This is a genomic window from Hyphobacterium marinum (assembly GCF_036330325.1).
Taxonomy (GTDB): domain Bacteria; phylum Pseudomonadota; class Alphaproteobacteria; order Caulobacterales; family Maricaulaceae; genus Hyphobacterium; species Hyphobacterium marinum.
Genome location: NZ_JAZDRO010000001.1, coordinates 1 through 57,671, shown reverse-complemented (window position 1 = coordinate 57,671; position 57,671 = coordinate 1). Strand labels below are relative to the sequence as shown.

43 protein-coding genes and 1 pseudogene (1 of these 44 running past the window's edge) are annotated in these 57,671 nt (G+C 63.4%); 31 read left to right on the top strand and 13 right to left on the bottom strand.

Going from position 1 to position 57,671, the window contains the following annotated elements; genetic code table 11:
* From V0U35_RS00220 to V0U35_RS13970, 5 genes and pseudogenes are all read left to right on the top strand, one after another.
* On the top strand, positions 1-1,130 hold the 3' portion of the coding sequence (locus tag V0U35_RS00220) for a hypothetical protein (protein WP_330194610.1). Its footprint begins 79 nt before the window's first position; the window shows 1,130 of its 1,209 coding nt (coding positions 80-1,209); the start codon falls outside the window, past its left edge; it ends in the stop codon at positions 1,128-1,130.
* A 33-nt stretch (positions 1,131-1,163) separates the two neighbouring features.
* Positions 1,164-1,838 carry a carbonic anhydrase gene (locus V0U35_RS00215; protein WP_330194608.1) on the top strand — a complete coding sequence of 225 codons (675 nt, stop codon included), beginning with the start codon at positions 1,164-1,166 and terminating at the stop codon, positions 1,836-1,838.
* 203 nt (positions 1,839-2,041) lie between these two features.
* A pseudogene (locus tag V0U35_RS00210) lies at positions 2,042-2,293 on the top strand (type I restriction-modification system subunit M N-terminal domain-containing protein); the annotation flags it as partial.
* A gap of 53 nt (positions 2,294-2,346) precedes the next feature.
* Positions 2,347-3,048, top strand: coding sequence for an IS6 family transposase (locus V0U35_RS00205; RefSeq protein WP_330194604.1), 702 nt, complete (start codon positions 2,347-2,349; stop codon positions 3,046-3,048).
* Between the two features lie 270 nt (positions 3,049-3,318).
* Complete coding sequence (locus V0U35_RS13970) at positions 3,319-3,693, top strand: DUF3526 domain-containing protein (RefSeq protein WP_373696351.1); 375 nt, start codon at positions 3,319-3,321, stop codon at positions 3,691-3,693.
* Here V0U35_RS13970 and V0U35_RS00195 read toward each other — a convergent pair.
* From V0U35_RS00195 to folE, 4 genes are all read right to left on the bottom strand, one after another.
* A complete protein-coding gene (locus V0U35_RS00195; protein WP_330194600.1) occupies positions 3,690-4,409 on the bottom strand; it encodes a class I SAM-dependent methyltransferase in 720 nt (239 codons plus the stop codon). The genes V0U35_RS13970 and V0U35_RS00195 overlap by 4 nt on opposite strands.
* 343 nt (positions 4,410-4,752) lie before the next feature.
* On the bottom strand, positions 4,753-5,604 hold the full coding sequence (locus V0U35_RS00190; RefSeq protein ID WP_330194598.1) for a CPBP family glutamic-type intramembrane protease: 852 nt from the start codon (positions 5,602-5,604) through the stop codon (positions 4,753-4,755).
* Positions 5,605-5,618: 14 nt separating this feature from the next.
* A complete protein-coding gene (locus tag V0U35_RS00185; protein ID WP_330194596.1) occupies positions 5,619-6,326 on the bottom strand; it encodes an RNA polymerase sigma factor in 708 nt (235 codons plus the stop codon).
* A 44-nt stretch (positions 6,327-6,370) separates the two neighbouring features.
* Positions 6,371-7,015, bottom strand: a complete 645-nt coding sequence (gene folE / locus V0U35_RS00180) for a GTP cyclohydrolase I FolE (protein ID WP_330194594.1) — start codon at positions 7,013-7,015, stop codon at positions 6,371-6,373.
* Between the two features lie 120 nt (positions 7,016-7,135).
* On the opposite strand from folE, the gene V0U35_RS00175 reads away from it, so the two are divergent.
* The gene (locus V0U35_RS00175; RefSeq protein ID WP_330194593.1) at positions 7,136-8,692 is read left to right on the top strand and encodes an FAD-dependent oxidoreductase; all 1,557 of its coding nucleotides are present in this window, start codon (positions 7,136-7,138) and stop codon (positions 8,690-8,692) included.
* 63 nt (positions 8,693-8,755) lie between these two features.
* On the opposite strand, the gene V0U35_RS00170 is transcribed toward V0U35_RS00175, so the two are convergent.
* The gene (locus tag V0U35_RS00170) at positions 8,756-11,026 is read right to left on the bottom strand and encodes a pre-peptidase C-terminal domain-containing protein (RefSeq protein WP_330194591.1); all 2,271 of its coding nucleotides are present in this window, start codon (positions 11,024-11,026) and stop codon (positions 8,756-8,758) included.
* Between the two features lie 312 nt (positions 11,027-11,338).
* Here V0U35_RS00170 and V0U35_RS00165 point away from each other — a divergent pair, with 312 nt between their 5' ends.
* The 9 genes from V0U35_RS00165 (at position 11,339) to ccoS (ending at position 23,680) form a co-directional block, all read left to right on the top strand.
* Complete coding sequence (locus V0U35_RS00165; RefSeq protein WP_330194590.1) at positions 11,339-15,649, top strand: Ig-like domain-containing protein; 4,311 nt, start codon at positions 11,339-11,341, stop codon at positions 15,647-15,649.
* Positions 15,650-15,977: 328 nt separating this feature from the next.
* Positions 15,978-17,459, top strand: a complete 1,482-nt coding sequence (gene ccoN, locus V0U35_RS00160) for a cytochrome-c oxidase, cbb3-type subunit I (protein WP_330195561.1) — start codon at positions 15,978-15,980, stop codon at positions 17,457-17,459.
* Positions 17,460-17,473: 14 nt separating this feature from the next.
* Complete coding sequence (gene ccoO / locus V0U35_RS00155; RefSeq protein ID WP_330194589.1) at positions 17,474-18,232, top strand: cytochrome-c oxidase, cbb3-type subunit II; 759 nt, start codon at positions 17,474-17,476, stop codon at positions 18,230-18,232.
* Positions 18,233-18,238: 6 nt separating this feature from the next.
* Complete coding sequence (locus tag V0U35_RS00150; protein ID WP_330194587.1) at positions 18,239-18,418, top strand: cbb3-type cytochrome c oxidase subunit 3; 180 nt, start codon at positions 18,239-18,241, stop codon at positions 18,416-18,418.
* Positions 18,411-19,328 carry a cytochrome-c oxidase, cbb3-type subunit III gene (gene ccoP, locus V0U35_RS00145; protein WP_330194585.1) on the top strand — a complete coding sequence of 306 codons (918 nt, stop codon included), beginning with the start codon at positions 18,411-18,413 and terminating at the stop codon, positions 19,326-19,328. Before V0U35_RS00150 ends, ccoP begins: the two co-directional genes overlap by 8 nt.
* Positions 19,329-19,369: 41 nt before the next feature.
* Complete coding sequence (gene ccoG / locus V0U35_RS00140) at positions 19,370-20,851, top strand: cytochrome c oxidase accessory protein CcoG (RefSeq protein ID WP_330194584.1); 1,482 nt, start codon at positions 19,370-19,372, stop codon at positions 20,849-20,851.
* Entirely contained in the window at positions 20,848-21,309 is a 462-nt protein-coding gene (locus V0U35_RS00135; RefSeq protein ID WP_330194582.1) for a FixH family protein, read from the top strand. The genes ccoG and V0U35_RS00135 overlap by 4 nt, the downstream gene beginning before the upstream one ends.
* Complete coding sequence (locus V0U35_RS00130; RefSeq protein ID WP_330194581.1) at positions 21,297-23,477, top strand: heavy metal translocating P-type ATPase; 2,181 nt, start codon at positions 21,297-21,299, stop codon at positions 23,475-23,477. The genes V0U35_RS00135 and V0U35_RS00130 overlap by 13 nt, the downstream gene beginning before the upstream one ends.
* Complete coding sequence (gene ccoS / locus V0U35_RS00125; protein WP_330194579.1) at positions 23,474-23,680, top strand: cbb3-type cytochrome oxidase assembly protein CcoS; 207 nt, start codon at positions 23,474-23,476, stop codon at positions 23,678-23,680. Before V0U35_RS00130 ends, ccoS begins: the two co-directional genes overlap by 4 nt.
* On the opposite strand, the gene V0U35_RS00120 is transcribed toward ccoS, so the two are convergent.
* Entirely contained in the window at positions 23,626-24,402 is a 777-nt protein-coding gene (locus V0U35_RS00120) for a DUF2189 domain-containing protein (protein WP_330194577.1), read from the bottom strand. The two genes, ccoS and V0U35_RS00120, sit on opposite strands and share 55 nt — an antisense overlap.
* A 120-nt stretch (positions 24,403-24,522) precedes the next feature.
* On the opposite strand from V0U35_RS00120, the gene V0U35_RS00115 reads away from it, so the two are divergent.
* From V0U35_RS00115 to V0U35_RS00105, 3 genes are read left to right on the top strand one after another with little or no spacing between them, the layout of a single operon-like run.
* A complete protein-coding gene (locus V0U35_RS00115) occupies positions 24,523-25,212 on the top strand; it encodes a sulfite exporter TauE/SafE family protein (RefSeq protein WP_330194576.1) in 690 nt (229 codons plus the stop codon).
* A 49-nt stretch (positions 25,213-25,261) separates the two neighbouring features.
* Positions 25,262-26,377, top strand: coding sequence for a THUMP domain-containing class I SAM-dependent RNA methyltransferase (locus V0U35_RS00110; RefSeq protein WP_330194575.1), 1,116 nt, complete (start codon positions 25,262-25,264; stop codon positions 26,375-26,377).
* 58 nt (positions 26,378-26,435) lie between these two features.
* Positions 26,436-28,250: an ABC-F family ATP-binding cassette domain-containing protein gene (locus V0U35_RS00105; protein WP_330194573.1), complete on the top strand. Its 1,815-nt coding sequence runs from the start codon at positions 26,436-26,438 to the stop codon at positions 28,248-28,250.
* Here the strand turns inward: V0U35_RS00105 and V0U35_RS00100 are convergent.
* Positions 28,247-28,492 (bottom strand): hypothetical protein, encoded by a 246-nt coding sequence (locus V0U35_RS00100; protein WP_330194572.1) that lies wholly within the window; start codon positions 28,490-28,492, stop codon positions 28,247-28,249. The genes V0U35_RS00105 and V0U35_RS00100 overlap by 4 nt on opposite strands.
* Before the next feature lie 332 nt (positions 28,493-28,824).
* On the opposite strand from V0U35_RS00100, the gene V0U35_RS00095 reads away from it, so the two are divergent.
* From V0U35_RS00095 to V0U35_RS00080, 4 genes are all read left to right on the top strand, one after another.
* Entirely contained in the window at positions 28,825-31,701 is a 2,877-nt protein-coding gene (locus tag V0U35_RS00095; protein WP_330194571.1) for a S8 family peptidase, read from the top strand.
* Between the two features lie 196 nt (positions 31,702-31,897).
* On the top strand, positions 31,898-34,558 hold the full coding sequence (locus tag V0U35_RS00090; RefSeq protein ID WP_330194570.1) for an EAL domain-containing protein: 2,661 nt from the start codon (positions 31,898-31,900) through the stop codon (positions 34,556-34,558).
* Positions 34,559-34,639: 81 nt separating this feature from the next.
* Positions 34,640-36,520 carry a copper resistance system multicopper oxidase gene (locus tag V0U35_RS00085; protein WP_330194569.1) on the top strand — a complete coding sequence of 627 codons (1,881 nt, stop codon included), beginning with the start codon at positions 34,640-34,642 and terminating at the stop codon, positions 36,518-36,520.
* Positions 36,520-37,293 (top strand): copper resistance protein B, encoded by a 774-nt coding sequence (locus V0U35_RS00080; protein WP_330194568.1) that lies wholly within the window; start codon positions 36,520-36,522, stop codon positions 37,291-37,293. Before V0U35_RS00085 ends, V0U35_RS00080 begins: the two co-directional genes overlap by 1 nt.
* Here the strand turns inward: V0U35_RS00080 and V0U35_RS00075 are convergent.
* On the bottom strand, positions 37,290-37,823 hold the full coding sequence (locus V0U35_RS00075; protein WP_330194567.1) for a DUF305 domain-containing protein: 534 nt from the start codon (positions 37,821-37,823) through the stop codon (positions 37,290-37,292). The genes V0U35_RS00080 and V0U35_RS00075 overlap by 4 nt on opposite strands.
* Positions 37,824-37,992: 169 nt before the next feature.
* On the opposite strand from V0U35_RS00075, the gene V0U35_RS00070 reads away from it, so the two are divergent.
* Together V0U35_RS00070 and V0U35_RS00065 are read left to right on the top strand one after the other, a co-directional pair.
* Positions 37,993-38,286, top strand: coding sequence for a hypothetical protein (locus V0U35_RS00070; protein ID WP_330194566.1), 294 nt, complete (start codon positions 37,993-37,995; stop codon positions 38,284-38,286).
* 95 nt (positions 38,287-38,381) lie between these two features.
* Positions 38,382-39,125, top strand: a complete 744-nt coding sequence (locus V0U35_RS00065; protein ID WP_330194565.1) for a PepSY domain-containing protein — start codon at positions 38,382-38,384, stop codon at positions 39,123-39,125.
* On the opposite strand, the gene V0U35_RS00060 is transcribed toward V0U35_RS00065, so the two are convergent.
* On the bottom strand, positions 39,122-40,273 hold the full coding sequence (locus tag V0U35_RS00060) for a CaiB/BaiF CoA transferase family protein (protein WP_330194564.1): 1,152 nt from the start codon (positions 40,271-40,273) through the stop codon (positions 39,122-39,124). The two genes, V0U35_RS00065 and V0U35_RS00060, sit on opposite strands and share 4 nt — an antisense overlap.
* The gene (locus tag V0U35_RS00055) at positions 40,270-41,049 is read right to left on the bottom strand and encodes an enoyl-CoA hydratase/isomerase family protein (protein WP_330194563.1); all 780 of its coding nucleotides are present in this window, start codon (positions 41,047-41,049) and stop codon (positions 40,270-40,272) included. The genes V0U35_RS00060 and V0U35_RS00055 overlap by 4 nt, the downstream gene beginning before the upstream one ends.
* A gap of 128 nt (positions 41,050-41,177) precedes the next feature.
* On the opposite strand from V0U35_RS00055, the gene V0U35_RS00050 reads away from it, so the two are divergent.
* Complete coding sequence (locus tag V0U35_RS00050; protein ID WP_330194561.1) at positions 41,178-42,629, top strand: sodium/proline symporter; 1,452 nt, start codon at positions 41,178-41,180, stop codon at positions 42,627-42,629.
* A 69-nt stretch (positions 42,630-42,698) separates the two neighbouring features.
* Positions 42,699-42,902 (top strand): dodecin family protein, encoded by a 204-nt coding sequence (locus tag V0U35_RS00045; protein WP_330194560.1) that lies wholly within the window; start codon positions 42,699-42,701, stop codon positions 42,900-42,902.
* 23 nt (positions 42,903-42,925) lie between these two features.
* On the opposite strand, the gene ppk2 is transcribed toward V0U35_RS00045, so the two are convergent.
* A complete protein-coding gene (gene ppk2 / locus V0U35_RS00040) occupies positions 42,926-43,681 on the bottom strand; it encodes a polyphosphate kinase 2 (protein WP_330194559.1) in 756 nt (251 codons plus the stop codon).
* A 203-nt stretch (positions 43,682-43,884) separates the two neighbouring features.
* On the opposite strand from ppk2, the gene V0U35_RS00035 reads away from it, so the two are divergent.
* Positions 43,885-44,535 (top strand): response regulator, encoded by a 651-nt coding sequence (locus V0U35_RS00035; RefSeq protein ID WP_330194558.1) that lies wholly within the window; start codon positions 43,885-43,887, stop codon positions 44,533-44,535.
* Between the two features lies 1 nt (position 44,536).
* On the opposite strand, the gene V0U35_RS00030 is transcribed toward V0U35_RS00035, so the two are convergent.
* Entirely contained in the window at positions 44,537-46,321 is a 1,785-nt protein-coding gene (locus tag V0U35_RS00030; RefSeq protein WP_330194557.1) for an ATP-binding response regulator, read from the bottom strand.
* 105 nt (positions 46,322-46,426) lie between these two features.
* Complete coding sequence (locus V0U35_RS00025; protein ID WP_330194556.1) at positions 46,427-47,803, bottom strand: MFS transporter; 1,377 nt, start codon at positions 47,801-47,803, stop codon at positions 46,427-46,429.
* Between the two features lie 188 nt (positions 47,804-47,991).
* On the opposite strand from V0U35_RS00025, the gene V0U35_RS00020 reads away from it, so the two are divergent.
* The 4 genes from V0U35_RS00020 to V0U35_RS00005 all read left to right on the top strand — a co-directional run bounded on the left by V0U35_RS00020 (position 47,992) and on the right by V0U35_RS00005 (position 57,580).
* Positions 47,992-55,080, top strand: coding sequence for an Ig-like domain-containing protein (locus tag V0U35_RS00020; protein ID WP_330194555.1), 7,089 nt, complete (start codon positions 47,992-47,994; stop codon positions 55,078-55,080).
* A 93-nt stretch (positions 55,081-55,173) separates the two neighbouring features.
* Positions 55,174-55,527 carry a hypothetical protein gene (locus V0U35_RS00015; protein WP_330194554.1) on the top strand — a complete coding sequence of 118 codons (354 nt, stop codon included), beginning with the start codon at positions 55,174-55,176 and terminating at the stop codon, positions 55,525-55,527.
* Positions 55,524-56,870, top strand: a complete 1,347-nt coding sequence (locus V0U35_RS00010) for a carboxylate--amine ligase (protein WP_330194553.1) — start codon at positions 55,524-55,526, stop codon at positions 56,868-56,870. Before V0U35_RS00015 ends, V0U35_RS00010 begins: the two co-directional genes overlap by 4 nt.
* 26 nt (positions 56,871-56,896) lie before the next feature.
* Positions 56,897-57,580: a gamma-glutamyl-gamma-aminobutyrate hydrolase family protein gene (locus V0U35_RS00005; RefSeq protein ID WP_330194552.1), complete on the top strand. Its 684-nt coding sequence runs from the start codon at positions 56,897-56,899 to the stop codon at positions 57,578-57,580.
* The last annotated feature ends 91 nt before the right edge of the window (positions 57,581-57,671 follow it).

The window sequence follows — 57,671 nt, the reverse complement described above, 5'->3', positions numbered from 1 at the left end:
CGATCGCCGAACCGGATCTCATCCTCGATGCCCGATTGAGATATGAAAGTGTCGATCAGGACGGTCTGGCCAATTCTGCGGACGCGCTGACACTGCGCACCCGTGTCGGTGTCGATAGCGGTCCGCTTGGGGATTTCCGCTTTCTGATCGAGGCCGAAAACGTCATCCACCTGGTCGATGATTTCAATTCCACGACGAACGGCAATGCCGGATACCCGGTTGTCGCTGATCCGGAAGAAACCGAGCTCAACCGGGTGCAGTTGGCCTATACCGGGCTGCCCGGCACGACAGTCACGCTGGGACGGCAGCGCGTCATCCTTGGGGATGCCCGTTATGTCGGCAATGTCGGTTTCCGCCAGAATGAGCAGACTTTTGACGCGCTCCGGGTCACCCATGTCGGCATCGAAAATCTGACCCTCAACTATCTCTACCTGGACCGGGCGAACCGAATTTTTGGTGATGATCACCCGGCTGGCGAATGGGACCTGGATGCCCATCTGGTTTCTGCCGACGCCGCGACGCCGGCCGGCACGCTCTCCGGCTTTGCCTATTTGGTGGAAAACCAGGATGCGGCAGCCCTTTCCACGGCAACCTATGGCGTGCGCTGGCAGGGCCGGATAGCGACCGGGGACGGCCCGGTCATCGCCTATTTCGCCGAGTACGCCCATCAATCAAGCTATGGAAACAACCCGGCGAGTTTCGACCTGAACCTGTTCCGGGCTCAGGCAAGTGTCGCCCATAACGGTTTCTCGGCCGCCCTGGGACTGGAAAATCTTGAGGGCGATGGCGTGCGCGGTTTCGCCACGCCTCTGGCCACGCTCCATGCCTATCAGGGCTGGGCGGATGTCTTCCTGAACACGCCGGCGTCAGGCATTCGCGATCTCTATGTTCGCGGCGGCTGGACGGCTCAGGATCCGCCATTCGGCCAAGGCCTGTCTGCGGCCGTGATCGTCCACAGTTTTGAGGCCCAAAACGGTGGCGGCGACCTGGGGTCTGAAATCGATGCGGTGGTGACAGCGCGGCTGACCGATCACTGGTCGCTTGAACTCAAGGGCGCGTTCTATGACGGCCCGACAGGTGGCCCGGCGGGCCGGGACAAGATCTGGCTGGCGCTCACGGTCAGTTATTAGGGCAGGGAGGCCGGAGGAAGCTCCGATTGCGCGATGATTGGCGATCTGCTGCAGAACAATATCGCGTGGGCCAACGGGAAGACTCGCGTCGATCCCGACTTTTTCCATCGCCTCTCCAAGCAGCAATCGCCGGACTATCTGTGGATCGGGTGTTCCGACAGCCGCGTTCCGGCCAATGACATTGTCGGCCTTGATCCGGGCGAACTGTTCGTCCACCGCAATGTTGCCAACTTGGCCCCGGCACAGGATGCAAACTTCCTTTCCGTGCTGCAGTTCGCGGTCGAAGCCCTGAAGGTCAAGCACATCATTGTCTGCGGACATTACGGTTGCGGCGGTGTGGCCGCCGCCATGTCCGGGGAGCGCCATGGGCTGATCGATCACTGGCTTCAGCCGATCCGCGATGTCTCGGACGAGTTGGCTGGTCATCTGCTGCGCATCCGCGACAACACCAAACGCCTCAACGCGCTGTGCGAAGCGAATGTCGCCGCACAGGTCCGGTCGGTCGCCTGCAATCCAATTGTCCACGACGCCTGGCGTGCCGGTCAGACGCTTGCGATTCACGGATGGATTTACGCGATCGAGAACGGGCTGATCCGTGATCTCGGCCTGACCGTGCGGGGTCTCAACGATATCGCCCGTTTTTTTCCGGATCGTCTGTCGGCCTGGTTGGGCAGTGATCTGGACGTGGCACTGGACTGCCACAGCTGACGATCACGAATAGACTGGTATTCCCGATCAGTTCCTCAAAAGCGCCACACGAACGATACCGTGTTTAATCCTGTCGCTAAGGCCGCCCAGCCTCTTGTGGTGAGCAGCCATTCTTCCTCAGTGCACCTCATGGCGGAGAGCGGTTGCTCAAAGGACAAGAACGCTCTCAGATACGGGCACCGAGACAACAGGAACCAGCGCCCATGTTCGAAAATGCCTTTAACAACATCGACAAGGCCCTGCGTGCCGAAGAGGGTACGGCGTCCGAGCTGGACTATACCGAGCAAACCTCTTGGGTGTTGTTCCTGAAATATCTCGATGACCTCGAGGCCGAGCGGGCGGACATCGCAGAGCTGGAGGGACGGGACTACGCCCCGATCCTCGACAAGGCCCATCAATGGAAGACATGGGCGGCCCCCAAGACCGCCGCCGGGGTGTTCGACCACAACGCCGCGCGGCTTTGTCGGAGGAAACTGGGTGTTAGCGAGTCTGCAGCCAATTTGGCCGCATGAACAAGAACCCATTTCGATATTTCAAGACATCACCTGAGATCATTCGCCTCGCTGTGATGATGTATGTTCGTTTCCCGCTTTCGCTGCGGAATGTGGAGGACCTGCTTCACGAGCGCGGCATCGATATTTGTCATGAGACGGTGCGGTACTGGTGGAACCGTTTCGGTCCAATGTTCGCTTCTGAGATCAGAAGGAAGAGGGCTGACCGAATGAGGGCCTGGCCTCAGTGGCAATGGCATCTGGACGAGATGTTTGTGAAGATAAACGGCGAGACTCATTATCTCTGGCGCGCCGTCGATCACGAAGGCGAAGTCCTGGAAGCCTACGTTACGAAACGCCGGAATCGCCAAGCAGCGTTGAAGTTTCTGCGCAAAGCGATGAAAAGGTACGGCCAGCCCGACACCATTGTTACTGACCGTTTGAAATCGTATCGCGCGGCCATGAAGCAGCTCGGCAATGAGGACAAGCAGGACGTCGGGAGGTGGCTCAACAACAGGGCCGAAAACTCACATCAACCGCTACGAAGACGAGAACGAGCCATGCTCCGGTTCCGACGAATGCGAAGTCTACAACTCTTCGCCTCCGTCCATTCCTCAGTCCACAATCACTTCAATCTCGAACGACATCTCAACCAACGCGACCGGTTCAAGAAAAACCGTACCGCCGCGCTGGAAGAATGGCGGCAGCTTGCCGCCTAAATTGACGAAACCGCGGAAAACTGAGACCAGTTCGCTTTTGTCTGACATCACCTCCTGCTCCCCTCGGCGGCACAATTCACGGCGCAGGTCGTTCACCCCCTGCCGTCTCGTGTCGCCTATCTGACGGAGTCGCGGCTTGCCGAGGGCGAGACCCGGCGCAACATCACAGAGCGGGCCGAAATCTACATGGCCGAGCACCCCGGGCAATCCGATACGCCCGACAGTGATGTGCCGGGCTTTTAAACCGCGTCCTACCTCGCGAATTTCGACATCAACACGCAGACCGCTCCGATCGTCGACCGGCTCGAAAACGGTCAGGACGCGCAACGGCGGCTGGTTTCGCGTCTGGAGGTCGTCTCGCCGGCCATCGCGGCAAGCCGTCTGTTCGAAGGGATTTCGGGAACTGGACCGGAACCTGCTGCTGCCTTCCGTCGTCAGGCGCGGAGCCATCTCGGGCGGGTCCTGGAAGCGATCGGGCCCGCGACGGTCGGGCGCTCACGGATCAGTGTCGAAGAGGCCGAAGCCATACCAGAATTCGCTTTCGCCGCTCCGCCGCGCCCGTCACTCTGGCCGCTGGCCTGGATGGCGGGACTGGCTACCCTGCTGCTGTTCGCCGCACTTCGACTTGCGAGACGGGCCGTCTAACAGTTTTTCCAGCCGTACCAGCCCCGTGCCATGAAGGCCTGAAAGAAACAGACGGGTTGGTCAAAACCGGCTTGCCGCCACAGCGCTTCGGTGTCCGCAGGCGACACTACGGCCAGGACGTTCCGCAAAGTATCAGGCAGGGCGTTGAGCGAGTCCGGGTTTGCGCCCATCAACGACTGGATCCGCCCCCAATTTGTCAGCATCGACGGGAAATCGGCCGCGTCGAGATCATGGCTGATCTCGGTGCTGACATAGCACCCGCCCGGGCGAAGCCGGTCGTGGATGGCGCGGTAGAAGCGGGGCCGCTCATCCTGATCGACAAAATGGGCGACCATGATCGTCAGGACCGCGTCGAAAGCTTCCGGCGCGAGAATGTCGTGGACCTCACCCTCCACCAGATCGCAGCGATCGAGAATACCGGCCTTGTGAAGCTGCTCGCGGCAGACATCCAGCATCGAACCGGACGGGTCAACACCCACAAACCGCCAACCGGGACGAGCTTTTGACAGGGAGAGGATTTCCGCACCGGTGCCGACGCCAACGCACAGGATACGGGCGGTCTCGGGCAAATTTTCCAGTGCGAGTCGGAACAGGAAGTGCATGCAGTCGGAAATTGGTGAGAGCTTGCTGTTCCGCTCGTCATAGCGGGCCGCCATCTCCGCGTTGAAGAAATCGCCTGGTGCGGCTGTCCCGCTTTTCGTCTGACTCCCGCTCATCGGGCCAAATCCTCCCAGTTCGCCTGATTTCCGGTCGCTGATGGCAGAAAGGCCATTGATTGGACATTCCCCAACCGGAATAGATATAAGATAACATAATTATTTAACTCAGGGGAAGGGGGACGCATGGGGCGCAATCTGGGGCCGGGGCACGGAAGCCGTCTCGCAAAGCCCGCAAGCACATGCTGTCCTGTCGTCGCTTTTCCAGTCCGGCGGCGATGGCATTGGTAAGCGTGGAGAAGGTGTCGGTTATCGACTGTCTTCTTCAAGGTTTGGCACCCAACGCACACGCGGATCCGTCCGCGATAAAGCGGATCGGGTCCATCGAACATGCGTCATCACCTCAGGCCTGGGGGGCGTCAGTCCCCAAGCCGGGCCGGTACAGCCAGTCCCGCCCGCGAATACGGCGGGGGCCGCGCCAGCGTGCCAGGGCCAGGGTCAGCAGAATTGACAGTCCGATCACCGCGAACCGCGCGATAATGGTGGCCTGTGTGCCGGCCGCATTGTCCGCGATAACGAAGAGCTCCCACCAGGCATTCATCAGGACGTGGAGGCTGATCGGGATCCAGAGATTGAAGTCCCATTCGGCATACAGCCAGGCGAACCAGAAGCCGCCGATAGCGGTGATCGCGAAGATCGTCAGGGCTTCGTTCAGATCGCCGCCGGCCGAGAAATGGGCGGCCCCGAACACCAGTGCGCCGACAAGCGCTGCGGGAAGAAAGCCCCAGCGGGCAAACCGGAAGAGAAAGCCGAACAGGAAGCCGCGGTAGAGGATTTCCTCGAACACACCCGGAAACAGGGCATAGCGCAGAACGGGCTCTGCGGGCTCTTCGGCGACGCCCACGGGCGACGCTACGGCATAGACAATGGGCAGAATGAGAGTGACGGCGGCGGCAAATGCCAGACCGGTCAGCGGCGACCGTGTCAGCCCCAGCGCGCTGGCGGCCTGCCGCGGGCCGAAAAACAGCGCCGCGACCAGGGCCGGAACAATCAGCCAGGGGAGCCAGCGCAAGACGAATAGCGCGGCCAGGTAGGGCGTGCCCTCCAGCCCGTCCGGAACAAGCCCGAACAGAAGCCAGGCAAAATGATCAAGCGTGAAGAAGACCGCCAGTGTCACCACCGCGATCAGCCACCTCGGCCAGGACCCAGCCAGGCCCTTGTCATGCCTCCCGGACTCAGGCGTGCGATCACTCATGGTATCAGCCCCTTTCAGTCCCGCGCAGGCCGCGCTGCCGCCAAACGCTCGATAACAGCATTCGTGATCCGGTCGCAGCGATGGCCCAGGAACGGGAAGGCATCATCGACTGCATGGGAGACCTGCTTGTCCAGTGTTTCGCGCAATCGGCGGCGGGCCCTGTAGAGGCGGGTCTTGACGGTTTCCTCCTTCAGTCCCTGGGCGGCGGCCGTTTCCGCCACGCTGCAGCCTTCCACATCACGCAGTACGAAGACGACCCTGAAGGGCTCGGGCAGATCGTCAATTGCGGACTCCACAAGGGTCCGCATTTCGGAACGCGCCGCATTTTCTTCCGGCGTTGCCATGCTGCCTCCGGGGAACATCAGGATGGTTGCATCGGTCTGCTGGGACTGTTCTAGGACATCCAGGCTGACGTCAGCGCGCCGCTTGCGTAGACGGCCCCTGGCCTCATTGATCGCTATGCGCGTCAGCCAGGTCAGGATTCCGGCGTCGCCCCGAAATGTGTGCAGCTTGGTGAACGCCTTGACATAGACGTCCTGCAGCGCGTCCTCGGCGTCCGCATCCACGCCCAGTATGGCCCGGACAACGCGGAAGAGCCGTTGATTGCAGCGCTGCATGATGACGCGGAAGGCCTCGAGATCGCCGTCGCGCGCATGGTCAACGAGCTCGGCTTCCTCGAGCGTTTCATAGTCCGGTACCGACCGGCTTTTCCTGACGGTCATGAGCTCCCTCCTCCCCATTGTGTCGAGACCGGATTGGTCATCGGCTAGCGCTCCGCCGTGCCGAGCAATGCGTGCATTTCCCGGCGGGCATCGGCCGTGTCGTAGACGCCGCGGAAGCTGCGCGTGACCAGTTTCGAGCCATGTTTTTTCACGCCGCGCGAGGACATGCATTCATGGTGCGCCTCAATCACCACCGCGACCCCCAGCGGCTGGAGGACCCGGTCAAGCTCGTCGGCAATGTCCGCGGTCAGTCGTTCCTGGATCTGCAGGCGGCGGGAATAGGCGTCTGCCAGGCGAGCCAGCTTTGAAATACCAACGACACGATTGGCCGGAAGATATGCAATGTGGGCGACGCCGTGAATGGGGGCCATATGGTGTTCGCAAACCGAGATGATCGGAATGTCCCGCAACAGCACCATGTCATTGTAACCGCCAACCTCGTCAAACGTACGGCTGAGTATGGCCCCGGGGTTCTCGGCGTATCCGGCGAACCACTCCTCATAGGCCCGAACGACGCGGGCTGGCGTCATTTTCAGACCTTCCCGGTCAGGCTCGTCACCTGCCCAGCGGATCAGGGTCCGCACCGCCTCTTCGGCGTCGTCGCGGGATGGTCGGGGTGCAAGGTCGACCAAAGCGGCTTCAGCATCATCCTGGTGCGGATCTAGGGTTTGGGTAGCGGCATCAAACATCCGGGTTCTCCTGTTGGACGGGCGTGTTCGGCCATTGGATGGCACCGCCGCAAAAAGGTTCCCGAAAAATCCGGGAACCTTCCCGATGCTGCGTCATCTAACGCTGCAGGAGGACTGAACATGACCGAACAGAATAATTCGCGCCCTGCGGATCATGATTTCGAGGCCGGCGTGCCTTTGTCGGCTTTCGAGGATCAGACCACGCTGACCGGACAGGCGGGTGAAACACCGGTTATCGTCAGCTGTCAGGACGGCGAATATCGGGCGTTCGAAGCGGTGTGCTCACACTACGGCGCGTCACTTGCGGAAGGGGCCTTCAGCGCTGACACGGTCCGGTGCCCGTTGCACCACGCGTGTTTCAGCCTGCGGACGGGTGCGGCGATCGCCGCGCCCGCCTTCGGTCCACTAACGCGCCGGAGCGTTGTGATCGCGAACGGGCAGGTCACCGTCGGCGCGGCGATTGATACGGATGCGGCTGGCGCACCGTGCCGGGCCCGCGCGTCTGACCCACACCGCATTGTCCTTGTGGGAAGCGGCGCGGCCGCGTTCGCCGCCGCCGATACGCTGCGGAAAGAGGGGTATGCGGGCGAACTCGTCATGGTCAGTGAAGATGAGGACCGTCCTTACGACCGTCCAAACCTGTCAAAAGACTATCTCGCCGGCAGCGCGCCGCCTGAATGGATGCCGCTGCAAAGCTGGGATTTTTATGATCACCACGACATCGAAATCCTCGCGAAAACGCGGGTCACGCGGCTCGACCTGAACTCCGCCAGGGTCGAAACGGACCAGCACGGTGCGCTGGCCTATGACCGGTTGTTGCTGGCCACCGGAGCGCGCGCCCGGACACTGCCGTTGCCCGGTGCGCCGGAAGACCGCGTGTTCACGCTGCGCTCGATGGCGGATGCGAAAAGGCTGATAGCAGCCGTCGAGTCCGCACAGAACATCGCGATTGTCGGTGCCGGCTTTATCGGACTGGAAGTCTCGGCCTCCCTGCGCCAGCGCGGCAAGGCCATCACGATCATTTCCAACGAGGCCGAACCGTTTGCCGCATCATTAGGGCCAGAGATCGGACGCCATGTGCGGCAGCTACACGAGGCCAACGGTGTGCGCTTTATCGGCTCGGCCAGTGTCAGGGATTTCGATGGCCAGTCTGTCACACTTGATGGGGGTGACTCGGTGAGTGCCGACCTGGTGGTCGTCGGTATCGGCGCAATTCCCAACGATGCGCTTGCGGCTGAAGCCGGACTGCCGGTCGAGGATGGCATTCTGGTCGATGCCGATCTTCAGACGGCTGTTCCGGGCGTGTTCGCCGCCGGCGATGTCGCCCGCCATCGAAATGACTGGGCTGGCCGGCCGACGCGGGAAGAGCATTGGGTCGCCGCCCAGCGCCAGGGCCAGATAGCGGCCCGGAATATGCTGGGCGCGCAGGACGCCTACAACGAGGCCCCCTTCTTCTGGACCCATCAGTTCGACATGACCCTCAAAGTCTCGGGCCTTCCGGGGGTGTGGGACCGGATCTCTGTGTCTGGCTCAATTCCCGACAACGACTTCGTTGCGTCCTATTATGAAGGGCCGCGCCTGAGAGCGGTCGCATCGGCCGGACGTGAGCACGAGAGCACCGTGCTGCACGAACAGCTCAATGCGCTCCATGAACAGGCTGCGCGACCAGGAAGCTAGCAGCCCTCTGCAACACGAGTGTAGTGCAGACGGCTGGTCTTTCCGAATGGTTGTATGCTGCGTCTATTCCGGAGCCGCTTCGACGGCCTGTTCCTCCTCGTCATCCTCTCCCGGGACGATGAAATGGCGGTCGCTGAAGCGGTAGCTTGCCCCCGGGCGGTCGTCGCCGGGTTCGGTGATGTTGATCTGGTAGTTTTCACCGGTGCAGACACCGGGTGAGGGTGGCAGGGCAGTATTGATCACCATCAGGCTGGCGGTTTCCCACTGACCCGGTTCAACCGTTCCGGACTGTCCCAGCGGGATGACCTGGATCTCGCCGCCGCGCTGCCCGAGCAGGAACATCGCCATCTCGCCGGTGCCGGTCACCGACAGCGTGGCCGGGCCATCCAGATCGAGCGCCAGGTAATTCACGCCCAGCTCCTCGATGCGGCCCTTGGCGCGGCCTGATCCGGTTCCGCTCAGCGTTCCGGACATCTCGACCGTGCTGGTAAAGACCGGGGCGAGGTCATAGTCGAGCGCATAGTTCTGCGCGCGCCAGCGTGTGACCGCCTCGGTCAGGTCCGACCCCGCGTCACGCAGGGCGGCATCCATGGTTTCGAGCCCGTCCATGTGGACCGCGTTTTCCCAGAAGCGAACCACCATGCGGTTTCCATGGACGTCGGCGATGGATTGCAGAAGTGTCCACTGGCCATAGTCAAGGCCTTCGTCGGGCGTGCTCCAGCAGCGGCCGGGCCGCGAGAAATCCGCCGCGACATAGTCGGTCGCGTCCTGGTCCTCGCCGACCGTGACGGTCTCGATCCACGACGCGGTGGATTCATACAGCCAGTCGAGCTCTTCAATCGCGTCATAGCCGTACTGGACGATGTGGTTAAGCTCGTGCGTGGCCGTTGCGCGGATGAGGCTGGACGCGCCCGCGTCGCCCAGGCCGACGAAATCATTGTCGATGACAAAGACGGCGCGGCTGGCCATTTCTTCACGCACATCGCCGGTAAACGGATTGTCGAACACGGTTTCGACCGGCCGGGCAAAACCCAGCGCGCCGCCGACATTCGACACGAAGGCGCGGTAATAGCCGTCGCTGTCGCGAATGGGTTCGGCAAAGCCGATGGCGACCTGGGCGTCGAGGTTCTCCTGCAGGGACGCTCCGACTTCCAGCGCATAGGCTTCAGACGAGGCGTCCACACCTTCCAGCGTGTAATGGACGATGAAGTCCTCGGTGCGGATGGTCCGCACTTCACCGCTCAGATTGATGTTCTCGCGCAGGGTCCGCAGCTCGTCCACGATCACCGCATCGACCAGCGACAGGACAAGGCTGAACTCGCCCGACCCGTTGCTGCCGCGATAGCGTTCCATGCTGACCGTGTACTCGCCCGTCTCGGACGCAGTCAGGGCAATGGCCGAATTCAGCGAGCCGTCGCCACGGTCATCATTGAGCGCGACCGGCTGGCCGTCGGGCCCCAGGATGCGCAAGACCGTGTCGAGTTCGCCTGATGTCGCATCGGCCAGGGCCAGGAGCGTCTGTCCGGCGGTCAGCGTGACCGGGTATTCGCGCGACGGCTGGGTATCATCGATCGTCCCGGTGTAGCGGGCGATCTCTTCCCCCCCGATCGCGCTGAAATCGTACGGAACATCGGCATTGGGATCGGTCGCGACCGACAGCATCAGATCGCCGGTATCGGATCCTGAATAGGATCCGGCGATGACGGCGTACTGACCGCTCTCGCTGATTTCCAGGATGATCTGGGAATCCAGCGTGCCGCCTTCCTGGCTGTCGTCATTCTGCGCAATCACCGCCCCGTTTGGCCCGCGCAATTCCAGCGTGGTGTCGATGCCGGGCGTGATGGCGAACGTGTTGATGACAGCGATATCGCCGGCACTGAAGTTGACGCGCACAGACTGGGTCGGGCTGCCATTGGCGAGCGAGACAACTTCCTGGAACAGGATGTCAGCCTCACCGGAAAGTCCGAAGTCCACGCCCTCGTGGACATCAAGCTCAAACGAGCCGAAGCCGCCGCCATAGCCGGTCACCGCCGCGGTATAGAAACCCGGAGCGGGGGGCTGGAAAATGACCTGCGACTGCAGGCCGCCGCCTGCATAGTCGTCATTTTCGGCCAGCACGCGGCCATTGGCATCCAGGACCTGCAGCACGGTATCGAAATTGGTGTCCGACCGGGTCGTGAGCGTCACCATTTGTCCCTCGGACAGGTCCAGCTCGAAATCCGCCCGGGGCTGTTCGGCGCTGACTTCTCCGGGCCGGACATCGCCGCCCGTGTCCTGGGCAAAGACCGGCGCAGCCGCGCACGCGAAAACGACTGATAGAACTCCGAAACGCATGAGCGACCCCTTTGACCTGGAATAATGTCTGACCTTCCCTCGACAGGGGGCTTAGCCATGCTGCGCGGCGACTTCAAGGCGACAATTTGCCGGACCGGCCAATTCGGCCCGCGTCATGATCGCGATCTGCCGATACAGTCCCGTATCGCGGTGCCAATCCGCCAAACCGGCAGATTTCAACGGGAATTCGCCATTGGCGGGAGTCGAATGCGACCAAAAGTTGCTTAATATGAACAGGCTAACGCGCTAGCGTTTGATTAATGCTTTATAGTGTGCTCCCCGGACGGGGTGTGCTGGTCCGGGGGGAAGTCCATGTCTGTATTCCGTAAATTGAACGCTGTTCATCGCGCCTGCGCGTCAGCAACCGTAGCCGTGCCGCTGGCCATCGGCCTGCTGGCCGGTACGCCGGCACAAGCGGCCAACAATGCATCCATCACCCGGGTTCAATTCGCATTTGACGGCGCGTGTACGGCGGCGTCGCCGACGCTATTCGGGACAAGCGCGTCCTTTACGGGCGCGACCGATGATGCCGGCGGCGAGGATTATGTCCAGATCTATCACCTCGACGGCAACAACACCGTCGTCGCGCGGCACACCGGTTCAGGCACAACGCACGAGGTTCCCGTCGGCCAGACCCTGAGCGTCAATGCCTTTACGCGCATCGTCGCGACACCGGCGACCGGGCCGTATACCGCTGTGCTTTGGGATTCCAATCACGGTACGACCGCCTACGATTTCGACGGCGGCGACACGATGGACCTCAACTCGCCGCAGGTGATCGCGACGCTTGTCTTCGACATGAATGCGCTCGACCCGGACTGTCCGGGTGTCGCCGATACCACACCGCCCGGCATCGGGGCTGTCGTCCGGAACAATCCGGCTACCGAAACCACCGACGCCGACTCGCTGACCTGGCGCGTGACCTTCACCGAGACCGTCCAGAATGTTGATACGGCGGATTTCGTTGCCAATGGCACGACGGCCACGGCGACCAATGTCAATGCGCTCTCCGGCGCGACCTATGACGTGACGGTCTCTGGCGGTGATCTCGCCGACCTGGTCAATACGGTCGTGTCACTCGGATTCGCCGGTGGCCAGAACATCCAGGACGCGGCCGGCAATACGCTGGTCACCACGCCACCGGGCACCAACCAGACCTATACGGTGCACAATGCCCCGGACACGACCCCGCCTACTGTCGCCCTGACGGCCTCCGCAAACTCCCAGACAAACGCCCCCTTCACAGTGACGGCGACCTTCTCGGAAACCGTCACCGGATTCGAGATTGGAGACTTCGCGGTCGGCAATGGCGCGGCATCGAATTTCAACGCGGTGTCGGGCACGGTCTATACGGCAACCATCACGCCCGCCGCAGACGGTCCGGTCACGGTCGATATCGCTGCTGGCGCGGCCCAGGATGCGGCCAGCAATGCCAGCACGGCCGCGACACAGTTCTCGCTGACCTATGACGCGACGGCTCCGACCGTTGCCATCACGTCATCAGCGTCCGGCACGGTGGGCGGGGCCTTCCCGATCACGGTGACCTTCTCCGAAAACGTCTTTGGCTTCGGCTCTGGCGACCTCACGGTCGGCAATGGCACCGTGTCCAATTTCCAGACCGCTGCGGGTGACCTGGCCGCGACTTCAGCTCTGGCACCGGGACGCGTCTACACGGCCACAATTACCCCGACAGCTGACGGCCCGGTGACGGTCGATATTGCGGCCAGCGCCGCCACCGACACCGCCGGCAACACCAGCACGGCAGCGACCCAATTCACCATTACCAAGGTGTCGGACGCCACGCCGCCGACCGTCTCATTAACGACGTCGGCAAATTCGCCGGTCAATGGTCCCTTCTCGGTCACGGCGACCTTCTCCGAAGATGTGACGGGATTTGACGGAGCCGACCTGCAAATCACGAATGGCGCAGCGTCGAATCTGCAGATGACCAGTGCCAGCGTCTATACGGCGACCATCACGCCCGCGGCGGACGGCAATGTCGTGATCGCCATTCCCGCCGGCGCGGCCCAGGATGGGGCCGGCAATAACAGCCTCGCGGCGACGCCGGTCACGATTGTCAACGACCAGACTGCGCCGACGGTGACCCTGTCATCGGGGGCCACCGATCCGGTTTCCGGCGCGTTCACTCTGACGGCGACCTTCTCGGAAGCCGTGACAGGGTTTGCACTGAACGACTTCACTGTCGGCAATGGTGCGGCATCGAACTTCAATGCCGCGTCAGGGACGGTCTATTCCGCCACGATCACACCGGCTGCGGACGGTCCGGTGACGATTGACGTGGCTGCGGGCGCGGCCAATGACACCGCCGGAAACGGCAATACGGCGGCAGCGCAATTCTCGATTACCAATGACGGGACGGCACCCGGTGTCGTTCTGACTTCCGCGTCGCCCGATCCGGTGTCAGGCGCCTTCACGTTGACGGCGACCTTTACGGAGAGTGTCACGGGATTTGAGGTCTCAGACTTCACCGTCGGTAATGGTGCGGCGTCGAACTTCAACGCCGCGTCGGGCACGGTCTATACGGCCACGATCACGCCGGCTGCGGACGGTCAGGTGACGGTCGATGTCGCAGCGGGCGCAGCAGCCGATGCGGCCGGCAATGGCAATACGGCAGCCACGCAGTTCACCATCACAAATGATGCCACACCGCCCGCGCCGACCATCACCCTGCCGGGGACGCAGGTCGAAGGAGCCTTCACGGTCACCATCACCTTCTCTGAAGATGTGACCGGGTTTGACGTCTCCGATCTGGCGGTGACCAATGGTGCGGCGTCGGGTTTCACCAGCACGAATGCGCGCACCTATTCCGCGACGATCACGCCGGACACGGTCGGTCAGCTCACCATCGCGCTGGCTGCCAATGCGGCGCAGGACGGAGCCGGCAACGCGTCGACCGCCGCCAGCGAAAGTCTGACGGTGGTGTTCCCGACCACCAATTCCAACCTCAATCTCGGCGGCACGGTTGTTGATCCGACCGGGGTCAGCACGACGGTCAATCTCACCAATCCGGGCAGCCAGCCGATCGGTTATTCGGCGGCGTCCGATGTCAACTGGGTTGCGGCGACGCCGGCGACGGGAACCATTCCGGGCAATGGCAATCTCAGTCTCAATATTGCCCTGACAGCGGCGGCCGATCAGCTTGATGCGGGCACCTATAACGGGACGATTACCGTGTCGAGCACGGCACCGGCAGCGGTGATCACGACCATCCCGGTCACACTGACGGTCGCACCGCGCTACGGGTCGATCCGGATCGTGGCGACCACGCCGGGCGGTACGCATGGCGATACCAGCTTCACCTATGCGTCCTCCGATACCGATCTAAACGGGCTGAGCCTGACGACGAGCGGCGGCACGGCAGGGTCGGCAACCTTCCGCAAGCGCTTCGGCACCTATGACATCACGCAAAGCCTGCCGGTGGGCTGGGAGCTCGATACCCTGACTTGCGCGGGGGATGCGGACAACGGGTCGGTCATCGACGTGGCATCGGGCCGCGCCGACATCGATCTCGACCCGAACGAGACCATTGTCTGCACCTTTGCCAATTCGCGCGACGATGACGCGGTGCGGATTGCGACCCAGCGGGCGATCAACAACTATCTCGTCCGCCGTGCGGACCGGATCGTGTCGTCGCTGCCGCAACTGAACAACCGGCTCCGCGCCCATGAAGAAAGCCGGGCCGGGGATTTCGCGGCCGATGTGGTCGGCGGCGAGTATCGCGTGGCCATGAATGGCAGCCTTGCCGGAATGCGGGCCCAGGCCCGTGACGGTTCGGATGCGGATGACGTGGGCAACCCGTCCCGCTTCGATCTCTGGTTCTCGGCGGAATTCAGCGGCATTTCCGATGATCGGGCCGGAGACTCCGCGGACAGCGAATTCGGTGTTGTCCAGATCGGGGCCGACTGGCTGGTCAACGAGAAAACGGTCGTCGGTCTGCTGGTTCAGCGGGACTGGATGGACGAGACCCAGGAAACCGTCGCGGCCGCTGCGGGCGGCGTCAGCCCCGCGACCATTGACGGCGTGGGCTGGATGGCAGGACCCTACCTGGTCCACGAATTTGCCGAAGGCGTCGTGTTCGATGTGCTCGCCATGTACGGGCAGTCCGACAACGACATCAATCCGCTCGGCTTCTACGAGGACAGCTTTTCGACCGACCGCTTCGTGATCCGGGCGACGATTTCCGGGGAGTGGGCCGATGGCCCCTGGCGGATCCGGCCCTCGGCATCGATCGCGCATTTCTCGGAAACACAGGATGCCTATACCGACAGCCTTGGCGTCGCGATCCCGGAACAGACGATCGAGATCGGCCGCTTCACGGCGGGTCCGGAATTCGCCTATCGCTGGGATCAGCCGGGCGGCGGATATTCGGAACTCCATGGTGAGATCAATGCCAATTTCGACTACAATCCGGCCGGTCTGATGGATGCGACCGGGCGGGTGTTCGATACGGGCACGTTCCGCGCGGACAGCCGGGTTGGCCTGCGCACGATGTTCGACAATGGCGCAACGCTCGATTTCGAAGTGAATTTGTCCGGCCTGGGCGAAAGCGACTTCGAAGCCTCGGGTGCACGCATCGAGTTCAGCCTGCCCTTCGGCGGCTGACGGCAACGGCACCAGGGCCGCCGCGCGTTAACCGTGCGGCGGCCCTGGCGCTGCCGTGGAAGCCCGATCTTTCGGGTCAAAATGCCACACTCTGATTATGGGTACTTGAACACCTCTATGCGCCTGTGCGAAGTCAGTTTTCTGCTGACGGGGGATCGACATGACGCAGGCAGTGGTACGCCGCACTTCGGGCATCGACGGATTTTTGCTGGCGCTGATCTGTCTCTTCGGGGCCGGATACGGCCTCTTCGCGGCGGCGCAGGGCGTCGACCCGGCCATGCGGGCGACCGGCTGGATCATGATGATCGGCTTCGGTGTCGGTCTGGCCATGCTGGCCGGTGTCTTTTCCGGGCGCGGGAGTGTCGAGGACTCCAACCGCTATCATGACAATGTCATCAAGGCGGGCACGATCGCGACCATGTTCTGGGCGATCGCCGGGCTCCTGGTCGGCGTCATCATCGCGCTGCAGCTGACCTTCCCCAACCTGTTCTACTTTCCCGAATACGGCTTCACCAATTTCGGCCGCCTGCGCCCGCTGCATACCTCGGCGGTGATTTTCGCCTTTGGCGGCAACGCGCTGATCGCGACCTCGTTCTACGTTGTGCAGCGCACCTGCCGCACCCGTCTCGCCGGCGGACTGTGGCCCTGGTTCGTCTTCTGGGGCTACCAGTTCTTCATCGTGCTGGCCGCCGTCGGCTACCTGATGGGCGTGACCCAGAGCAAGGAATACGCCGAGCCGGAATGGTATGCGGATATCTGGCTCACCCTCGTGTGGGTTGCCTATCTCCTCGTTTTCCTCGGGACGCTGTGGAAGCGGAAAGAGCCCCACATCTATGTGGCGAACTGGTTCTACCTCGCCTTCATCGTCACCATCGCCATCCTGCATGTCATCAATAACCTGGCGCTGCCGATTCACCCGCTGGGCAGCTGGTCCTACTCGGCCTTCTCTGGTGTTCAGGGCGCGCTGACCCAGTGGTGGTACGGCCACAACGCGGTCGGCTTCTTCCTGACGGCCGGCTTTCTAGGGATCATGTACTATTTCATCCCCAAGCGCGTGCAGCGCCCGGTCTATTCCTACCGGCTTTCGATCATCCACTTCTGGTCACTGATCTTCATCTATATCTGGGCCGGTCCGCACCACCTCCACTACACCGCGCTGCCAGAATGGGCGCAGACGCTGGGCATGACCTTCTCGATTATGCTGTGGATGCCCAGTTGGGGCGGTATGATCAACGGGCTGATGACGCTGTCCGGGGCGTGGGACAAGCTTCGGACCGACCCGGTCGTGCGCATGCTGGTTGTCTCGGTCGCCTTCTACGGCATGTCGACCTTTGAAGGACCGGTCATGTCGATCCGCGCGGTCAACGCGCTCTCCCACTACACCGACTGGACGATCGGTCACGTGCATTCCGGCGCGCTGGGCTGGGTCGGCTTCATCTCCTTCGGCGCGGTCTATTGCCTCGTGCCTTGGCTGTGGAAACGGCGCGGCATGTATTCGCGCGCCCTGATCGAATGGCATTTCTGGATCGCGACGCTGGGCATTCTCTTCTACATCGCCGCGATGTGGCCCGCCGGGATTACGCAGGGCCTGATGTGGCGCGCCTATAACGATCTGGGCTTCCTGGAATTCTCCTTCATCCAGACGGTCGAGGCGATGCACCCCTACTACGCCATCCGGGCGCTGGGCGGGCTGATGTATCTCGCGGGTGCGCTCCTGATGGCGTGGAATGTCTACAAGACGATCAAGGGCGACGTGAAAGAGACCGAGGACGAAGTCGAGCCTCAGTCCGAATTCGTGTCGGCGGAATAGGGAGGTAGAGGACAATGGCTTGGCACAACCGCCTCCTGAACGAATTCCACAAGAAGGTTCTCGAGCAGAACAGCCGCATCCTGACGCTCGGCATCGTTGTCGTCGTCTCGATCGGCGGTCTCGTCGAGATCGCGCCGCTCTTCTACCTCAACTCGACCATCGAAGAGGTCGAAGGCGTGCGCCCCTATTCGCCGCTCGAACTGATGGGCCGCCAGATCTATGTGCGCGAGGGCTGCTACAATTGCCACTCGCAGATGATCCGCCCGCTGCGCGACGAGGTGGAACGCTATGGCCACTACTCGCTGGCGGCGGAAAGCATGTATGACCGGCCCTTCCAGTGGGGCTCGAAACGGACCGGACCGGACCTCGCCCGCGTCGGCGGCAAGTATTCGGACGAATGGCACCGCGACCACCTGATCGACCCGCAATCGGTGGTCCCGGAATCGGTGATGCCGCCCTATGCCTTCCTGGCCGATGCCGCGCTCGATTACCGTCTGATCGAAAACCATCTGACCGTGAACCGGACCTTCGGCGTTCCCTACAGCGAAGAGATGATCGCCAGTGCCCGTTCTGATCTGGAAGCCCAGGTCGATCCCTTTTCATCAGGTTATGACGATCTGCTGGCGCGCTATCCGGGCGCGCAGATCCGCGATTTTGACGGCGATCCGTCGCGGATCACCGAAATGGATGCGCTGGTCGCCTATCTCCAGGTGCTCGGAACCATGGTGGACTTCTCCACCTATGAAGCCGAAGCGCCGGAAAACCAGCGGTAGGCCGTCATGTATGAATCGCTGTCGCAATTTGCGCAGACCGGCGGGCTCCTGATCTTCATCGGCCTGTTCGGGGCGGTGCTCGCCTATGCGCTGTGGCCACGCAACAAGGCGAAATTCGACGCGGCTGCCCGCCAGCCGCTGCGCGACGATGCCGAAGACGAGCCGGAGGACAAACGCGATGACTGAACAACGCGAGATCGACGAGGAAACCGGCACCGAAACCACCGGTCACGAGTGGGACGGGATCAAGGAGCTGGACAATCCGCTGCCGCGCTGGTGGCTGTGGATTTTCTACGCCTCCGTCGCCTGGTCCGTGGTCTACTGGATCCTGATGCCGGCCTGGCCGGCCCTGCCCGGCTTTCAGGGCTTTACCCCCGGCGTCGTCGGTAATTCCGAACGTGTGAACGTCGCCCGGGCGATGGACGATCTCCAGTCCTCGCGCGGCGATTTCTATGCGCGGCTCGAAGGCGCGGACATCGCCACCATTCGCGGTGACGACGAATTGTTCGGCTTTGCCCTGGCGGCCGGACGTTCAGCCTTCGGCGACAATTGCGCGACCTGTCACGGCTCAGGCGGGCAGGGCGCGACGGGCTATCCCAACCTCAATGACGATGTCTGGCTGTGGGGTGGCACCTATGAGGCGATTCACACCACGCTGCGTTATGGCATCCGGGCCGAACACCCCGACACGCGCTTCTCTCAGATGCCCGCCTTTGGACGCGATGAGCTCCTCACGCGGGAACAGATCCGTGAGACCGCCGACTATGTCATCTCGCTGTCCACGGCCCAGCCAATGGCGGCGTCCTCGCCGGGCAGACAGATTTTCGCCCAGCAATGCGCCAGCTGTCATGGGGCCGGTGGTGAAGGCGACCGGGCCCAGGGTGCGCCGGACCTGACCGACCAGGAATGGCTCTATGGCGGATCGCGGGAAGCGGTGATCCTCTCGATCCATCGCGGACCCTATGGCGTCATGCCGGCCTGGGAGGGCCGTCTCGACGACGCGACCATCGCCGCGCTGGCCACCTATGTGTTCTCGCTCGGCGGCGGAGAAGAGGCAGAAGCGGTGGTTGAAGGCAATACGGCCGGAGGCCAATAGGCCGCATCGACTTTTCGCCGCGCGAAGGCGTAACAGGACAAATGACCGCTCAACAACAGGACCGGATGGCCGCGCCGGGCGTTCGGCGTTCCAAGGCGCAGGCCGTCAACGACCCGGCACGGCGCGAGCTCTACAAGAAGCGCGAGCCGATCTATCCCAAGCTGGTTCACGGCAAGTTCCGGGCCGCGAAATGGCTCTTCATGGCCGTTGCGCTGGGCATTTATTACTTCATCCCCTTCCTGCGCTGGCCACGGGCCGGGGATGCGCCTGACCAGGCGGTCCTCGTCGATTTCGCCGGACGGCGCTTCTATTTCTTCTGGATCGAGATCTGGCCGCAGGAAATCTATTTCGTGACCGGCCTGTTGATCATGGCCGCGCTCGCGCTCTTCCTCGTGACGGCGCTCTTCGGGCGGGTCTGGTGCGGCTATGCCTGTCCTCAGACGGTCTGGACCGATCTCTTCATTGCCGTGGAACGCCTGTTCGAAGGCGACCGGAACAAGCGGATCATGCTCGACCGCGCGCCGTGGAGTTTCAACAAGGCCTGGCGGAAGGTTGGAAAACACGCGGTCTGGCTGCTGATCGCCGGCGCGACTGGCGGGGCCTGGATTCTCTATTTCCATGATGCCTTTGACACGCTGTCCCATTTCTTCACCGGCGGCGCGGCGATCTCGTCCTACATTTTCTTCGCGACGCTGACCTTCACCACCTACACGCTCGCCGGAACAATGCGCGAGCAGGTCTGTATCTATATGTGCCCCTGGCCGCGTATCCAGGCGGCGATGACCGACATGGAGGCGCTTAACGTCGCCTACCGCGTTGACCGGGGCGAACCGCGCGGGCCGCACAAGAAGTCCGAAACCTGGGACGGGCGCGGCGACTGTATCGACTGCAAGGCCTGCGTGGCGGCCTGCCCGATGGGGATCGATATCCGCAACGGTTCACAGCTGGAGTGTATCCAGTGTGCGCTGTGCATCGATGCCTGTGACGACATCATGAAAAAGGTGGATCGACCGACCGGGCTCATCGCCTACGAGACCGACGAGAATATTGCTCGCCGCCAGGCCGGTGAAAAGCCGCGCTACCGGCTGCTTCGCCCGCGCGTCCTCTTCTATGCCACGGCGCTGGCCCTGGTCAGTGCGGTCATGCTGGTCGCCCTGACATCACGGTCCACGCTCGATTTGAATGTCCAGCGCGACCGGAACCCGAATTTCGTGCGCCTGGCCGACGGATCGGTCCGGAATGGTTATACTCTGACCGTGATCAACAAGACTCATGAAGCCCAGGAATATCGTCTTGTCGTGGATAGCGACGAACCGGTGGCCGCGCGCCTTCTCAATGGCGGTGAGGGCACCGGGATTACGCTGCCCGTCGGACCGGACATGACCCGTGACTTCCGGCTTTTCCTGACGCTGCCTGCCGACGCGATCGACGATCACCTTGAAACTTTCACATTCCGGATCGAAGCGGCCAGCGGGGAAAGCGCGAGCGCGCGCGCCGTGATGCAGACAGGAGCCGCGCGATGAAGGGGCAGATCACAGGCCGTCATGTCCTGATCATGGTGCTCGGCTTCTTTGCCGTGACCATTACGGTCAATGCGGTCTTCATCACCCAGGCCTTCCGGACCTTCCGCGGTGAGGACGTGCCGCGCTCCTACATGCAGGGCGTTGCCTATAACGAGACGCTCGCCGCGCGCGAAGCGCAGGCGGTCCTGGGTTGGACGGCGGCCGCCGATGCCCGTCTTGATGGGGTCGATCTTGTCATCACTGATCGCGCGGGCGAGCCCGTCACCGGCCTAATGCTGGCCGGGCGGTTGCGCCATCCGGCGGATGCCAATCGCGATATCGTCCTGTCCCTCGTCGAGACCGAAGCCGGCCGCTATGCCGCAGCCTATGTGGCCCCGCCCGGGTCCTGGCGTCTCGTTGTCGAAACCGACGGCGAGGGCCCGCCTTTCACGATTAACCGGCCGCTATGGCTGCGCTAGACCCCGCCCAGCTCAGCAGCAGCGACGCTGATCCGGTCGCCTTCGTGCGCCCGGACAAGGACGGTCAGACGCTCGACCTGATGGTCAGCGGGGCCCACTGCGCGGGCTGTATTGCCAAGATCGAAAGCGGGCTGACCGCGATGGACGGTGTGTCAGGTGCCCGGCTCAATCTCTCGACCGGCCGGCTGGCGTTGCACTGGCAGGGCGCACCAGGCCGGGCACGGGACTTTGTCGCCCGCCTGCGCGAGCTGGGCTATCCGGCCGTGCCCTACGCGCCGGAAGACAACGCGAAACTTCATTCCGAGGAAGAAACCCGTCTCGTCCGGGCGATGGCGGTCGCAGGCTTCGCCATGGCGAATGTCATGCTGCTGTCCATCGCGGTCTGGTCCGGTGTCGCGGAAATGGACGAGACGACGCGCGACTTCATGCACTGGATTTCGGCGATCATCGTCCTGCCGTCTGCGGCCTATGCCGGGCGGCCCTTCTTCACCTCGGCCTGGTCGGCGCTGCGCCACCGGCAGGTGAATATGGACGTGCCGATCTCACTCGCCGTCATCCTCGCCTGCGGGCTGTCGGTCTACGAAATGGTGCGCGGTACGGGCGATACCTATTTCGACGCTGCGGCGATGCTGCTCTTTTTCCTCCTGATCGGGCGGTTTCTCGATTCCCGACTGCGGGCCAAGGCGGGCGCGGCGGCGCGAGGCCTGGCCGCGATGCAGGCCGCGACCGCCAACCGGATCGACGTCAAGGGTCATGTCCGCGCCATACCGGCGAGGGATGTGCGCCCCGGTGACCGCCTGGTTATCGCGGCGGGCGAGAAAGTCCCGGTCGATGCAAGGATCGAATCCGGGGACAGTGAACTCGACGCGGCGCTGGTCACGGGCGAAACCCTGCCGTCTCCGGCGGGCCCGGGCGCGCTCATCCATTCCGGCATGATCAATCTCGCCGCGCCGTTGACCGTAATCGCTGAAGCGCGCCGCGAGGATTCGCTCCTCGCCGAGATCGCACGTCTCGTCGAAGCCGGCGAGCAGGGACGCTCGCGCTATGTGAAACTCGCCGACCGGGCCGCGCGCCTCTACGTCCCGCTCGTCCATGGGCTGGCTGCGCTGACCCTCGTGGGGTGGCTGATTGCCGGCGGGGACGTCCGCACCGCTGTCGTCAACGCCATCGCGGTCCTGATCATCACCTGTCCCTGCGCGCTGGGACTGGCCGTTCCGGCGGTTCAGGTCGTCGCCTCTGGACGGCTCTTCCGGTCGGGCATCCTGGTCAAATCCGGCGACGCGCTCGAACGCCTCGCCGAGGCCGATTTGGCCGTCTTCGACAAGACCGGCACGCTGACCGTCGGGCGTCCGCGTCTCCTGAATGCCGACACCCTGCCTGAAGGCGCTCTGGAAGCGGCGGCACGCCTGGCGCGTGCAAGCCGCCATCCCCTTTCGCGCGCCATCGCCGACGCGGCGGGCATGGGCGAGACGGCTAGCGATATCCGCGAGCATGCCGGGGGCGGACTTGAAGGGACCGTCGATGGTGTGACGGTTCGGCTGGGTTCAGCGCGCTGGCTGGGCGTGGAAACCGACGGTGCCGCCAATGCTGAAGTCTGGCTCGAGGCCGGTGACAACGCCCCGATCCGGTTCAGCTTCGCCGACGAAGCACGCGGGGATGCCAGGGCCGCGCTCGACGTGTTGAAAGCCCGGGGTCTCGTTCCGTACCTGATTTCGGGGGACCGCCGCGAACCGGTTGACCTGATGGCTGACCGGCTGGGGATCGATACCCGGGAATCCGGCCTGTCGCCGCAGGACAAGATTGCCTGGCTCAACGCGCTCAAGGCCGAAGGCCACCACCCGCTCATGGTGGGTGACGGCATCAATGACGCCCCGGCCCTTGCCGCTGCCCACGTCTCGATCTCGCCGGCGAGTGCGGCGGATATCTCGCAGGCGACAGCTGATCTCGTGCTCCAGCGCGATCAGTTGATGTCAATTCTTGAAGCGGTCGATGTGGCCCGCGCCGCGCGCCGCCGTGTGCTGGAGAATTTTGGTCTGGCGGCGGTCTATAACGCCATTGCCGTACCGCTCGCCGTAGCCGGTTTCGTCACACCCCTGATCGCGGCAATTGCCATGTCAGCGTCCTCGCTCCTGGTGACGCTCAACGCGTTGAGGCTGGCGCGGCGATGAGCGCGCTCCTCTGGCTCATACCCGCCGCACTGGGGCTTGGCCTGATGGGATTGCTCGCCTTCCTGTGGTCCGTCCGGTCAGGGCAGTATGACGATCTCGACGGGGCCGCACAGCGCATCCTTATCGACGAGGATGCGCCACTGCCCGATCAGGAGGCTGCTGCAGAGGCGCGCGACGGTGAGGGAACCGGCGAGAAGTCCTGATAGGCCCGCCAGCTGGCATGACCGAGCCAGGGGAAGATCACGGCCAGTCCGAGGAGAAACGCGACCGTTCCGAGAATGGTCCAGAAGGCGATTAACCAGGCCCAGGTCAGCATAACGAAGGGCTGGGCCCGCACCGCCATCACGCTGGCGACGAGGGCAGTGACCGCGTCGACTTCCTGGTCGACCAGCATCGGAAAAGCGAGCGCTGAGATCGAGAAGGCAAAGGCAGCCAGAATGCCGCCCGCAATCGTGCCGACCGCCAACAGTGTCAGGCCGCGCGGCGTGGCCAGCGCGAAGCTGGAAAATTCCCCGATCGGACGGAAATTGCCAAAGGCGAAATAGGCATAGAGCGCCTGCGCGATCAGTACCCAGAACAGGAGGAGGATGATCAGGAACACGCCCAGCAGGGCGACCTGGGTAATCTTGCCGGGCCGCAGCAGCCAGACATGGGAAAAGCGCGGGGTCTCACCGGCGTCGAGCTTGCGCGAGACCTGGTAGAAGCCGATGGCAAAAGCCGGGGCCACAAGCGCGAAACCGGCGGTCGCGACCGGGATCCAGGACGTCATGCCCAGTGACCATAGACCGGCGGTGATTGCGAGACCCGTCACCACGAAAATCAGCCCGTAACCGATACTGACCATCGGTGCGCGGACCAGATCGCGCCATCCGGCTTTCAGCCAGGACCAGGGCGCATCGCGGCGAACTGTCTGAAGCGTGACCATGTCTATCCCTCCCCGGATATTTCCCCACAGTTTTTATAGGGATATTGCGGGTCTGCCCGCAAGCGGCACTCTGTCACGCTTTACCCGGTCCGTAACACGCGTCATTGCAGGGCCATGGCAATGCCGGTTGAAATCAGCTTTCTCGGCGGTCTGCTGGCTGGTCTGGCGAGCAGCCTGCACTGTGCCGGCATGTGCGGCGGCATTGCCGCTTCGCTGATGATGACACTGTCGCCGGACGAACAGACCCATTCGCGGGCGGCGACACTGCTGACCGCGCAGGCGGGCCGGGTGACGGCCTATGTCGCAGCGGGCGCGTTGCTGGGTCTGGCGGGTACGGGATTTTACACACTGTTTGATCTCGACTTCGCGCACCAGATGTTCCGCTGGGTCGCGGCCGCCATCCTGATCTGGATCGGCCTGTCCCTGACTGGTCTGTTGCCACCCCTGTCTTTCCTCGACCGCTTCCTCGCGCCGCTGACACGGCGCGTGTTGCGTCCTGCGAGAAGTGGCCGCTTCGCCGGAACGTTCGCCGCTGGTCTGATCTGGGGGCTGCTGCCGTGTGCCATGGTCTATGCGGTCCTGCTCTATGCGATGCTGAGCGGCACGGCAGGGGGCGGCGCGATGGTAATGCTGGGCTTTGGCCTGGGGACCTTGCCCGCTGTCACCGCGTCGGCCTTCGGTTTTGGCCTCCTGGAACGGGCGGGCCGCCAGGCATCGCTACGCGTCGTCGCTGGGGTCGACATCGCGGTCCTGGGCGCGATCACGCTGGTCTTCTCACCCGAGCAGATCGCGGCCATCTGCGGCTTTTGACAGGCTGGATGCATCGCCGTCCGCAGCGAAGTCCGCTATTCAATTGCCGATGACCAATACCGACCTGTTCGACATCTTCCTCGCCACGGCACCGGGCCTTGAAGACGCCTTGTGCGCCGAAGCGGCGGCCCTGGGGTTTGTCAGCCCGTCGGTCACGCCCGGCGGCGTGACGATCCAGGGCGGCTGGCCGGATATCTGGCGTGCCAATCTGGAGATCCGGGGTGCCAACCGGGTTCTCGCGCGGATTGCCGACTTTCGCGTCGTCCATCTCGCCCAGCTCGACAAGCTCTCCCGCCGGGTCGACTGGCAGGCCGTGCTGCGCAAGGACGTCCCGGTCAGCGTCGAAGTCACCTGCCGGGGTTCGAAAATCTATCATGCCCGCGCCGCCGCGCAGCGGATCGAACGCGCCATTTCCGAGGAGCTCGGCGTTGAAGTGAAGGGGGACGCGCCGGTCACCGTGCGCGCGCGGATCGAGAACAATCTTTGTACGATCAGCATCGATACGTCCGGCGAGCTGTTGCACAAGCGCGGCTTCAAGGAGGCGGTCGCCAAGGCCCCGATGCGCGAGACCATGGCTTCACTCTTCCTGCAGGAATGCGGCTATGGCGGAGTGGAGCCCGTCCTGGACCCGATGTGCGGGTCGGGCACGTTCGTCATCGAAGCCGCCGAAATCGCCGCGGGACTGAAGCCCGGACGCGCGCGCGCCTTCGCCTTTGAACATCTTGCGACCTTTGAGCCGGCGGCCTGGGACGAGATGCGCAAGGCTGAACCGGTCACCGATCCCGGCTTTCTGTTTCTTGGCTCGGACCGCAACCCGGCGGCGGTCTCGATGAGCCGCGCCAATGCCAGGCGCGCGGGCGTCGAGGCATTCACCCGGTTCGAGGCCGGACCGGTGAGCGCATTGCAGCGTCCGGAAGGGCCGCCGGGTCTTGTAATCGTCAATCCGCCCTATGGCGGACGGGTCGGCGAGATTGCGGGCCTCAAGGCCCTTTATGGCGCGTTCGGGCAGGCCATGCTGACAAGGTTTTCCGGCTGGCGTGTGGGGGTGGTGACGACCGACGCAGCACTGGCGAAGGCGACGCGCCTGCCTTTCGGCGCGCCGGGCCGCCCGGTCGAGCATGGCGGGCTGAAAATCCGGCTCTGGCAGACCGGCCCGCTTCCCTGAGCCGGTTTCGGCAATCGCCTCTTGCCCGCGCGGGCCGGGCGCGCGATAGCAGCGCCCCATGTCACGCCCGCTCCTGACCCTTACCGGGACCGAACTGACCTTCGGTGCCACGCCGCTCCTCACCGGGGCGGACCTGATCGTGCGCGAGGGCGAGCGTATCGGCCTTGTCGGCCGCAATGGTTCGGGCAAGTCCTCCTTCCTGAAGATCGCAGCCGGCCTGATCGAGGCCGATACCGGAGAGCGTTTCATCCACCCGGGTGCGACCGTGCGCTACCTGCCCCAGGAACCCGACCTCACCGGATATGACAGCGTCATCGCCTATGTCCGCGCCGGCCTGGCACCGGGGGACGAGGACTACCGCGCCGATTATCTCGTTGAACAACTCGGTCTCGATCCTGACGCCGCGCCTGCAACGCTGTCAGGCGGGGAGGCGCGCCGCGCGGCGCTGGCGCGAACGCTCGCACCGCAGCCGGACATCCTGTTGCTGGATGAGCCGACCAACCACCTCGATCTGCCCGCCATCGAGTGGCTGGAAGAGGAGCTGGCTTCCCATCGCGGCGCGCTGGTCCTGATCAGTCACGACCGGCGCTTTCTGGAAAACCTGACCCGCGCCGTGGTCTGGATCGATCGCGGCACGACGCGCCGACTCGAGAAGGGGTTTGCCCATTTCGAGGCCTGGCGTGACACCGTTTTCGAGGAGGAGGCCGCCGAGCGCCACAAGCTCGCCCGCCAGATCGCGCGCGAAGAGGACTGGATGCGCTATGGCGTGACTGCCCGGCGCAAGCGCAATGTCCGACGGGTCGGTGAATTGCAGGACATGAAGAGCGCGCTCAAGACCTGGCGCGGGCCGCAGGGCGCAGCCCAGCTCGCCGTCAGCGAGGCCGAGCGGTCGGGAAAGCTGGTGATCGAGGCGCGCAAGGTTTCGAAGGCCTATGGCGAGCGCCCGATTGTCACCGACCTGTCGATCAAGATCGCGCGTGGCGACCGCATTGCGCTGGTCGGCCCGAACGGGGCGGGCAAAACGACACTCGTCAATCTCCTGACCGGCGCGCTCAAGCCGGACTCAGGCGAGATCCGGCTTGGGGCCAATCTGGAGATCGCCAGCCTCGACCAGCGCCGCGCCGCGCTCAAACCGGACTGGACGGTGGCCGAAGCCATCGCGCCGGGCGGCGGCGAACGCATCGAGGTCGCCGGACAGGTCAAGCATGTCGCGGCCTATATGAAGGACTTCCTGTTCCAGCCTGAACAGGCGCGCACGCCGGTCCATGCCCTTTCAGGCGGCGAGCGGGCGCGTCTGATGCTGGCCCGCGCCCTCGCTCTGCCGTCCAACCTGCTGGTGCTCGACGAGCCGACCAATGATCTCGACCTGGAAACCCTCGATCTGCTCGAGGAGTTGATCGGTGACTATGCCGGGACGGCCATTCTTGTCAGCCACGACCGCGACTTCATCGACCGCACGGCGACGGCCACCATCGTCTGGGAATCTGATGGTGTCTGGCAGGTCTATGCGGGCGGGTATTCCGACATGGTCGCGCAGCGCGGTTCCGGTGTGCGCGCCCGGACAGGTGCTGTCCCACCCGTTGCGCCGGATAAACCCAAGTCCGTCCAGCCCAGGCAGAAACCGGCTCAGGCCGCGCGCATGACGTTCAAGGACAAGCACGCGCTTAAAACCTTGCCCGGTGAGATCGAGGCGCTGGAGCAACGGCTGGCGAAACTGGCGGAGGACCTGGCCGACCCGGACCTCTACGCCCGGGATCCGGCCAAAGTCGATACGCTCGGCCGCGAACATGCGCGCCTGGAAGCCGAAAAGGCGGAAAAGGAAGACCGCTGGCTCGAACTGGAAGAACAGCGCGAGTCGCTCGAAGGCCGCTAGCCTTTCCGGTCTGGGTCCCGGTCGCGAACGTCCAGGATGATGTCACGGACTTCACGGATCAGGCGGCGCTGGCTCTGGCCGGGACGCGGTTCGCTGGTCAGCCGGGTCAGGACTTCCTTCAGCCAGCTTTCCCGCTCGCCGGCCGAATAGCTCGGGTCGGCCATGACCTGCTGTAATTCCTCCCGGGTGACCGTTCCCGGTTCCTGCTTGCGCGTAGGTGCCTCTGGTTTCTTTGCGGTCATGGTCCGGCCTTTCCCGACTCTATCTCCCCGGGCGCAAACGCATTTGCCCGGCTCAGCGTTCCGGAGACGGTGCAGACCGGATGCGCTTGTCCCGTGTGTTTAAGAAAGCCCGTCAGGATTTAGAGGAAATGTGCGGCGATCGATGGTCCGCGCGACGTCTCGCCGTGCGGCTCTTGGCCGGAATCGCGAGCCAGGGCTGGACATGCCAGCCCGTTTACCGGGCGCTAACCACCGCACCGATTTACCGTTTGTTAACGGCGTCTCTTAGCGCGGATTTGTGAATGGGGAGGGCAAAGTCCCGGCCAGATTTGAGAAAACCCGTGGGGGACGCCATGAAAAAATTGCTGCGCAACACCGTCGCTGGATCAGCCCTGATCGCGTTGACAACCTTTGCCGCGCCGCTCGCCCTGGCGAATGACGATGAAGACCGCGACACCAGCGGACAGTTCCTCTTGCCGTACTACGGGGACATCAATCCCTTCCATGGCGATATCAATCCGTTCCATGGGGACATCAATCCCTTCTACGGCGATATCTCGCCCTTCTGGGGAGACATCGAACCATTCTGGGGTGACATCGAGCCCTTCCACGGGGATATCCATCCCTTCTATGGCGATATCGACCCGTTCTGGGGAGATCCGGAATTCTTCGGCGACATCGAGCCCTTCTACGGTGATATCGAACCCTTCTGGGGCGACATCCAGCCCTTCTGGGGCGATATCGGTCCGTACTGGGGCGACATCGTCGGATTCTGGCGGGAGATCGATCCCAATTCTGCAGATGCAGCGGCCCAGTACGCGACGCTCGCGGAACAGATCGACGCCATGTTCGTGGAGGCCGAAGCGGTCTTTGGCGAAGCCTTTACGGCCAAGACAGGTCTCAATTTCCGCGACGCCTTCATGGCCGAGCTCCTCGCCCGATATGGCATGGACCTTTCGGACCCGGACAGCCTGGCCAATGTGACATCGAGCCAGCGCTCCTACTTCTTCCTCGCCTTCTATGACGGCCTGATGTCCTACACCGGCATCGACCATGTCGATCACTGGATGCCGCTGGTGAACTGGTCACCAGCCCTGTCGCAAACGGTCGACGGTGGCCACGGCGTCACGATCGGCCTTCTGGACTTCGCTTTCTCGTCTGACGAAGCGCTGAACGTACGCCGGTCGTACGGTTCGCAAAACTACTTCAATTTCAATCACGGTGCCGCCGTGGCCAGCCTGATCAATGCACCGCTTGATGGCGAAGGCGTCATGGGCGTGGCCCCGGGCGCGGCGCTGGTGACCTACAACCCGTTCGACGAGACCCTGTCCACCAACTGGCAGGAAGTCCGCGATGGGGTCCAGCGTTTGGTCTGGAACGGGGCCGAGGTCGTCAACATGTCGCTGGGCGTGCGGGGCTGGACCCTGCCCCAGGAATGGGCCGATGTGATGGGCGATCTGCGCATCAGCCTGCGCGGCTATGATACGCTCTATGTCGTGGCCGCCGGCAATGATGGCTCGACCCAGACGACAGATATCAATTGGACCCGGGTTGGCGACGTTTCGAACCTGATCGTGGTCGGCTCCGTAAACCCGCGTGGCGAAATCTCGTATTTCTCCAACCGTCCCGGCAATGCCTGCCTGACCGTTTTCGGGCGGTGCCGGGAAGGCTTCCGCCTGATGGACCGCTTCCTGGTCGCGCCAGGCGAATTGCTGCTCGTGTCTGACGGCGAAGGCGGCATCACCCGCCTTTCCGGAACGTCCTTCGCTGCCCCGCTTGTCAGTGGTGCTGCCGCTTTGGTCATGGGGCACTGGGGCTGGCTGGAATCCCGCGACGTGGCCGATGTGCTCCTGCTCTCGGCCCGCGACCTTGGCGCGCCGGGAACGGATGCCGTCTATGGCCGGGGTCTGCTCGATATCGATGCCGCCATGTCACCGCTCGACGACGACAATCTGTTTGCTCTCAATGGCAATGAGCGCCAGTCGGTGAGTCTGCTGGGCCTGGTGCCGGGCAAGTTGAATTTCCATTCCCGCGGCGAGAACACGGTCGTCCTCTATGAGGCCATCAATGACACATTCCGCGACTTTGAGGTCTCACTCGACGACGTCACGGTTGAAGGTGACGACCAGACCAATGAGGAAGCGAGTGTCACGACCTATCTGACCGAACGCCTGTTCGGCCGGGCCGGGTTCGCCTTCTCCGATACGTCGGAAATCAGCCGGACGATGTCGATCCGTGGCAATCTGCAGATCAGCGCCGTGGCCTCCCGCCTTGATCCGCGTGATCACCGCACCAGCGGCGAGTTGGGCTTCCAGGCTGGCGTCGTTATCGCTGATACCAGCTCGGGCCGCGAGGTCCGCTTGGGGGCCGGTGAAGGCGCGCTGGCGCTCAATGGCCAGGACGGCTTCGGCCTCTTCTCCGACCATCGTCCGGAAACCGGCGGCGTCAATCCGGTGCTCGGCTTCGCCTCGGGCGGTGCCTATGCCATGACCGGCTTCCAGCTGGCGGAAAACACCCGTCTCTCGTTCGGTTTCTCCGGTAATCACGAGGAACGCGTCTTCGTCATGCCCCTTACCGGGGAGGAGCGTCCGATCTTCGACGGCATGGGGGCCTATGAGGCGGCCGCCCTGGTGACCAATGTGACCCACACGGTTTCTGACCGGGTTTCGGTCCAGGCCAGCTACACCTACCTGCGCGAGGATGCAGGCCTGCTCGGTGCCCAGGGCTCCGGCCCGCTCGCCTTCGATGGTGGCAGCGAGACCGACGCCCTGACTGTCGGGACGGAAGCGGCCCTGCCTTTCGCCCTGATGCTGTCGACATCGGCCACCCTGGCCCGGACGCGTTCGACCGGATTTGACGGTGGCATCCTGTCCCTGCCCGATGGGATCACTGCGACCGCCTTCCAGGTTACCGCCCGCCGTGACGGCGTGCTCGGCGACCATGACGCCCTCCGCGTCAGCCTGATCCAGCCGCTGCATATCGAGGCCGGCACAATGGAATACAGCTCGGCTCGGGTCATAGACCGCGAAACCGGCGAACTGGCTGACCAGACGGACAGCTGGGCCCTGGGCGGGGAACGCCCGCTCTTCGCCGAGCTCCTCTACGTGACGCCTGTCCTGGGCGGAGCCGGAGACATCAGCGTCTTCACCCGCGCCGAACTCTCTGGTGATGCCACCGGTCAGGACGTTGGCGGTGTAGCGACCGGAGTTCGCCTCGGCTTCGACTTCTAGCCTTGCCCACCAGACCCGTTCCGCGGGTTTGAGACTGACGGCCGCTGGTTCCCACCTGGAACCGGCGGCCACTTTTTTGACGGGGCGCTTACCCGCGAAGAACACACGGCTTTTCTCTAAAATTTAACTTCCCGATGGATAGTGTGCCTGCTGAAGGAGAGGGCAACGACCGGGTCACTCCAAAGGGAATGCCGCGATGATGAACCAGTCTGACACGAGCAAGACGCTTTCTTGTCGTATACCCGTGCCGACCGCACTGACCGGCATTTTCCTGCTGGTGGCGATCTGTATGTCCGTCGCCATTCCATCCCAGGCAATCGCGCAGGAAACGGCATCAACCGTTTTGCCGTCACCCTTCGACACGGCGGTTAGCGAGGCCCGCAGCAACATGATGGCGAGCCCGCCGGACGCGCTTGCCGCCGCCGAGCGCGCCGCCGGGATCGCTGCGGAATTTCCGGAGGGTCATGACCGGAATACAGCCCTGGCAACCGCCAGCTGGCTCCAGTCCGAAGCCCTGACCCGGCTTGGCCGGCCTGCCGAGGCGGGACCTGTCGCGCGGACGGCCCTGGAACAACTCGGCGAAGACCCTGAAGCCACCAAGCTCTATGCCGACATCCTGTTGTCGCTTGGGCGCACCGAAAAACTGCTCGGCCGGCATGGCGACGCACTCGAAATCTATCAGCAGGCCTATGGCGTATACCAGGAGATCGGCGAGACGCGCAGCGAGTCCATCGTCCTGCAGTCCATCGGATCGATCTATAATGATGCCAGGCAGTTCGAGCGCGCTGCGGAGTATTTCCTCGATGCCACGGAACGCTTTCAGGATCCGTCGCTGGACCTCGCCGCCTTCAACAATCTGGGGAATGCCTATACCGAGCTCCGGCAGTATGACGAGGCGCTGACCTATTACAATCGTGCCCTGGCCATCGCGGCGGAGATGAATGCCGCCATGCTTGAGGCGCGCATCCTGAACAATATCGCTTCGTTGCAGGTCGCCCATGGCGAGTACAATGCCGCCGACATGTCGCTGGATGCGGCCTTTGCAAGGGCCGGTGATCCGTCGGGTGCCGAATGGGCGCGCTTCATGTGGGGCGTTCGCGCCCAGGCCGCGCACGGGCGCGGCGAGGAGGTGCGGGCCCGCAACTTCATGGAGCGTACCTTTGAGGGCGTACCGCTAGACCAGACCAACCAGCATTTCACTGAATTCCACGGAACAGCGGTCGAGATTTTCATTGCACTCGAGGATTGGGAAAGCGCGCTTGCCCACCTGCAGGCTTTCAAGCGGCTGGAGGATGAGGGTCGGGAGTTCGCGGCGTCCGCCAATGCTGCGCTTGTCGGGGCTCAGTTCGACTTTGCCGAGCAGGAAATCCAGATCCAGGAGCTTCGTGCCGCTGGGCTCGAAAACGCACTTCAACTCGCCCGGACACAGGCGCGCCAGCGCCAGTTTGTGGCCGCCGGTATTGCCGCCCTGTTTGTCCTTCTTCTCTTGGTCGCCTGGCTGCGTGTCCGCGTGGCCCGCGAACGCCAACGAGCCCTCGAGCAGGCATTGTATACGGATTCCGCAACCGGACTTCCGACCCGCTCGGCATTGATCCGGCAGTTGCGGGAAAAGGAAAAGTCGAGCGATACGGTACTGACGGTCGTGGCCATCGAACTGGACCGCCATACCCATCTGGAAGGGGTTCTGGGCTTCAAGAATTTTGCGGAGCTTCAGGCTGCAATCGCCAGGCGGCTGAGCGAGGAGGGTGATTATGACGATGTTGCCCTCGTCTCGCCTGGCCTGTTCGCGCTCTATGTCGAGAGCGATGACGAGCATCGCCTTCGCGATGAAGCCGAACTGATCCGCAATTATTTCACCCAGCCAATCAGGCTCGACAATCTGGATATCGACGTTGCGATGACGATCGGGATGGCGTCCGATGAAGATCCGGAAACGGGACTGAAGAATGCGATCATAGCAATCCAGCAGGCCCGGGCCGCGCACACGTCACTCGCCGGCTTCGATGCGGTCGCCTACGGCGATCCGTCCGAGAATCTCACGACAATGAGCCGCATGCTCGCTGCGATGGAAAACGGCGACATGGCGCTGCACTACCAACCCAAGCTGAATTTGCGGAAGGGACAGTATCTGGCCGCGGAATCGCTGTGCCGGTGGACTGATCCCGAACGCGGCTTTATCCCGCCGGACACCTTCATCCCCCAGGCCGAGGAAACCGGACATATCCGCGCCTTCACCGAATGGGCGCTCAATGAGGTCGTCGAAGCGCGCATCGCTCTGAAAAAGGCTGGACACGACATCGACCTGGCCGTGAATATTTCCGGTGCCCTGGTCGCCGATATCGGCTTTGCCCGCAAGGCGCTCGACATTGTCGAACGGGCTCCGGGCGGCATCGTCTTCGAGGTGACCGAGACTGCGATGATGCATGATGCCGAGCGCGCCCTGGAAAATTTCGACCGCTGGGCGGATGCCGGCGTCAAGATCGGGATCGATGATTATGGCTCGGGTTTCTCTTCGCTCGCCTATCTCAAGCGCCTGCCAAGCAGTGAGCTCAAGCTCGACCGCATGTTCATTACCAATATCGCGGGGTCGGAACGTGATCGGACCCTGGTAAAATCGACTATCGACCTCGCGCACAATCTCGGGCTTCAGATCACTGCCGAAGGGGTCGAAACCGAAGAGGCGCTGGCGCTGCTCAAGCTTCTCGGCTGCGACTGGGCGCAAGGCTATCTGATGACAAAGGCCCTGCCGCTCGACGATTTCAGCGCTTTCCTCGACTGGTCACACACGGTCGGCGAGCGCGAGATCGGTCCGGCCCGTACACGGCCGCTCCGGGAAATCCCGCAAGGCCGTCGCTAGGCCGAATTTCATGTGAACCGGGCTTTGCCTGCGCGTCTCTCCGTCCTATCTGTGACCTGAGAACTGCCGGGACCCGAACACATGTTTTCCAGACGTCACCTATTGAAAGCCGGGGCTGCGCTCGGTGGTACGCTGGCCATTTCCTCCCTTCGGCCAGCTTGGGCGCAGTCCGGCGCGGCGGCCAATCTCTCGGGTATTCGTCCGCTCTCCGGGTCGGTCTTTGATCTCGAGGTTGGACGGTCGCAAGTGAACATCGACGGCCGGTCTGGCCCGGCGATTACGGTGAACGGCCAGGTCCCGGCTCCGCTGCTGCGGTGGCGCGAAGGCGACGAGGTCACGCTCAGGGTCCACAACCGGCTCGACACCGATACTTCGATCCATTGGCACGGAATCCTGTTGCCAAACGAGATGGATGGGGTACCGGGCGTCACCTTCCCAGGCATCGCGCCGGGCGCGACCTTCACCTACCGTTTTCCGCTGCGTCAGGCCGGGACGTACTGGTACCATTCCCATTCGGGCCTGCAGGAGCAGATGGGGCATTACGGCCCGATCATCATCGAACCGCGCGGCACCGATCCGGTGACCCATGACCGCGAGTATGTGATCGTGCTCTCCGACTACACGTTCGAAGGTCCGCACACCGTTTTCGAACGGCTGATGACGGTCAGCCATACCTATAACTACCAGCAACGAACCGTCGGCGATTTCTTCCGCGATGCCTCCCGCAACGGCTTTGCCAATGCCTGGCGCGACCGGACGATGTGGGGCCGGATGCGGATGAGCCCGACCGACATTTCCGACGTCACCGCCGCGACGCTGGACTATCTGATCAACGGTCACGGACCCGCCGACAACTGGACGGGTCTGTTCGAGCCGGGCGAACGGGTGCGCCTGCGCATCATCAACGCCTCGGCGATGACGATTTTCAACCTGCGCATTCCCGGACTGCCGATGACGGTGGTGCAGGCCGACGGGCTGGATGTGCAACCGGTCGAGATTGACGAATTCCAGATCGGCGTGGCGGAAACCTATGACGTCGTCGTCACACCGCGCGAGGATCGCGCCTACACGCTGATGGCCGAGACCATCGACCGCAGCGGCTATGCCCGCGCCACGCTCGCCCCGCGCATGGGCATGACCGCGCCGGTTCCGGCGCTGCGCGAACGCCCGACCCTGACCATGACCGACATGGCAATGGATCACGGCTCCATGGGCCATGACACGTCCACCGCCGACACCGTGGATCACGCCGCGATGGGACATGGGCCCGCACCGGCATCTGGCCATGACGGCATGGATCACGCGGCCATGGGTCACGGGTCTGCTCCGGACCATGCCGCCATGGGACATGGCAGCGGGCATGACATGCCAGCGTCGGATACCGGCCCGCAACGTCACGACCATCCGATGGGGCCAGGCGTGGCGGGGGTCGCCGAACGGCCCACCAACCGGCTGCACGAGCCGGGACTGGGTCTGGAAAACGTAGCGCACCGCGCGCTCGCCTATACGGACCTGCGAAGTCTTGAACCCAATCCGGATCAGCGACCGCCGGGCCGCGAGATCGAAATCCACCTGACCAGCAATATGGAACGCTATATGTGGTCCTTCGACGGGCGGCGTTTCAGCGAGGTGGTCGCCCCGATCGAATTCACCCAGGGCGAACGCCTGCGGGTCACCTTCGTCAACGACACGATGATGGTTCATCCTATCCATTTGCACGGCATGTTCTTCGAGGTCGTCAACGGCGAGACGAGCCACAAGCCGCGCAAGCACACGATCAACGTCAAGCCGGGCGAAAAACTGTCCTTCGATGTGACGCCCGAGGACGTCGGCGACTGGGCGTTCCACTGCCACCTGCTCTATCATATGCATGCCGGCATGTTTCAGGTTGTGCGCGTTCAACCGCGCGCCAATGAACCTGAAGAGCCAGACCATTCCGGCCATCACGGGATGCACCACTGATGCGCGCCGCTCTCCTGACGTCTCTCCTCCTTCTGGCGGCGGTGACGACGCCCGCGCTGGCCCAGAGTCATGACGGACATGGCGGTTCGGCGTCGACGACCGGGGAAGCGCTCGAAAACCTGCGCCACGAGACCGGTGGTCAGCGCCAGTTCGTGTTCAGCACAGACCGGTTCGAATACCGCACGTCCGACGGCGAGGATGAATTCCTGTGGGACGTCGATGCCTGGTATGGCGGGCGGCTGAACAAGCTCTGGATCAAGTCCGAAGCCGAGTACGACCGGGACGAGGGGGCCTTCCACGAGGCCGAAATCCAGCTGCTCTGGTCACGCGCCATTACGTCCTATTTCGACGTGCAGGCCGGACTGCGCCACGATTTCGCGCCGGGCGGAAACCGCACACATGCAGTTGCCGGGTTGCAGGGTCTTGCGCCCTACTGGTTCGAGATCGACGCTGCGGCCTTCCTGTCGAACGAGGGCGAGCTGACGGCGGCCATCGAAGCCGAATACGACCTTCTCCTGACCCAGAGGCTGATCCTGCAGCCGCGCGCGGAGGTCGGGTTCTCGGCCCAGGACATGCCGGACCTCGAAACCGGAGCCGGCCTCACCGGCATCGAGGCGGGGTTGCGCCTGCGCTACGAGATTGTCCGGCAGTTCGCACCCTATATTGGAGTCGAATGGACGCGGTCATTGGGAGAAACGGCGGACTATGCCCGCGCGGCGGGCGAGGACGTCGAGTCAACGGCGCTCGTCTTCGGGCTGCGCGTCTGGTTCTAGGCCGGGTCCGGATAGGCCCCCGCTTCGAACTCCGGCACAGGGCGGGCGGCAGCCTCGGCCTCGGTTTGCGCCTCTCCGTTTTCGGAAATGTCGTCGAGCAGCCATTTCATCTCGGCGATCTCGCGGCGCTGCGCCTCGATAATGCTGTCAGCGAGCTCCCGTACCCGCACGTCGGAGATATTCGCCCTTTCCGATGTGAGGATGGCGATTGAGTGGTGCGGGATCATCGCGCTCATCCAGCTCTTGTCGTGCACGGTCTCCTGACTGCGCACCAGCCACAGCGCCAGAACGAAAACCAGGGCGCTGCCCGCGTAGATCGCGATATTGATTTTCGTGTCCTTGTACATCGAGAGCATGAAGGACAGCATGACGACCGCCATCGCCGCGCCCATGATGAACGTCATGTAGAAGCGGGTTTCGCTGAACATGATGTGTTCGGGACGATAGGTATTCAGATACATCAAGCCGAACATCACGATCATCGAGGTCGCGATCATCGCGCCGAATTTCCAGTAGGGAGAGGATTGCATGATCTTGAAGACTCCGCTGCTTGGCTCGAATAGGGGATTGCTGACAAAACCCGTTACGAGACGCGGAGTTCCCGCTGGTGCCCGCGCGCGAGCCTGTTAGGCTGTCCCGTCACCGTCCGGTAGCGGCGATGGGTTCGCGGACCGGACGCCTTGAATGGGGGATCAACTTATGAAGACTCTTACACTCAGCCTGTTTTCCGCCGCCCTGCTGCTCGGCTCTGCCGCGATGGCGGACCATCATGGCGATTCCGGCCACGGTGCGCCCACGGCGGACGAGTGCGAGGCGCTGCAGAACGCCCGCAACGACGCCATGGAATCCGGTGAGCCGATGAGCGACGAGGATCGCCGCCGTCTGGAAATGTGTGAGCGCGGCATCGAGATGGAGCATGGCGGTGGCGACGGCCACGGCGATGACCATCATGACGAGGACGATGATCACGGCGACCACGGCGATCACGACTAAAGCGTCGGATTTGCCTTGACTGCGGACTCCGCCCGGGACTCGCCTCCCGTGCGGAGTTTTCGTATCAGGCAAGGGGCTTCAGGGGAGGGCGAAGAATGACCGCATTGCTGCGCTGGACCATCCGCATCCACAAATGGATTGCGCTGATTGTTGGAATCCAGATCGTCGCCTGGGTTGCCGGCGGTCTCGTGATGAGCGCGATCCCCATCGAGCAGGTGCGCGGAGAGCACAATATCGCCGAGGCCGCTCCGGTTGATCTCGACCCGGCCAACCTGATCAGTCTCACCGAAGCCGCAGATGCAGCCAATCCCGCTGGCGGCGTGGCTGATGCGCGTCTTACGGGCTGGCAAGCACGTCCGGTCTGGTCGATCACCTCGCGCGGCGGCGGAACGATTCTCGTCGATGCCCGCGACCGCACGGTCCTCACCCCGATCGACCGCGAACAGGCCATCGCCATCGCCCGCGCCGACCATGCCGGTGATCCGGAGATTGAAGCGGTCGAATATTTCGAAGAGGCGACCTGGGAGTCTCGCCGTCCGGTGCCGACCTGGCGCGTCAGCTTTGCCGATGGCGAAGGTACCCGCATCTATGTGGCCGAGGGGACTGGCCAGGTTGTCGCCCGCCGCAATGATGTCTGGCGCTTCTACGACTTTTTCTGGATGCTCCACATCATGGACTATGAGGAACGGTCTGATTTCAACAATCCGCTCCTGATTACCTTCTCGGTCTTTTCGCTTGTGACCGTCTTCGCCGGGATCATCCTGTTGGTCATCCGTATCCAGCGGCTGATCCGCATGGAGATCGGGCGGAGGGAGCGGGAGAGGGGCCTGCGCGCTTAAGGCTGTTTCAGGCCCAGCTCAGCGAGGATTTCCGCCGTGTGTTCGCCGAGGCGCGGAGCCGGTTTTTCGCTGGCGGCGTGATGTCCGTCCATCGTCACCGGCGTGCGTACACCGGCGACGCCATCCCGTTCGATCTGCATGCCGCGCGCAGTGATCTGAGGATCGGAAAACACCTCCGCAATCGAGTTGATCGGCCCGGCAGGCACATTGGCCGCTGCGCAGGCGGCGAGCAGGTCGTCCCTGTTGCGCAGGCGCGTTTTGGCTTCGATCAACGCGGTCAGTTCGGTGCGGTGTTCGACCCGGCCCGCATTGGTGGCGAACCGCGTGTCCCGGCCTTCGGCAAGGTCGAGCACGTCACAAAGATGGGCGTACTGGCTGTCATTGCCCACCGCGATGACGAGATACCCGTCGGCGGCAGCGAAGACCTGATAGGGCACAATGCTGGGATGGGTGGTCCCGAGCCGGACAGGAGGCTCGCCGGTGGCGAAGAAATTCATCGCCTGATTGACCAGCAGCCCGGTCATGCAGTCGTAGAGCGAGAGATCGAGATGCGCGCCGCGCCCGGTCTTCTCCCGCTCGGCAAGCGCGGCCTGGATGGCAATGACGGCATAAAGCGCGGTGACGAGATCGGCTATAGGCAGCCCGACTTTCTGCGGCCCGCCGTCGGCCTCTCCGGTGAGGTCCATCACGCCCGCCATGCCCTGGATGAGAAAGTCATAGCCCGGGCGAGGCGCGTAGGGGCCGGAATGTCCAAAGCCCGTGATGGAGCAATAGACGAGACGCGGATTGAGCGCGGACAGCGAGGCATGGTCGAGCCCGTACTTGTCCAGCCCGCCGGTCTTGAAATTCTCGATGACGACGTCCGACTTCGCTGCCAGACGCCTGACGAGCTCGCGGCCCTCTTCGGTCCGGAAGTCGGCGGTGACCGACCGTTTTCCCCGGTTGCAGGCGAAGTAGTAGGCGGCGGTGCGTTCGCCATCGTGCTCGAACCAGGGCGGCCCCCAGCGGCGCGTGTCATCGCCCTCCGGGGCCTCGACCTTGATGACGTCCGCGCCGAGGTCGGCGAGCGTCTGTCCGGCGAAGGGCCCGGCGAGCACGCGGGCCAGTTCGAGGACTTTCAGACCTTTCAGCGGTTGTGGACCAGTCATGTCTTGTCCTTCGAGAAATCCGGTGTGCGCTTGTCCAGAAACGCGCGGTAGCCTTCGGCAAAATCATCGCCTGAGAAAGCGTCGAGAAAGAGCGCGCGGGTTTCCTCGGTCTCGCCCGTCACGCCGTTCTGGATCATGGCGATCATCCGCTTGGCGACTTTTGCGCTGTGACCTGAGCGCGAGACCAGAAGGGCTGCATAGTCCGCGACGGCCCGGCCGAGATCTCCGGGAGCCATCAGCCGGTCGATCAGGCCGACCGACAGCGCCTCGGCAGCCTCCAGCAGCCGGGCCGAGAAGAGTATGTCCTTTGCCGCTGGTACGCCGACCGCTTCGACGAGGCGGCGCGTGTCGTTCAGCGTATAGACAAGGCCGAGCTTGGCCGGGGTCACGCCGAAGCGCGCGCCGTCCGCGGCGAAACGCAGATCGCAAGCGAGCGCGATACCGCACCCGGCCCCGACGCAGGCCCCTTCGATCCGGGCCAGCGCCGGTTTCGGGAAGTCGGCGAGCGCGTCGAGCGCGCCGGCGACGGCACGGGAATAGGATTGCGCGCGTTCCGGGGTGGCATAGACCGCCTCGAACTCGGTGATGTCGGCCCCGGACGCAAAATGCCCGCCCGTGCCGGAGACGATCAGCACCCGCACGGCGTCGTCCTGCGCGGCTTCGTCCAAAAGGCTCGGCATGGCGGTCCACATCGCTTCGGTCAGCGCATTGCGCTTGTCTGGCCGGTCGAGCAGCAGCGTGGCAATCGCGCCGTCGCGCTCAAGGCGTATGTCCATCCCGGCCATGTCGGCTCCCGTCGAGGCTGGCGAAGGCCTCTCACATCCGCCATTCCGGTCGACAGATCAATGCGGCAGACCTAGACAGGATCAACATGCCGCATGCTCTTGGGGGAGGAAGCCGCACCATGTCCGAGACCGCCGTTGTGCTCGTCACGCTCATTGTCTACAAGCTTGTCCTGATCGGTGTCGGGATCTGGGCATCAAGCCGCAACAAGACCGAAAGCGACTTTTTCCTCGGTGGCCGACAACTCGGTCCCTGGGTTGCGGGGCTGAGCTATGCCGCCTCGACTTCCTCGGCATGGGTGCTCTTGGGCTTTTCCGGCTTCGTCTATGCGGTGGGCCTCTCGGCCCTGTGGATGGTACCGGGAATCTGGGCCGGTTATGTCGTCGTCTGGCTGGTTTTCGGACCGCGCCTGCGCGCCGAGACCGAGGCGCGCGGCCATGTCACCATGGGTGATTTCATCGCCGCGAACGCAAGCGGGATGGCGCGCCGGGCGATCATGGTCCTTGCCGCCCTGCTCGTGCTCTTCTGCTTTATCTTCTACATCGCCGCCCAGTTCGGTGCCGCCGCGATTGCCTTCGAGAGCCAGTTCGGACTGGGGCATGTCGAGAGCATCCTCGTCGGGGCCGGTGTCATCCTCATCTATTCGCTGCTCGGCGGTTTCTGGGCGGTCAGCGTGACGGACACTTTGCAAGGCGCGCTGATGGCGCTGATCGCGGTACTTCTTCCGGCGGCCGCCCTTGTCGCAGTCGGTGGTCCATCCGGCGTGATCGAGACCCTGCAGGCGACCGCGCCGGAAGAATACTTGTCGCCGACCGGCGGGCGCAGCACTTTCCTGTTTCTAGGGTTTGCCGTCGGGATAGCCTCCATCGGTCTCGGAACGCTCGGCCAGCCTCACCTGATGGCCCGCCTGATGGCGGTCAAGGACGACACGGCCCGCCGCCGCGGATTTGCCATCGCCATGAGCTGGGGCGTCATCGTGTTTGTCGGCATGGCGGTCATGGCGCTCTCGGGACGGGCGCTGGTCGGGGACGGCTATGATGGTGAAGCCCTCTTCTACCAGCTCGCGAGCGACCTTTTCCCGGCGGTGTTTGCCGGCATCATCATCGCGGCTGTCCTCTCTGCCGTCATGTCGACCGTGGATTCGCTGCTGGTCGCGACCGCCGCCGCCGTTGCGCACGACATGGGCGTCGCTCGGCGCTTTCCGGGCCGGGAGGTCCTGATCTCGCGCATCGTGATGAGTGCGCTCTGCGTGCTGGCGGTCATCCTCGCAGCAACGTTGCCGGCGACGATTTTCGACCGCGTCCTGTTTTCCTGGTCGGCGCTGGGCGCAGCTTTCGGCCCGATAATTTTCGCTCGGGTATCCGGCATAGAACCGAAACCTGCCGCCATTCTGGCGGCCATCACGGCTGGCTTCTCGGTCACCGTCTTCTTCTATGCCTGGGGCCAGGTGGGCGGCGACAGCCTATGGGCCCAGCTGGCGGGCCTGCCCGGCGATCCGTTCGAACGGATAGTCCCCTGGCTCGCTCCACTTCTGCTGGTCTTTGCCTGGCGGACACGGTCCCAGCAGCCCTGATTGCTTTCAGCCGCTACAGGGCAAGGCTAGGGTTCCGGTCTTCAGAAACCGTGACACGAGGAGGCTGACATGTCCGTTGCCCGCGTAACCGAAATTTCCGCCACATCCACCAAGAGCTTTGACGATGCGGTCCGGGAGGGCATCAAGCGCGCCAACAAGACGCTGCGCAACATCCGTGGGGCCTGGGTGAAGGAACAAAAAGTCACTGTGGCCGACGGCGAAGTCACCCACTTCGTGGTCAACATGATGGTGACGTTCGAACTCGACACCTAGTCCGGGTTCGCGCCGGGACCGTGTCAGGATGCGAGGAAGTCTGGCGCGGTCCCCGGTGTATCCCACAGGCAGAAGCGATCCGGGTCAGCATCCGGGACTGCGTGGGTATACCCGGCATTCTCGACACTGCGCAGAATGTCATGAATGACCGCCAGGCGGGCACGGCGCTTTGAATCGCCCTTCACGACCCGCCAGGGCAGGGGCGTGCAGGTCTCGTCCAGCATGCGGTTTCGCGCGGCCGAATAATCATCCCACTTCTCGACCGCGACGGCGTCAATCGGGCTGATCTTCCAGGATGTGAGCGGGCTTTTCGTGCGTTCTTCGAGCCGCTCGATCTGCTCGTCCTTGGAAATGTCGAGATAGTATTTGAGCAGGACCAGCCCGTCCTCGCCGAGAATGCGTTCAAACGCCCCGACATCGCCGAGAAAGGCTTCGTACTGGGCGTCGCTGCAGAACCCCATGACACGTTCGACACCGGCCCGATTGTACCAGGAGCGGTTGAACAGGGCCATTTCGCCGTTAGCCGGCAGATGCGTCACCCAGCGCTGGAAATACCAGGACGCCCGGTCCCGGTCGTTCGGCTTGCCGAGCGCGACCACGCGGGTCTCCCGGGGGCTGAGATGTTCAACGATCCGCTTGATCGTGCCGTCCTTGCCCGCGGCGTCCCGCCCCTCGAGAATGACAAGGAGACGCTTCTCCTTCGCGATCAGGTGACGTTGCAGGTCAACCAGATTGATCTGCGCGCGGTGTAGTGCTTCGCGATATTCTGCCTTGTCCATGATGCCGGCTCCCTTTGGCGCGCCATGGTGTGGCAAACGCCAAAGCGGGTCCAGCCGGGAGCGCGGCTGATCTCGCTTCTGAACGCCTGTGTTGACGGGCCGGGCAATGTCCGCCAAGCCGGTCGGTAGAGGGGTGTAAACAGGAGTGGGGCTGTCGTGCTACCGGCAGGCAGAGTGACGGTGGGGACCAGCGGAGGCTTGCCATGAGCCGGCCCCGCAAGATCGCCCTTGTCGACGACCACAGGCTGTTTGCTGACGGTTTCCGCAGCCTGCTGACCCAGTCAGACATCGACTGCGAGGTCACGGTTTACGATGAACCGGCGGGTTTCCTCGAAGCCTTTGCGGGCGGAGAACCGCCCGACCTGATCGTACTGGACCTGGTCATGCGCGGCATGAACGGGCTGGCGCTTCTGGCTGCGGTACGCGGCCAGCGCAAAAGCGCCCGGGTCCTGATGTTGTCCGGTATTACCAGCGCAGCCCCGGTCAACGAAATGAAGCGGCTGGGCGCGTCCGGATTTGTCCACAAATCCGCTGACACAGCCGTGTTGCTTGACGCGGTCGAAACCATATTGGGCGGACGGACGTATTTTCAGGACGTGGCCGAGGCCGGCCTGGTCGATGACGGTGGCGATTCCGGCGACTGGGCTGGCGCAGCCGAACTGCCCCAGCTTGGCCCCCGGCAGCTGGACGTCCTGACCCTGATGGGGCAGGGCGTGACCAATCGCGACATCGCCGAAGCGCTGGATATCAGCGAAAACACCGTGAAATCTCACATGCGGGCCATCTTTGAATCCCTGCAGGTTCGCACCCGTACGGCCTGTGTCCGCAAGGCGCAGGCGCTGGGTTTTATCTAGATCAGCCAGTCCCCGGCCCATGCAGGGCGGAAATCAGGGCGGCGCGCAATTGGTCACTGTCGGCTGGCTTGGGCAACAGCGTCACCCGGGGCATGCGGGCGATGGCGTCATGCTGGACGATGTCGCCACTCAGGAGGATTGCGGGAACGTCATCGAGGACTTCCCCGCGTAGCCGGTCGACCACGTCGAGGCCGTCTTCGCCATCGGCCAGACGCCGGTCGGCGATGATCAGAGACGGTTCGGCATCAGCCCAGGACAGGAGCTGCATGGCGGTGTCCCCGGATGCCGCAGCGATGACCCGGCAACCCCAACATGTCAGGAGGATTTCCAGCCCTTCGCGGATGGAGGCCTCGTCCTCGACCAGAATGACAAGTGGAGCACCGCTGATCTCGTCGGGAATATCGGCAACGGTTTCAGGCTCCCGTCCCGGTTCGGCAAGCGGCAGGACGATCCCCGCCCGGGTTCCCGCGCCCGGTTCTGACTGGAAGCTAAAATCAGCCCCCAGCTTGCTGGCCAATTGACGGACGATCGGCAGGCCGAGGCCCAGGCCGGGCTCGGGTGCGTTTCGAGCCCGGGTCAGCTGGACATAGTCATCGAAGATGCGGTCCTGGTCTGCCGCCGGGATGCCGGGGCCGGTATCACTCACGGCGACGAGGACGCCTGCGTCCGAGACTGCCGCCGTCAGTTCGACCGTCCCGCCTGCGGGTGTGAATTTCAGCGCGTTGGAGAGCAGGTTGCGCAGGATCCGCGTGACCAGGAGCGGGTCACTGTCGACGATGAAGGGGCAGGATCCCACGTGCAGCGCGATACCGCGGCGTGCGGCGGTGGCTTCGAATTCCGACTTCAGCCCGGCCGTGACGATCTCGAGATCAAATGCCGTGCGACGTGCGACGATCGCGCCGCTGTCGAGCCGCGCGGACTCCACCAGCGCCTGAAGCAGGGTTTGCTGGCTGCGCCAGGCCGCTTCGATCTTGTCGAGCAGTTCGGTTTGCTCGGGGCGATCGAGCAGACGGCGCAACGCCTGCAGAAAAAACCCCTGAGCCTGGAGCGGCTGTGACATGTCATGACTGGTCGCGGCGAGAAAGCGGGATTTTTCAGCGCTGGCTTTCTCGATAATGCGGTTCTGGGCCTGCAGGGCGGCGGCGAGCCGCCGGTTGCGTTCCGCGGCCAGTGTCTCGACGGTCTGGATTTCCGAACGCGCGCTGACCAGTAGGCCAAAGCCATAGAATATAAGCAGACCCACGCCGATCAGGCGCGCCGGCCCGTCCACCGTCACCAGCCAGTAGATCGAGAATGGCAGGAACATGCCGCTGGCGAGGCCAACGAAAGTCGGCCGGTATTCCGCGCTCGGCAGCATGCCGCCAAGCGTGATCGAGACCACCATGTTGATCGTGATGAAGAGATTGAGCAGCGAACTCGGGTCGAGATAGGCCATGGCCAGTCCCGACCAGACCAGCCCGGTCAGGGTCGAGATCGCGATATGGCCTTGCAGGAAGCGGCGGAAATTTTCCGCCGTGATGCCGTCCGGCACGGTCAGGCGCGGATAGGCATAGACCACTCCGACGAGGAGGCTGGTAAACACGAACCAGATAGCGGCAAAGGCGTAATCCCCCGCAAACAGGATCAGCGCGGTAAAATAGACAACCAGACCTTCAACGATGAGGCAGGAGAGCCGGTTGCGCCGAACCAGGAGGCGGGCCTGTTCCAGGCGGACAGCCTCTATGTCCCCGGCGAGCAGATCAGCGGGGTCTTGTGAACGGGCGAAACTGTCGGCGGCGTCTGTCATGCGCGGCCTGCTCCGGTAGGGGCCAAGGCAATAGCCTCGACCTGAACTGGCCCATGCTGCGCCGCGCGGGCGCAAGCTTCAATCACCTGAAAGGATGAACACTGTTCACAACGCCCCGCCGGGCGGATGCGGGGCGGCTGTCAGCGCGCGGTGGGTTTCCCGGCTGACGGGGTAGCGCCGAACCACCAATACGATACCGGCCATGAACAGGGCGGGGAGTCCGGCTGTCATGGCGAGGATGGCCAGCCGGGACGATGCGGTCAGCTCGCCTGCATCGGCATCGTATCCGGCGATGGCGAGCAGGCCGCCGGCCGCCAGGAGGGTCAGGCCCGTCGCGCATTTCTGGATGAAGGTCAGCAGGCCAAAGGCCCGCGCCTCGATCCGCTCACCTGTATGGTGGCTTCCGTAGTCGAGCGCATCGGGCACCATCGACCACATCATGACCGGAATGGCGGTGCCACCCAGCCCCGCGATGGCGACGGCACTGAGGAGCACGACGACCGGAGCACTCGGAGCCGCAAACAGTGCCAGATAGCCTGTGACCGCAACCGCCAGCCCTGACATGAGCGCAACGCGTTTCGAGCTTCGCCGCGCGACAAGGACCCAGAGCGGCGCGGCGAGTAAGGTCATGAAGGCCGGGATGGCAAGGAAGGCCGCGGCAAGGCCCGGTTCGCCCACGACGTGGTTGACGAAGTAGAGAGCGCTGCTGGTGAAGAAGGCATAGCCGATTGTCCCCAGCGCCATCACGCCCGCGAGCCGCTGAAGGGGGCCGTTGCCGCGCAACCCCTGCCAAAGACCAGCAAGATCACCCCGCAGGCTTCGGGCCCGGCTCGATTCACGTACGGCGACTCGCTCTCCACAGCCGCGGGCCGACAGGTAAAGACAGAGCGCTGCCACGGCCCCGACCACGATGGCGGCGACCCGGTAGCCAACGCCTTCAGAACCGCTGGCCAGCACGATAACCGGAACGCAAATCGCAGCGGCGAGCCCGCCAATGGCCGCGCCGGCGACGCGGAAGCCGGACAAAGTGCTGCGCTCATCACTGTCTGCGGAAAGCCGGAGCGGCAGGGTGTTGTAAGGCATGCTGGCAAAGGTGAAGGCGGTCCTGAAGGCCAGATGGGCCAGCAAGGCCAGGATAGCGGTCAAGACGGGTCCGGATGCCGGAACGGCGAACATGGCGACAAAGCTCAGGCCCACGGGAAGGGCCGCCCCGGCCATGATCGGCGCATAGCGCCCGGTCCGGGCCGCACGCCGTTCCGCCCAGGCCGCGACCAACGGGTCGGAAACCGCATCCCAGATCATCGCAACCAGAAAAATCGCGCCGGCCAGCGCTGCGGGAATCCCGAGGACATCTGTATAGAAATACAGGAGAAACAGGGCGCTCGCCTGCCAGACGAGCAAGAATCCCGTGTCGCCCAGGCCATAGGCAATCCGGTTTGAGACGGACGTGAATCCGGACTGGGCCGTTGGCTTTGTCATCATCGTGCGACCCTACACCGGCGACGGCATCAGTGTCCCCCATTGCCACCCATTTGGGTGATTGTTTCCCGATCAGGGGCAAGGGACGCTTTCCTCAACGATCGCCGACGTGTGCCAATCGCCATTCGTCAAGGGGCACTGATCGTAATCAGGAGCCGGGCAGACCAGACCCGGCGTTAAGGGGATTTGCCATGCTGGCTTCGATTCGCGGGTTCATCAAACTGATCCTGGTCGGCTTTTCGGTTTCGGCAGGAGCGGGTCTGATCGCCGGTCCGGCCGCGGCCCAGGATGTAACCGCACCCCGCGTTCAGAGCGTATCCTCGGCGCTCTATTCCAACGATGACATCCAGTACATCCAGCTGCTCTTCACCGAACCGGTGAACAACATCGACGCCAGCGATTTCACCGTGGTGGGATCAACCGCGACGATCACCGATTTTTCCAGTCCCTACGAGAACGCATATAGCCTCGAAATATCCGGTGGAGATCTGGCCGACATCGCCGATACCGATTTGTCGCTTGGCCTCGCAGGCGGGCAGGACATCACCGATCTGGCGGGCAATCCGCTGACGACCATCGCTTCGCTGGGCGGCTGGACGCATGTCAATGTCAACAATACGCGCCCGGCGCCGGTTTTTACATCGGCCGCGGTGGCCCCTGTTTCCCAGCCCTTCACGGTCAATCTGGCTTTCCCGCCGACACCCACAGAATGGACCGATTCCATCATCAACGGCACGCTGACCCAGAGCGATATCGTCGTCGGCAACGGTACAATCGAAAGCTTCACCCTCACATCGACCGGTGAGGGGTATCAGACGGGCGCGACCATCGTCATTCGCCCGGCCGCGGACGGGCCCGTTACGGTCGATCTGCCCGAGAATGCCGTCTACGACGAGGCCTCGAACCAGAATACGGCGGCCACCCAGTTTTCCATCAATGCCGATATCGATCCGCCGACTGTCAGCATTTTCAAACCCGGTGCTGCCTGCCCCTGCACCAGTGCCATAACCGTCACCATCGTGTTTTCGGAAAGCAATATTACCGGGTTCGACGTCAGTGACCTGACGGCATCCGGGGCGACATTATCCGGCTTCACATTCAATGGCCGGTCAGGTTCGGTGACCATGACGCCCACCGGCGATGGTACGATGACGCTGGACATAGCGGCCGGTGCCGCGGTCGATTCCGACGGGTTTGGCAATGTGGCTGCACCGCAATTCTCGGCGGTCATCGATACCACCCGACCGACAGTAACACTGTCCACGGCTGCGGCTGCTCCGGTTACCGGCGAGTTCGACATCAATATCCAGTTCTCGGAGCCGATGACGAATATCGGCAATACGGGTGTCTGGACAATGAGTGGCGGAAGCCGGCTGTCCGTAACCGGCAGTGGCGCGAACTACGTGATGCGGGCGCGGCCTCAACAGGGGGCCCAGGGCACGTTGACGCTCGACCTGGCCGAAAATGGATTCTCCGATGCTGCCGGAAACGGAGTCGTGGCACCGGCACAATTCCAGATCGCCTACGATCGCGCCAATCCGCGCATTGCTTCTGTCGCACGGTTCAGCCCGTCCGAAGCGACCACCAATGCAGACTCCCTGACATTCACGGTGACCTTCAGCGAGGACGTGACCAACGTCGATGCCGGGGATTTTGATATCTATACGCTCGACTACGCGCCCGCCAACACGACGGCGACGATCACCAACGTGACGCCTGTCAGCGCGTCGGTTTACCGGGTGACCGTGTCAGGCGGGAATCTGGACAGCCTCAGTAACACGACAATCACGTTGAATGGCCGGACGGACGGAAACATCCGTGATGCGGCCAATAATGTAATGACCGTCCGCAGTCCGCAGACCACACCCGAGGGCTATACGATGGACAATGCCGCGCCTGCGGCGCTCGCGTTCGCGCGGCAATCCCCGTCGGCCAGCAAGACCAACTCCGATACCCTGACCTGGCAAGTGACCTTCAGCGAGGCCGTTACGGTCGATGCAGCGGACTTCGCATTGACAGGTACAACCGCGGGGCTGTCAGTCTCTGTTCCGGCTGCTGATCAGGCCGAGACGTCCGGAATTGCGTCCTTCCCCGCTCCCTTGCCCAGCTCCACGACTTGGCTCGTCACGGCATCCGGCGGCGATCTCGCTGCGCTGGACGGGGAGGTCGGGCTCAATTTTTCGGGAAGCCAGGACATTGCAGACAGTGTCGGAAATACGCTGGCCGGGACTGAGCCCGCGACCGACGAAGTCTTTGATGTCCGCAATTCTGACCCCGCGCTGGCGTCGATCACGCGTCTGACGCCGGCTGGATCGCTGACGAATGCAGACAGCCTCGTCTGGCGTCTGACCTTCTCGCAGATCGATGGAAGTTTCGACCTGCCCACCTCGGCTTTCACGGTCGCCGGATCGACCGCGACAGTCACGAACGTCTCGCGCTTTTCAATTGGCTTTGATGTCACCGTTTCCGGCGGCGATCTGGCCGGTCTCAATGGAGACGTCACGCTTGGCCTCGCCGATACCGATTTCCAGGACGACTACGGCAACGTTATGGACCGGACTATTCCGGCAGGCGCGGAGCTTACCTACACGCTCGACAACATCGTGCCGTCCGTTGAAATTACCTCCGCCGCGGGCACCCTGGTGAATGGCGACTTTGATATCACCATCACCTTCTCGGAGCCCGTGACCGGGTTCGATGTGAACGATATCGTCCGCAGCAATACCGGGAGGTATGACTTTTCGGGTTCGGGCGCGGTCTACACCGTCACGATGGCACCCAATGACTCACCGTTCACGATCGATATCCCGGCCGGGGCCGCGCAGGACTCTGCCGGTAATGACAACACGGCGGCCACCCAGTTTGTCGGCACGGTAGATTCCACGCGCCCGACAGTGACGCTCTCCACAACGGCTGGCATCGTTACATCCGGCCACCGGACCGTGTCCGGCCCGTTCACGCTGGATATCGAGTTCTCCGAAACCGTGGAGGACTTCGTGATCGGCGATCTCAGCCTGACCAATGCTACCGCGTCCAACTTCAGTGGCAGTGGCACGACTTATTCGGTTCTGATTACGCCGACGCCCAATGCCCAGATAGAGATCCTGCTTGAGGGTAATGCTTTCAGCGATCCGGCCGGCAATCTCGGCTTCGGTGCCCAGCTTGAAGTGGATGACGATCAAACTCCGCCGCGAGTGTTCAATCTGCAGCGCCTGACGCCCGCCGATGCCCGGACGTCCGCGGATGTCCTGGTCTGGCTGTTCCAGACCAATGAAAACACGATCGATGTGGATGCGGCGGATTTCACCGTGACCGGAACCAGCGCAGCGATCACCGATGTGACTTCTGACGCGGGCGGAACGCGCTATGAGATCTCGGTCTCCGGCGGTGATCTGGCCGGATTGAATGGTGATGTGACCCTGGGCCTGGCACCCGGTCAGAACATTACTGACTATGGCGGGAACACCTTTGCCGACACGACACCGTTCGGAACCCATGCACCGACCTACACGCTCGACAACACATCGCCGTCTGTGGCGCTGTCGACCGGTGCCACGATTCCGTCTGGCCCATTCACACTGAACATCGCGTTCAGCGAGGCGGTCACCGCCTTTACCGTGGAAGACCTCGTCATCGGGAACGGGACAGCGTCGGACTTTGCCGCCGTCGCTCCGGCCGGTGATGGCGCGCCATCGACCGCGCCCCTTCCCGCTTCGGCCAGCTACACGGTGACGATCACACCGGCGAGTGACGGGCCGGTGACGGTGGATGTCGCCGCCGGAGCGGCCAATGACGCGGTCGGGAATCCCAGCCTGGCGGCAAGCCAGTTCTCCATTCTGGCGGACCTGACCGCCCCCGGCGTGGCCTCCATCGCGCGCCTCACCCCCACGGTCAGCCCGACCGATGCCGATGCGCTGACCTGGCGCGTGACATTCAGCGAACCGGTGTCGAACGTGTCCGGCAATGATTTCGCAGTTACCGGGACGACGGCTTCGGTGACGGGGGTCACGGCGGTCAGTACCGCCATCTATGACATACAGGTCTCGGGCGGTGATCTCGCCACCATCAATGCGATCGTGACGCTGGGCTTCGCCGGCGGTCAGGATATTGAAGATGCAGCGGGCAATGCGCTGGCCGACACCGCGCCAACCGGCACCGATGAGCGCAGCTGGTCGATCATCAACGATCAGGTAGCGCCCCGGGTGGCATCCATCACCCGGATCGCCCCGACCGAGCTGAATCCGACCGGTTCCGACACGCTACATTGGCGCGTGACTTTCGACGAAGAGGTTACACAGGTCGACGCGGGCGATTTCATCGTCACCGGAACCACAGCAATTGTCAGCGAAATCACGCCGCAAGCCAGTGACCCCCAAGGGCAAACGGGAGTATCTGCGCCGGCTGCCACGTCCGGGACACGCCATTATGATGTCCTGGTTTCCGGTGGTGATCTTGCAGATCTGAACGGGACTGTGACGCTGGACTTTTCTTCGGGCCAGAATATCACTGACCTGGCCGGGAATGCTCTGGCCGACACCACGCCGACGAGCGCAAACAACAATACCTTTGTCGTTGACAATGCCGGTTCGACGATCACCTGGTCCGGCCCCTCCTCGGTCAATACGGCCTTTATCCTGGAGATCGCCTTCAACGAACCCATTACAGGGTTCGAGATCGGGGATCTGGTTGTAGGCAACGGAACGGCGTCCAACCTGACCTCCACCCCCGACACGTGGAGCTGGCCGGCCGGATACGAAGCGCTCTACAGCGTCACGATCACACCCTCGCTTTCGGGCATCGTCACAGTCGATATCGCTGACGATGCCGCAACCGACCTTGCCGGAAACGGAAGCCAGGCTTCGGTGCGGTTTGCCGCCACGTACGACCAAATGGCACCCCGGCTTGCGACCATTCAGAGGGTAGCCCCGACTGAACTGAATCCGACGGGGTCGGACACACTTTATTGGCGTGTGACCTTTGATGAAAGTGTCGCCGGGGTTGATTCTGCCGACTTCAACCTGGATGGGACTACCGCAACGGTGCAGGCTTCGCCTGTTGCGGCAGGTCTCCCGCCGTCAATGGTGTCGAACGGCACGCCGACATTCCCGGCTCAGGCCTTTTCGAACACGGCTTATGATGTCACGGCGTCAGGAGGCGATCTGGCCGATCTGAATGGTGTCGTCACGCTGACTTTAGTGTCTGCCCCGGACATTGCCGACCTGGCGGGCAATGCGCTGGTGAATACAGCTCCGACGGGTGCCAACAACAACACTTTTATCGTCGACAACACCGGTGCGACGGCCACGCTGGCGACCAACGCGGCTGCGCCGGTCAGCGGTGCCTTCACCTTGGACATCACTTTCAACGAACCGGTTACAGGGTTTGAGATCGGGGATCTGGTCGTGGGCAACGGAACCGCGTCCAACCTGACTTTTGCCCCTGACACCTGGAGCTGGCCGGCCGGATACGAGACGCTCTACAGTGTCACAATCACGCCAACCAGCCAGAGCCCTGTGACCGTCGAAATCGGATCAGGGACTGCGACGGATCTTGCAGGTAATGACAATCAGGCGGCGGCTCAATTCTCTATAGCCAGCGACACGCTGCGCACGCTGACCGTGACACTGCCCGGCGTCGGGGCCGGTACGGTCACCAGTGCCTCCGCGGGGATCAGCTGCGGCACCGACTGTACCGAGGAGTATACGGTGGGTGCTGACGTCACCCTGACCGCAGCGGCCGATACCGGCTCGACGTTCGCGGGCTGGACGGCCGGGCCATGCGCCGGGACATCCACTGCGAGCTGCGTCGTGCCAATGAATGCGGACCAGACGGTCTCCGCCCGTTTCACGCTCGATACACCGCCAGCCGGCCGGATTGTCGCCTCGACCCTGCCCGGGGCCCGGTCGGGCCATGTCGGCGGCCCGGCCATGTCTGCCTTTCTCTCGGTCGTCAGCCGCACGACCAGCCCGGCGCAAGGCTGTACGGTCGCCGCGCCTTCCGGTGCGCCCGTGACCTTGTCCTACCGCCAGGTCGACGGTTCGAACATGCCCATCGGCCCCGCTGACCCGCTGTTCGATCTTCCGTCAGGCGGCACGCTCAGCTTCGTGCTGGAATTGTTGCCTACGGCTCTGACCGCAGCGGGCGGCTATGACTTCCTGCCGGTCATCGATTGCGAGAATGCCAGTCTCGACCCGATTGTGGGTGTCAACTCGGTGCTCCTGAACATCGGTGCGGCCCCGACGCCGGACATTCTCTCCAGCAGTGCGACACCATCCGGCGATGGCGTAATCCGCATTCCGTCTGCCGGGGGTGTGGGGATCATCTCCGCCGCCGCGCTCAATATCGGCGTCGGTGACGGTTCGGGTGGACCCAATGATGTCACCCTGACCGTCGCGGCCGACACGGGCGCAGCCGTGCTGCCGGTGACGATTGACCTCTGCCAGATCGATTCCGCGACAGCGGCCTGCGTGACCCCGCGCGCAGCCAGCGTGACCGTGCCAATGTCAGGTTCGACGCCGCTGTTCTTCGCAGCCTTTGTCCGTGACACGAGTACAGGCGGCATCGCGTTCGACCCGGCCAACGCGCGTGTCTTCCTGCGCTTCAGCGATGCAACAGGCGCGATCCGCTCGGCCACGAGTGCGGCCGTGACGGCTCCCGCTCCGTCGGCGAATGAAGCGGAAATCGCGAACGGTCTGCCCGCGGGCCGGTGGAGCGCGCTGGTTCGCCAGCCCGACGGGGTCTGGCCCGGACTGGCGCGTGCCTCGCTCTATGTGTTCGAGGACGGCAATGCCCTGATCGACACCGGCACTGCCATCACGACCTTAGACCTGGACACCCCGCTCCCGGGCGAAGTGGACGGGGCGGCCCGCTTCCGCGCTGGCCATCTGACCGGCTACTGGACGCTGCAGGGCGACATCCGGATTGGAGCCCCCTGGGCCGAGACGGTGGGTGAACTCTGGGGCGTTCGCGATGCGCGGTCTGACCGGGGTGATGGAATGATCGCGCCGGGACGCTATACCGAACGCGATGCACGCCGCGGAGAAGGGCTGACGGTTGCGGGAGACGGGTCGATCAGCGGTGTTCTCGGTGGTTGTCTTGTCAACGGAGCCGCCAGTGCTGCCCCGTCTGGGGCACCTGGGCTCTCGGTTGCTAATTTGACGTTCTCATCCTGCGCTCAGCCCGGAGACTACCGGGCCGTGATGGACCCGGCCGCCAACGACAACGAAACGCCGCAGCTCATTGTGGGCGGACCTGCGGGCGGCTGGCGTCTCGGCCGGTAGGCCCGGCGTGTCCTGGTCGCCGGCAGAGCGGTCCCGACTGCGCCCGCGGCCGGGGGTCGGGAACGCGCGGGCCGTTCGGCGCGTTTACCGGTCATGGAACACGCAACGCGCCATATTCCGGCCCAGGCAACGCTCACGCGCTCGCTATTCAGCGCCATGCAGATTGCGGGCGGCTTGCTCCTGACCGGAGCCGGTGCCGTCATCGCGGTCACCCCGATCCCGCTGGGTCTGCCGGTGATGGCGATGGGCCTGGTCGTGCTGACGTCCTGCAGTCCGGCCTGCCGCCGTACCGCGGCCGGTATACGCCGTCGATTGCGTTTGCTTGATGCGGCGCTTGTCCGCCTTGAAGACCATGCACCGCGCGCATTTGCCCGGCTGCTGCGCCAGTCCAACCCGCGCTACCATGCCTGCATGGCTGCCTTTGCCCAGGATAATGTCATCCGATGAAATCGAAACGCCGCAAGGCCGAGGACGAGAGCCGCTACAAGGGCCGCGTCCTCCTGACCTATGGACGCAGCCTTATGGCCCTGAGCGCCGCTCAGGTGCTTGATGACCGTGATATCGAGGTCATTGGCTGCGACTCGCTCGACCTGACGGTGCTGCAGTGCTCGACGCACTGCTCGGACTATTTCGTGCACGCCGACTGGGAAGACGATCCGGACGGCTTTATCGATGATCTCGTCGCGGCGGCCCGCAAATACCGGCCGGATGACGATCGGCCCTATGTCCTGATGCCGATGTTCACCGACACACGGATCATCGCCGAACATGCCCACCGGTTCGACGGGCTGATCAAGCTGGCCATTCCGCGCCAGTCGAGCATTGACGGGGTGGAGCCGAAGTCCAACCTCATCGGCACGGCGGAAGCCGCGGGGGTCCGCGCGCCGCTGACGGTCTGGCCGAAAACCCGTGACGAGGTGCGCGACATCGCCCGCGACGCGCCTTATCCGGTGCTTACCAAGGCCGTGTCGGGTGTCGGCGGGCGCGGCATTGACCGCCATGACGATGCGGACTCCTTGAACGGGTATTTCGAGGATCTCGGCGAGGACGATCGCCCCTGGCCCGTCATCCAGCAGATGGTCGACGGCGAGGATTATTGTTTCTGCGCGCTTTGCGACAAGGGCGAGATCATCGCCCACATGGCCTATCGCAATCTGCGCTCCTTCCCGCGCAAGACCGGGGCGGGCGTCGTCCGCGAGACCGTCGACGATGCGCCCTTCCTCGAGGAAGCCCGGAAACTGCTCGCCCACCTGAACTGGGACGGGGTTTGCGAGATCGACTACCGCTGGACCGGCAAACCCGACGAGAAGGCCTGGTTGATCGAGGTCAATGCCCGCTTCTGGGCCGGCCTGTTCCATTCCATTGCCAGCGGTGTGGAATTTCCCTGGCATCTCTATCAGCTCACCGCGACAGGCAAGACCGATACGCCACGCAAGGCGACCGTCGGCCGCAAATCAAAAATCCCGCTGCTCTGGCTCGTTTCGGCAGCCCAGGAAATCGCCGAAAAGGATGATTACGCCCAGCGCCTGTCATCTGCCTGGCAGGATTTGGGCGATCCGCTTGATGAGACCGATCCCATCACGCGCATGGGCAAGCTGGTGGGCCGCGCACTTGATGCGCCGCGCCTGGTCAAGCTGGTGAAGTCGGTGCTCGACGCCGGCAAGGAGGTCGACGAGGCTGCGGACGACTTTATCCCGCCCGAGGATGCGAATGCGGCGCTGGGTATCATGTTCATAGCCAGCTCGCTGATCCGCCATGGCGAATTGCCGCCGGAATTGAAAGCCAAATAGTCTGCGAGACCCGCTATAACGTTTTTATGACCCGACCGCGTATCGGCATTACCAAACCCGTCTCCGGCGACTGGCTGGTCTTTGCCGCCCTGTGGCTTGCAGTACGGCTTGCCGGCGGACGCCCGACAGCGATATCCGAGCGGCACCGGCGCAGTCCCGCCCGCATTGACGGCCTGTTGCTGAGCGGCGGCTATGACGTCAATCCGCACCTTTATGAAGGGGTGGCCGATCCGAAGAAGCGCTATGACAATGGCCGCGACGAGCTGGAAATGGCCTGGGCACGCCATTGCTGGGACAAGCAGGTGCCGATCCTGGCCATCTGCCGGGGCTGCCAGCTCCTGAATGTCTCGCGCGGCGGGGATATTCTCCAGAAGATAGAACCCGATATCCTCAAGACCTATCCCAGCGGACCGATTGGCTACGCCATCTTCCGTAAAAGTATCGAGATCATCGAGAATTCCCGGCTGGCAAAAGTCACCGGACGCACCGTTCTCAACGTCAATTCCCTTCATCGCCAGGCCGTGCGGCGGACCGGCAAGGGGTTGATGATTTCGGCCCGCGAATCTCATGGCGGGATCCAGGCCGTCGAGGCCGAGGACGACCGCTTCGTGCTGGGCGTCCAGTTTCACCCCGAATTGTTGATCCATCGCGCCGAGATGCGGGCCATTTTCCGGGCTTTCGTGGAGGCCAGCGCCAACACCTCCCACTGACCCTCAGCAAAGCAAAACGGCCCGGGTTTCCCCGGGCCGCTTCACTTTTATGCGTTGTCTGTTGGTGCAGACTAGTTGAGGTCGATGAGGA

Excerpts from the sequence above, each read along its gene's own strand:
- V0U35_RS00105 (WP_330194573.1), top strand. The coding sequence starts at position 26,436 with ATGTCACGCCCGCTCCTGACCCTTACCGGGACCGAACTGACCTTCGGT.
- V0U35_RS00085 (WP_330194569.1), top strand. The coding sequence starts at position 34,640 with ATGTTTTCCAGACGTCACCTATTGAAAGCCGGGGCTGCGCTCGGTGGT.
- V0U35_RS00175 (WP_330194593.1), top strand. The coding sequence starts at position 7,136 with ATGACCGAACAGAATAATTCGCGCCCTGCGGATCATGATTTCGAGGCC.
- V0U35_RS00215 (WP_330194608.1), top strand. The coding sequence starts at position 1,164 with ATGATTGGCGATCTGCTGCAGAACAATATCGCGTGGGCCAACGGGAAG.
- V0U35_RS00065 (WP_330194565.1), top strand. The coding sequence starts at position 38,382 with ATGACCGCATTGCTGCGCTGGACCATCCGCATCCACAAATGGATTGCG.
- V0U35_RS00100 (WP_330194572.1), bottom strand. The coding sequence starts at position 28,492 with ATGACCGCAAAGAAACCAGAGGCACCTACGCGCAAGCAGGAACCGGGA.
- V0U35_RS00095 (WP_330194571.1), top strand. The coding sequence starts at position 28,825 with ATGAAAAAATTGCTGCGCAACACCGTCGCTGGATCAGCCCTGATCGCG.
- V0U35_RS00015 (WP_330194554.1), top strand. The coding sequence starts at position 55,174 with ATGGAACACGCAACGCGCCATATTCCGGCCCAGGCAACGCTCACGCGC.
- V0U35_RS00035 (WP_330194558.1), top strand. The coding sequence starts at position 43,885 with ATGAGCCGGCCCCGCAAGATCGCCCTTGTCGACGACCACAGGCTGTTT.
- V0U35_RS00005 (WP_330194552.1), top strand. The coding sequence starts at position 56,897 with ATGACCCGACCGCGTATCGGCATTACCAAACCCGTCTCCGGCGACTGG.
- V0U35_RS00090 (WP_330194570.1), top strand. The coding sequence starts at position 31,898 with ATGATGAACCAGTCTGACACGAGCAAGACGCTTTCTTGTCGTATACCC.
- V0U35_RS00050 (WP_330194561.1), top strand. The coding sequence starts at position 41,178 with ATGTCCGAGACCGCCGTTGTGCTCGTCACGCTCATTGTCTACAAGCTT.
- V0U35_RS00205 (WP_330194604.1), top strand. The coding sequence starts at position 2,347 with ATGAACAAGAACCCATTTCGATATTTCAAGACATCACCTGAGATCATT.
- ccoG (WP_330194584.1), top strand. The coding sequence starts at position 19,370 with ATGACCGCTCAACAACAGGACCGGATGGCCGCGCCGGGCGTTCGGCGT.
- ccoO (WP_330194589.1), top strand. The coding sequence starts at position 17,474 with ATGGCTTGGCACAACCGCCTCCTGAACGAATTCCACAAGAAGGTTCTC.
- ccoS (WP_330194579.1), top strand. The coding sequence starts at position 23,474 with ATGAGCGCGCTCCTCTGGCTCATACCCGCCGCACTGGGGCTTGGCCTG.
- V0U35_RS00130 (WP_330194581.1), top strand. The coding sequence starts at position 21,297 with ATGGCTGCGCTAGACCCCGCCCAGCTCAGCAGCAGCGACGCTGATCCG.
- V0U35_RS00150 (WP_330194587.1), top strand. The coding sequence starts at position 18,239 with ATGTATGAATCGCTGTCGCAATTTGCGCAGACCGGCGGGCTCCTGATC.
- V0U35_RS00055 (WP_330194563.1), bottom strand. The coding sequence starts at position 41,049 with ATGGACATACGCCTTGAGCGCGACGGCGCGATTGCCACGCTGCTGCTC.
- V0U35_RS00070 (WP_330194566.1), top strand. The coding sequence starts at position 37,993 with ATGAAGACTCTTACACTCAGCCTGTTTTCCGCCGCCCTGCTGCTCGGC.
- V0U35_RS00010 (WP_330194553.1), top strand. The coding sequence starts at position 55,524 with ATGAAATCGAAACGCCGCAAGGCCGAGGACGAGAGCCGCTACAAGGGC.
- V0U35_RS00135 (WP_330194582.1), top strand. The coding sequence starts at position 20,848 with ATGAAGGGGCAGATCACAGGCCGTCATGTCCTGATCATGGTGCTCGGC.
- V0U35_RS00110 (WP_330194575.1), top strand. The coding sequence starts at position 25,262 with ATGACCAATACCGACCTGTTCGACATCTTCCTCGCCACGGCACCGGGC.
- V0U35_RS00190 (WP_330194598.1), bottom strand. The coding sequence starts at position 5,604 with ATGAGTGATCGCACGCCTGAGTCCGGGAGGCATGACAAGGGCCTGGCT.
- V0U35_RS00075 (WP_330194567.1), bottom strand. The coding sequence starts at position 37,823 with ATGCAATCCTCTCCCTACTGGAAATTCGGCGCGATGATCGCGACCTCG.
- ppk2 (WP_330194559.1), bottom strand. The coding sequence starts at position 43,681 with ATGGACAAGGCAGAATATCGCGAAGCACTACACCGCGCGCAGATCAAT.
- folE (WP_330194594.1), bottom strand. The coding sequence starts at position 7,015 with ATGTTTGATGCCGCTACCCAAACCCTAGATCCGCACCAGGATGATGCT.
- V0U35_RS00185 (WP_330194596.1), bottom strand. The coding sequence starts at position 6,326 with ATGACCGTCAGGAAAAGCCGGTCGGTACCGGACTATGAAACGCTCGAG.
- V0U35_RS00060 (WP_330194564.1), bottom strand. The coding sequence starts at position 40,273 with ATGACTGGTCCACAACCGCTGAAAGGTCTGAAAGTCCTCGAACTGGCC.
- V0U35_RS00165 (WP_330194590.1), top strand. The coding sequence starts at position 11,339 with ATGTCTGTATTCCGTAAATTGAACGCTGTTCATCGCGCCTGCGCGTCA.
- V0U35_RS00025 (WP_330194556.1), bottom strand. The coding sequence starts at position 47,803 with ATGATGACAAAGCCAACGGCCCAGTCCGGATTCACGTCCGTCTCAAAC.
- ccoN (WP_330195561.1), top strand. The coding sequence starts at position 15,978 with ATGCTGGCCGGTGTCTTTTCCGGGCGCGGGAGTGTCGAGGACTCCAAC.
- V0U35_RS00030 (WP_330194557.1), bottom strand. The coding sequence starts at position 46,321 with ATGACAGACGCCGCCGACAGTTTCGCCCGTTCACAAGACCCCGCTGAT.
- V0U35_RS00120 (WP_330194577.1), bottom strand. The coding sequence starts at position 24,402 with ATGGTCACGCTTCAGACAGTTCGCCGCGATGCGCCCTGGTCCTGGCTG.
- V0U35_RS00045 (WP_330194560.1), top strand. The coding sequence starts at position 42,699 with ATGTCCGTTGCCCGCGTAACCGAAATTTCCGCCACATCCACCAAGAGC.
- V0U35_RS00195 (WP_330194600.1), bottom strand. The coding sequence starts at position 4,409 with ATGAGCGGGAGTCAGACGAAAAGCGGGACAGCCGCACCAGGCGATTTC.
- V0U35_RS00170 (WP_330194591.1), bottom strand. The coding sequence starts at position 11,026 with ATGCGTTTCGGAGTTCTATCAGTCGTTTTCGCGTGCGCGGCTGCGCCG.
- V0U35_RS00080 (WP_330194568.1), top strand. The coding sequence starts at position 36,520 with ATGCGCGCCGCTCTCCTGACGTCTCTCCTCCTTCTGGCGGCGGTGACG.
- V0U35_RS00115 (WP_330194576.1), top strand. The coding sequence starts at position 24,523 with ATGCCGGTTGAAATCAGCTTTCTCGGCGGTCTGCTGGCTGGTCTGGCG.
- V0U35_RS00020 (WP_330194555.1), top strand. The coding sequence starts at position 47,992 with ATGCTGGCTTCGATTCGCGGGTTCATCAAACTGATCCTGGTCGGCTTT.
- ccoP (WP_330194585.1), top strand. The coding sequence starts at position 18,411 with ATGACTGAACAACGCGAGATCGACGAGGAAACCGGCACCGAAACCACC.